Annotated in this window: 49 protein-coding genes and 1 pseudogene (1 of these 50 cut by a window edge); 25 read left to right on the top strand and 25 right to left on the bottom strand. The window is 45.0% G+C overall.

The window, feature by feature from the left end; genetic code table 11:
* The 4 genes from QUA78_RS04115 to QUA78_RS04100 form a co-directional block, all read right to left on the bottom strand.
* On the bottom strand, positions 1 to 2,812 hold a 2,812-nt coding region (locus tag QUA78_RS04115; protein ID WP_333398594.1), incomplete at its 3' end, for a HEAT repeat domain-containing protein.
* Between the two features lie 257 nt (positions 2,813 to 3,069).
* Positions 3,070 to 4,005 carry a fused MFS/spermidine synthase gene (locus QUA78_RS04110; RefSeq protein WP_333299712.1) on the bottom strand — a complete coding sequence of 312 codons (936 nt, stop codon included), beginning with the start codon at positions 4,003 to 4,005 and terminating at the stop codon, positions 3,070 to 3,072.
* Positions 4,006 to 4,089: 84 nt separating this feature from the next.
* On the bottom strand, positions 4,090 to 4,698 hold the full coding sequence (locus QUA78_RS04105; protein WP_333299713.1) for an adenylate/guanylate cyclase domain-containing protein: 609 nt from the start codon (positions 4,696 to 4,698) through the stop codon (positions 4,090 to 4,092).
* 10 nt (positions 4,699 to 4,708) lie between these two features.
* Positions 4,709 to 5,440 carry a response regulator gene (locus QUA78_RS04100; RefSeq protein WP_333299714.1) on the bottom strand — a complete coding sequence of 244 codons (732 nt, stop codon included), beginning with the start codon at positions 5,438 to 5,440 and terminating at the stop codon, positions 4,709 to 4,711.
* A gap of 325 nt (positions 5,441 to 5,765) precedes the next feature.
* On the opposite strand from QUA78_RS04100, the gene QUA78_RS04095 reads away from it, so the two are divergent.
* Both QUA78_RS04095 and QUA78_RS04090 read left to right on the top strand, forming a co-directional pair.
* The gene (locus tag QUA78_RS04095; RefSeq protein WP_333299715.1) at positions 5,766 to 6,125 is read left to right on the top strand and encodes a hypothetical protein; all 360 of its coding nucleotides are present in this window, start codon (positions 5,766 to 5,768) and stop codon (positions 6,123 to 6,125) included.
* Between the two features lie 44 nt (positions 6,126 to 6,169).
* Positions 6,170 to 6,382 carry a hypothetical protein gene (locus QUA78_RS04090; RefSeq protein WP_333299716.1) on the top strand — a complete coding sequence of 71 codons (213 nt, stop codon included), beginning with the start codon at positions 6,170 to 6,172 and terminating at the stop codon, positions 6,380 to 6,382.
* A gap of 28 nt (positions 6,383 to 6,410) precedes the next feature.
* Here the strand turns inward: QUA78_RS04090 and QUA78_RS04085 are convergent, their stop codons facing one another.
* The 3 genes from QUA78_RS04085 to QUA78_RS04075 all read right to left on the bottom strand — a co-directional run bounded on the left by QUA78_RS04085 (position 6,411) and on the right by QUA78_RS04075 (position 9,547).
* On the bottom strand, positions 6,411 to 7,316 hold the full coding sequence (locus QUA78_RS04085) for an ABC transporter substrate-binding protein (RefSeq protein ID WP_333299717.1): 906 nt from the start codon (positions 7,314 to 7,316) through the stop codon (positions 6,411 to 6,413).
* Positions 7,317 to 7,636: 320 nt separating this feature from the next.
* Positions 7,637 to 8,422, bottom strand: coding sequence for an ABC transporter ATP-binding protein (locus QUA78_RS04080; RefSeq protein WP_333299718.1), 786 nt, complete (start codon positions 8,420 to 8,422; stop codon positions 7,637 to 7,639).
* A 126-nt stretch (positions 8,423 to 8,548) separates the two neighbouring features.
* Positions 8,549 to 9,547 (bottom strand): iron ABC transporter permease, encoded by a 999-nt coding sequence (locus QUA78_RS04075; RefSeq protein ID WP_333299719.1) that lies wholly within the window; start codon positions 9,545 to 9,547, stop codon positions 8,549 to 8,551.
* A gap of 196 nt (positions 9,548 to 9,743) precedes the next feature.
* On the opposite strand from QUA78_RS04075, the gene QUA78_RS04070 reads away from it, so the two are divergent.
* The 4 genes from QUA78_RS04070 (at position 9,744) to QUA78_RS04055 (ending at position 12,248) form a co-directional block, all read left to right on the top strand.
* Positions 9,744 to 10,190: a SufE family protein gene (locus QUA78_RS04070; RefSeq protein WP_172189131.1), complete on the top strand. Its 447-nt coding sequence runs from the start codon at positions 9,744 to 9,746 to the stop codon at positions 10,188 to 10,190.
* A 14-nt stretch (positions 10,191 to 10,204) separates the two neighbouring features.
* On the top strand, positions 10,205 to 11,110 hold the full coding sequence (locus tag QUA78_RS04065; protein WP_333299720.1) for an alpha/beta hydrolase: 906 nt from the start codon (positions 10,205 to 10,207) through the stop codon (positions 11,108 to 11,110).
* Between the two features lie 68 nt (positions 11,111 to 11,178).
* Positions 11,179 to 11,442, top strand: a complete 264-nt coding sequence (locus QUA78_RS04060; protein ID WP_333299721.1) for a DUF6282 family protein — start codon at positions 11,179 to 11,181, stop codon at positions 11,440 to 11,442.
* Entirely contained in the window at positions 11,439 to 12,248 is an 810-nt protein-coding gene (locus QUA78_RS04055) for a DUF6282 family protein (protein ID WP_333398593.1), read from the top strand. The genes QUA78_RS04060 and QUA78_RS04055 overlap by 4 nt, the downstream gene beginning before the upstream one ends.
* Before the next feature lie 30 nt (positions 12,249 to 12,278).
* Here the strand turns inward: QUA78_RS04055 and QUA78_RS04050 are convergent, their stop codons facing one another.
* A complete protein-coding gene (locus tag QUA78_RS04050) occupies positions 12,279 to 14,552 on the bottom strand; it encodes a right-handed parallel beta-helix repeat-containing protein (protein ID WP_333299723.1) in 2,274 nt (757 codons plus the stop codon).
* Positions 14,553 to 15,035: 483 nt separating this feature from the next.
* Positions 15,036 to 15,323, bottom strand: a complete 288-nt coding sequence (locus QUA78_RS04045; protein WP_333299724.1) for an iron chelate uptake ABC transporter family permease subunit — start codon at positions 15,321 to 15,323, stop codon at positions 15,036 to 15,038.
* Between QUA78_RS04045 and QUA78_RS04040 the strand changes: the two genes are divergently transcribed.
* Positions 15,299 to 15,739: a SufE family protein gene (locus QUA78_RS04040; protein ID WP_333299813.1), complete on the top strand. Its 441-nt coding sequence runs from the start codon at positions 15,299 to 15,301 to the stop codon at positions 15,737 to 15,739. The genes QUA78_RS04045 and QUA78_RS04040 overlap by 25 nt on opposite strands.
* A 39-nt stretch (positions 15,740 to 15,778) precedes the next feature.
* On the opposite strand, the gene QUA78_RS04035 is transcribed toward QUA78_RS04040, so the two are convergent.
* From QUA78_RS04035 to QUA78_RS04025, 3 genes are all read right to left on the bottom strand, one after another.
* Positions 15,779 to 17,242, bottom strand: coding sequence for an MFS transporter (locus QUA78_RS04035; protein ID WP_333299725.1), 1,464 nt, complete (start codon positions 17,240 to 17,242; stop codon positions 15,779 to 15,781).
* Between the two features lie 82 nt (positions 17,243 to 17,324).
* Positions 17,325 to 18,473, bottom strand: a complete 1,149-nt coding sequence (locus QUA78_RS04030; protein ID WP_333299726.1) for a homocitrate synthase/isopropylmalate synthase family protein — start codon at positions 18,471 to 18,473, stop codon at positions 17,325 to 17,327.
* Positions 18,474 to 18,651: 178 nt separating this feature from the next.
* Entirely contained in the window at positions 18,652 to 19,146 is a 495-nt protein-coding gene (locus tag QUA78_RS04025) for a thioesterase family protein (protein ID WP_333299727.1), read from the bottom strand.
* Positions 19,147 to 19,287: 141 nt separating this feature from the next.
* Between QUA78_RS04025 and QUA78_RS04020 the strand changes: the two genes are divergently transcribed.
* Positions 19,288 to 20,139, top strand: coding sequence for a universal stress protein (locus tag QUA78_RS04020; RefSeq protein ID WP_333299728.1), 852 nt, complete (start codon positions 19,288 to 19,290; stop codon positions 20,137 to 20,139).
* A gap of 120 nt (positions 20,140 to 20,259) precedes the next feature.
* Here the strand turns inward: QUA78_RS04020 and psbM are convergent, their stop codons facing one another.
* The 7 genes from psbM to QUA78_RS03985 all read right to left on the bottom strand — a co-directional run bounded on the left by psbM (position 20,260) and on the right by QUA78_RS03985 (position 25,665).
* Positions 20,260 to 20,373, bottom strand: coding sequence for a photosystem II reaction center protein PsbM (gene psbM / locus QUA78_RS04015; RefSeq protein ID WP_015177760.1), 114 nt, complete (start codon positions 20,371 to 20,373; stop codon positions 20,260 to 20,262).
* A 209-nt stretch (positions 20,374 to 20,582) separates the two neighbouring features.
* Positions 20,583 to 20,879: a 2Fe-2S iron-sulfur cluster-binding protein gene (locus QUA78_RS04010; RefSeq protein ID WP_333299729.1), complete on the bottom strand. Its 297-nt coding sequence runs from the start codon at positions 20,877 to 20,879 to the stop codon at positions 20,583 to 20,585.
* 147 nt (positions 20,880 to 21,026) lie between these two features.
* Positions 21,027 to 22,922, bottom strand: coding sequence for a TolC family protein (locus QUA78_RS04005; protein WP_333299730.1), 1,896 nt, complete (start codon positions 22,920 to 22,922; stop codon positions 21,027 to 21,029).
* 141 nt (positions 22,923 to 23,063) lie between these two features.
* The gene (locus QUA78_RS04000; protein WP_333299731.1) at positions 23,064 to 24,449 is read right to left on the bottom strand and encodes a TIGR03279 family radical SAM protein; all 1,386 of its coding nucleotides are present in this window, start codon (positions 24,447 to 24,449) and stop codon (positions 23,064 to 23,066) included.
* A 172-nt stretch (positions 24,450 to 24,621) separates the two neighbouring features.
* Positions 24,622 to 24,957 carry a hypothetical protein gene (locus QUA78_RS03995; protein WP_333299732.1) on the bottom strand — a complete coding sequence of 112 codons (336 nt, stop codon included), beginning with the start codon at positions 24,955 to 24,957 and terminating at the stop codon, positions 24,622 to 24,624.
* Between the two features lie 126 nt (positions 24,958 to 25,083).
* Complete coding sequence (locus QUA78_RS03990) at positions 25,084 to 25,326, bottom strand: DUF5615 family PIN-like protein (protein WP_333299733.1); 243 nt, start codon at positions 25,324 to 25,326, stop codon at positions 25,084 to 25,086.
* Positions 25,327 to 25,332: 6 nt separating this feature from the next.
* Complete coding sequence (locus QUA78_RS03985; RefSeq protein WP_333299734.1) at positions 25,333 to 25,665, bottom strand: DUF433 domain-containing protein; 333 nt, start codon at positions 25,663 to 25,665, stop codon at positions 25,333 to 25,335.
* Positions 25,666 to 25,801: 136 nt separating this feature from the next.
* Between QUA78_RS03985 and QUA78_RS03980 the strand changes: the two genes are divergently transcribed.
* Entirely contained in the window at positions 25,802 to 27,226 is a 1,425-nt protein-coding gene (locus QUA78_RS03980) for a tetratricopeptide repeat protein (RefSeq protein ID WP_333299735.1), read from the top strand.
* 431 nt (positions 27,227 to 27,657) lie between these two features.
* Here the strand turns inward: QUA78_RS03980 and QUA78_RS03975 are convergent, their stop codons facing one another.
* The gene (locus QUA78_RS03975; protein WP_333299736.1) at positions 27,658 to 28,560 is read right to left on the bottom strand and encodes an undecaprenyl-diphosphate phosphatase; all 903 of its coding nucleotides are present in this window, start codon (positions 28,558 to 28,560) and stop codon (positions 27,658 to 27,660) included.
* A gap of 70 nt (positions 28,561 to 28,630) precedes the next feature.
* Positions 28,631 to 28,759: a hypothetical protein gene (locus tag QUA78_RS03970; RefSeq protein WP_333299737.1), complete on the bottom strand. Its 129-nt coding sequence runs from the start codon at positions 28,757 to 28,759 to the stop codon at positions 28,631 to 28,633.
* Between the two features lie 122 nt (positions 28,760 to 28,881).
* On the opposite strand from QUA78_RS03970, the gene QUA78_RS03965 reads away from it, so the two are divergent.
* The 3 genes from QUA78_RS03965 (at position 28,882) to QUA78_RS03955 (ending at position 31,782) form a co-directional block, all read left to right on the top strand.
* Complete coding sequence (locus QUA78_RS03965) at positions 28,882 to 29,493, top strand: thylakoid membrane photosystem I accumulation factor (RefSeq protein WP_333299738.1); 612 nt, start codon at positions 28,882 to 28,884, stop codon at positions 29,491 to 29,493.
* A gap of 149 nt (positions 29,494 to 29,642) precedes the next feature.
* Positions 29,643 to 30,575, top strand: coding sequence for a trypsin-like serine protease (locus QUA78_RS03960; RefSeq protein WP_333299739.1), 933 nt, complete (start codon positions 29,643 to 29,645; stop codon positions 30,573 to 30,575).
* A gap of 145 nt (positions 30,576 to 30,720) precedes the next feature.
* Complete coding sequence (locus QUA78_RS03955; protein ID WP_333299740.1) at positions 30,721 to 31,782, top strand: mannose-1-phosphate guanylyltransferase; 1,062 nt, start codon at positions 30,721 to 30,723, stop codon at positions 31,780 to 31,782.
* Positions 31,783 to 31,906: 124 nt separating this feature from the next.
* Here QUA78_RS03955 and QUA78_RS03950 read toward each other — a convergent pair whose 3' ends face one another.
* Together QUA78_RS03950 and QUA78_RS03945 are read right to left on the bottom strand one after the other, a co-directional pair.
* A complete protein-coding gene (locus QUA78_RS03950; RefSeq protein WP_333299741.1) occupies positions 31,907 to 32,617 on the bottom strand; it encodes a hypothetical protein in 711 nt (236 codons plus the stop codon).
* 1 nt (position 32,618) lies between these two features.
* Complete coding sequence (locus QUA78_RS03945; protein ID WP_333299742.1) at positions 32,619 to 33,788, bottom strand: AAA family ATPase; 1,170 nt, start codon at positions 33,786 to 33,788, stop codon at positions 32,619 to 32,621.
* A 1,145-nt stretch (positions 33,789 to 34,933) separates the two neighbouring features.
* Between QUA78_RS03945 and QUA78_RS03940 the strand changes: the two genes are divergently transcribed.
* From QUA78_RS03940 to QUA78_RS03890, 11 genes and pseudogenes are all read left to right on the top strand, one after another.
* On the top strand, positions 34,934 to 35,638 hold the full coding sequence (locus tag QUA78_RS03940) for a DUF1003 domain-containing protein (protein WP_333299743.1): 705 nt from the start codon (positions 34,934 to 34,936) through the stop codon (positions 35,636 to 35,638).
* Between the two features lie 143 nt (positions 35,639 to 35,781).
* Complete coding sequence (locus tag QUA78_RS03935; RefSeq protein ID WP_333299744.1) at positions 35,782 to 36,516, top strand: cadmium resistance transporter; 735 nt, start codon at positions 35,782 to 35,784, stop codon at positions 36,514 to 36,516.
* Positions 36,517 to 36,626: 110 nt separating this feature from the next.
* A complete protein-coding gene (locus QUA78_RS03930; protein WP_333299745.1) occupies positions 36,627 to 37,253 on the top strand; it encodes a hypothetical protein in 627 nt (208 codons plus the stop codon).
* Between the two features lie 818 nt (positions 37,254 to 38,071).
* On the top strand, positions 38,072 to 39,724 hold the full coding sequence (locus tag QUA78_RS03925; RefSeq protein WP_333299746.1) for an AarF/ABC1/UbiB kinase family protein: 1,653 nt from the start codon (positions 38,072 to 38,074) through the stop codon (positions 39,722 to 39,724).
* A 109-nt stretch (positions 39,725 to 39,833) separates the two neighbouring features.
* Complete coding sequence (locus tag QUA78_RS03920) at positions 39,834 to 43,145, top strand: helicase-related protein (RefSeq protein ID WP_333299747.1); 3,312 nt, start codon at positions 39,834 to 39,836, stop codon at positions 43,143 to 43,145.
* Between the two features lie 566 nt (positions 43,146 to 43,711).
* Positions 43,712 to 44,668, top strand: a pseudogene (locus tag QUA78_RS03915) (sigma-70 family RNA polymerase sigma factor); the annotation flags it as partial.
* A gap of 48 nt (positions 44,669 to 44,716) precedes the next feature.
* Positions 44,717 to 50,512 (top strand): AAA family ATPase, encoded by a 5,796-nt coding sequence (locus QUA78_RS03910; protein WP_333398597.1) that lies wholly within the window; start codon positions 44,717 to 44,719, stop codon positions 50,510 to 50,512.
* 118 nt (positions 50,513 to 50,630) lie between these two features.
* A complete protein-coding gene (locus QUA78_RS03905; RefSeq protein WP_333210369.1) occupies positions 50,631 to 50,837 on the top strand; it encodes a hypothetical protein in 207 nt (68 codons plus the stop codon).
* A gap of 338 nt (positions 50,838 to 51,175) precedes the next feature.
* On the top strand, positions 51,176 to 52,120 hold the full coding sequence (uvsE, locus tag QUA78_RS03900; protein ID WP_333299748.1) for a UV DNA damage repair endonuclease UvsE: 945 nt from the start codon (positions 51,176 to 51,178) through the stop codon (positions 52,118 to 52,120).
* Between the two features lie 106 nt (positions 52,121 to 52,226).
* Positions 52,227 to 52,898 (top strand): SOS response-associated peptidase, encoded by a 672-nt coding sequence (locus tag QUA78_RS03895; protein WP_333299749.1) that lies wholly within the window; start codon positions 52,227 to 52,229, stop codon positions 52,896 to 52,898.
* 150 nt (positions 52,899 to 53,048) lie between these two features.
* Positions 53,049 to 53,435: a VOC family protein gene (locus QUA78_RS03890; RefSeq protein ID WP_333299750.1), complete on the top strand. Its 387-nt coding sequence runs from the start codon at positions 53,049 to 53,051 to the stop codon at positions 53,433 to 53,435.
* A gap of 127 nt (positions 53,436 to 53,562) precedes the next feature.
* Here QUA78_RS03890 and QUA78_RS03885 read toward each other — a convergent pair whose 3' ends face one another.
* Positions 53,563 to 54,180 (bottom strand): CP12 domain-containing protein, encoded by a 618-nt coding sequence (locus tag QUA78_RS03885; protein ID WP_333299751.1) that lies wholly within the window; start codon positions 54,178 to 54,180, stop codon positions 53,563 to 53,565.
* Between the two features lie 85 nt (positions 54,181 to 54,265).
* Positions 54,266 to 54,469, bottom strand: coding sequence for a hypothetical protein (locus QUA78_RS03880; RefSeq protein WP_333299752.1), 204 nt, complete (start codon positions 54,467 to 54,469; stop codon positions 54,266 to 54,268).
* 182 nt (positions 54,470 to 54,651) lie between these two features.
* Here QUA78_RS03880 and glpX point away from each other — a divergent pair, with 182 nt between their 5' ends.
* Both glpX and QUA78_RS03870 read left to right on the top strand, forming a co-directional pair.
* Positions 54,652 to 55,689 carry a class II fructose-bisphosphatase gene (gene glpX / locus QUA78_RS03875; RefSeq protein ID WP_333299753.1) on the top strand — a complete coding sequence of 346 codons (1,038 nt, stop codon included), beginning with the start codon at positions 54,652 to 54,654 and terminating at the stop codon, positions 55,687 to 55,689.
* A gap of 145 nt (positions 55,690 to 55,834) precedes the next feature.
* On the top strand, positions 55,835 to 56,994 hold the 5' portion of the coding sequence (locus tag QUA78_RS03870; protein ID WP_333299754.1) for a glutamyl-tRNA reductase. The gene runs 133 nt beyond the window's last position; 1,160 of the gene's 1,293 nt are visible here — the first part of the coding sequence; its start codon is at positions 55,835 to 55,837; its stop codon lies beyond the right edge, outside the window.

The raw sequence follows: 56,994 nt of genomic DNA, 5'->3' as shown, positions 1-56,994 counted from the left end.
CGATTTTGCCTAAGGCATCTGCCGCGATCCTACGCACATCAGAGTTTGAATGTTCAACGAGTTTAAGTAATCCCGGAATCGCCTGAGCGTCACCTATTTTGCCTAAGGCATCTGCCGCGCTCCTACGCACATCAAAGTTTGAATGTTCAACGAGTTTAAGTAATCCCGGAATCGCCTGAGCGTCACCTATTTTGCCTAAGGCATATGCCGCGCTACTACGCACAAAATAGTCTGAATCTTCAACGAGTTTAAGTAATCCCGGAATCACCTTTTCGCCACCGATTTTGCCTAAGGCATCTGCCGCGCTCCTACGCACATCAGAGTCTGAATGTTCAACGAGTTTAAGTAATCCCGAAATCGCCTGAGCGTCACCTATTTTGCCTAAGGCATATGCCGCGCTCCTACGCGCATCAGAGTCTGAATCTTCAACGAGTTTAAGTAATCCCGGAATCACCTTTTCGCCACCGATTTTGCCTAAGGCATCTGCCGCCCTCCAACGCACATCAGAGTCTGAATGTTCAACGAGTTTAAGTAATCCCGGAATCGCCTGAGCGTCACCGATTTTGCCTAAGACATCTGCCGCCCTCCAACGCACATCAGAGTCTGAATCTTCAACGAGTTTAAGTAATCCCGCAATCGCCTTTTCGTCACCGATTTTACCTAAGGCATATGCCGCGATCCTACGCACATCAGACTCTGAATCTTCAACGAGTTTAAGTAATCCCGGAATCGCCTGAGCGTCACCAATTTTGCCTAAGGCATATGCCGCGATCCAACGCACATCAGAGTCTGAATGTTCAACGAGTTTAAGTAATCCCGGAATTGCCTGAGCGTCACCGATTTTGCCTAAGGCATCTGCCGCGCTACTACGCACATCAAACTCTGAATGTTTAACGAGTTTAAGTAATCCCGGAATCGCCTGAGCGTCACCGATTTTGCCTAAGGCATCTGCCGCGCTACTACGCACATCAAAGTTTGAATCTTCAACGAGTTTAAGTAATCCCGCAATCGCCTGAGCGTCACCAATTTTGCCTAAGGCATATGCCGCCCTACTACGCACATCAAAGTTTGAATCTTCAACGAGTTTAAGTAATCCCGGAATCGCCTGAGCGTCACCAATTTTGCCTAAGGCATATGCCGCGCTACTACGCAAATCAGACTCTGAAGCTTCAACGAGTTTAAGTAATCCCGCAATCGCCTGAGCGTCACCGATTTCGCCTAAGGCATATACCGCCCTACTACGCACATCAGACTCTGAATCTTCAACGAGTTTAAGTAATCCCGGAATCACCTTTTCGTCACCGATTTTGCCTAAGGCATCTGCCGCCCTCCAACGCACATCAGAGTCTGAATGTTCAGTGAGTTTAAGTAATCCCGGAATCGCCTCATCCGATCGCACTTCATCCAAAAGCTCAACCTTCAACCACCGCGGCACATCCAACTCATCCACCAACCCAACCGTGCGCTTCTGAAACTCCCGCTGCACCTCCCCCGCCAGCCGCGCCCCCAACCTCCAATCCACCTCCAATGCCAGCCGCACCACCCGCACCGCCTGCACCTCATCCCGCAACAAGGACAGCATGAACGCCAGAGGCTCCGTCCATTTAAAATAATTCAAATAGAAATGCTGCAACCGTTCATCCTCGAGCGCATCAGGATGCTTCTCAACCAAAAGTTTCAGCAAGGCCCGCGCCGCATAATACTCCTGAAATAATTGGTGATGAAACTCAATTTCCTCCGGCTTTGCCGCCACCTGCAACAGATGGTGCTCCAGCAAATCCTCTAGCCACTCCTTCGCCTTGGTTGGCGCATCCACCACCCCCCGATCGCGCAACCAGCACTCCAAAATCTCCTCAGCCCGATCGCGAGAAATCGCCACCCAGCCATCGCTGGGGGGCTGCGAGTCACCCTGCAACATCACAAAAGCCAACTGCTGCAAAACCTCCGACTTGAAGCGCCGAAAATCATCCGAAACCGACGCACCGCCCTTAAACTCCTCATACTGGCGATCGAACTCCTGAAACAACTCGCCCTTACTCTGGGGAATTTTCCCGGTATTTTTAAACACCTTACACATCATTTCCAGTAGTAACGGCGTTTCGGCAATCTCTCGCAGGCGATCGCGCAATTGTCGCAGCAGCAAATCCCCATGTTGTGGCAAATGCTTGTGCACAAACTCCCGCATCTGCGGTTGCGTCAGCGGACACATCGCCAGTTGTTGCTCAATTCCCAAAGATCCACCCAGCGCCAAATCCCGCGTCGTGAAAATCATAGGCGTATCGGAATTGTCGTCGCGAAATAGCTGCAATTCCTGTCGCCGTTGTTGCGATGGCATCTCATTCAAGCCATCCAGCAACAGCAGTAACTTGCCATCAAACAGCAAATCCTCCACCTCTGTGTCGCTCACTCTGAGCTTTGCTTGGCGAAATTCGGCACAGATTGCTTCTACGATCGAGCGATCGCTCCTCAACTGCACCAACACCGGAATCTGTCGATCGCCCTCATTGAGCGCTTCTAGTGCCAATTCCCACCGAAAACGCTGCAATACCGTCGATTTTCCCGAACCTGGCTTACCCAGCAGCAGCACTTTTCCCTGCTGCACGTACTTGCGGAGTCCCGCCAGCACTTCCAGCCGCTCGATTTTCGTTTCTGGTTTATTTTGTGCGGATCGAGGTTGCGATCGTCGATCCTCCGGTGTAATTTCCACCCGCACCTCCACCTGTAAATCCGTCAGGGTGTAGAGATGCTGTTGTTTTTTATAAGACTCAACCAGGGATTGCAGATATTTAGGAAAATCAACTGGTGTCGCCATTTGATTATAGATTTTAGAATATGGGTTTATTATAGATTTTTTCTCGATCGGCGATCGATGCTGAAAATTCGGGACAAAATCACATCATATTAAATCCGGCTTTAGTACCCCCTTTTCTCTTAGTCCCCCTCTGCTCGGACTTCGTATGTGTAGACGCGATTTCCAATCTCCGGGCTATCTCAACATCGTGAAAGCCACATCAGCAACAGGCTTTCCGGCCTGTTCCACAAAGAGTAAACCCGGACTTATTATAAATATCAGAATAACCAGCAATCAAAATAACCAGCGGGCGGCGAATCGTCATGAAAAATTTGAGCTTTGTCTAAAGTAGGTACAGCCTCCGCCAATTCTGTACCTAATTTTACTTCCTGTGATCTGTCTGTTAATGAAAATGAAAATTGATAGCCATCTTGCAAATATTTTGCCCTAGCAACAATCTCGTCTTTCTCTAAAATAGCGCTGTTAGTACCAATCAAAACGCTGTTAATATCCTTCCACGGACACACGCACACCTGAGAAAACACGCTTTGAAAAGTCTTGATTTTTTCCGCATAAAACTCATCTCTTTGCAGGATATTTACCAGCACAACTCCCTCACTTGACAAGTGTTTCTTGCAGAGTTGATAAAATTCTTTCGTGGCCAGCCGGTGAGGAAAGTAGCCGTTGCCAAAAAATACGTCGGTCATGATGATATCGTACTGCATATCGGGATTTTGCTGTTCCAGATACTCTCTGCCGTCTTGAATTGTCACACTCAGCCGATCGTCAAACTGCACCCCAAAACACTGTGTAGCTGCTTCGATCGCGATCGGATCGACATCCGCACATTCTATAACAGTTTCCGGCAAATAGTGGTGCAAAACTAAGGGAATTCTGCCGCCGCCAAAACCAGCTATGTAGATTCTTTGAGGTTGGTTTTGCCACACTAAACCCAACATCATCGCTTGGGTATATTCTGAAACTAAATGCAGTGGATTGTTGAGGTCGAAAACAGATTGCAGTAAATCTGTATGCAAATTAACTTTTTCTACTAAAGATAGCTTAATGTGCGATCGATCTTTTGTGACTGCAACATAGTGAACACCAGAATCTTTGCAAAAAATAACTTTGTCTGGCTGTTGTTGCAGCCAAGCCAGCCGCTGTTGAATGGCAGCTAAATTCATACGTTGCCAATTTTGGCGATCGTCAATCATGTAATAGCAAATCCCACTTATTTCTTAGTCTGCGCAGGCGGACGAGAGTTTGTGTAAATGCGATTTTAATCGCGGATATATAAATTAAGCAGACAGTATCCGTTTGTATGCCACCAACTCCAAACCCGAAATCGAAAAATCCACTCTTTCCCAATCTTGCTTGTCACCTTCCAAATTTTCAAAGGCTGCTGAGGTGAGCAAAATCTCTCCCCGTTCCGCTAAATCCTCTCCCAGCTTCGATGCCAGATTAAATTCGGACCCGTACATATCCTCTCCTTCCAGCATCAAAACATCGCCGCAACCAATACCAATGCAGAGGTGAATGTCCATTTCCGGCGGCAGTGTCGTGTTAACAGCCGCCGTTTGTTTCACAGAGTCGATCGCAGCTTCCACCGCCGATTTTACATCGGTAAACACTGCAAAAATATTGTCGGCTTCCTCCTTGACTACAGTACCGCCACATTCGGAAATTATCGGTTTGACAATTCCGTGCATCCGGTGAATCATTGCCAAAAAATGAATGATTCCGTATCGGACTGTCGTGCGCGAAAATCCCGACATATCCATTACTAAAATTGCGTAATTTTTACGGAAAGTTGCATTAATTTTTTCATCAATTTCCGCCATTCTTTCGGGATGTTCGTTTCTTTCTTGCAGCAACTTTTCCAAGTTAGCCCGGTTATTTGTTTTCATTTAAGTTTATTTAATTTAATTCCCAATCGCGACACAGTTCTTGAGGGCGGCCAGCAGGATGAACCGCACAGTTTAGCCCGTCCCTACCGTAATAATAATCGCAGACTTTGCAAGGTTTAGTTTGCTCTAATTTTTTCCTCAAAATTGCCCGGATTGTCTGAACTCGGTTGCGATACTTGTTGGCATTCGAGTGACTCGGTTCAATTGCCAAAGCTTGCTCGAAAGCTGCTAAGCTGGAATCGTACAATTTAATAATTTGAGGGCTGTATTTTGTCCAAGCATCGGCGTGGCTTTGATAAAGTTCGACTGTATTTAAATTTAAAATTCCGTATTCCGTCCAAGCGTCAGCAGAAGCTCGATCGAACTTAATATTGGCATTGAGCAAAACTTTTTTGATCGTTGCCAAAAGTTCCCTCGGCTGCCAAGGTTTGCTAACATAAGCCTCGGCGCGATCGCCCTGGAACCTCGAAAATAAAGCTAACTGCTGTCCTTTCCCTGTTAAAAATACCACCGGTATGTTCCGAGTTTCGGGATTAGCTTTAATTAAACGGCAAACGCCGTAGCCGTCTAAACGGGGCATTATGACATCTAATAATACTAAATCGGGGCAATTTTTCTCAAGTTTATCCAGCGCTTCCACACCGTCAGATGCCTGAATTACATTCAATCCGCTGCATCTCAACTGATGTGAAATGCACTCGCGCTGGCTGCGGGAATCTTCCACAACTAAAACTGTACTCATCACTCCCCACCTGGTTTTTGAAGTAAACTTGTCCGCTGCTGCGAGTTGTCCTTGCTGAAATCAGTTTACCCGCATAGGATGAATTTGTTATCACTCGCAATCTAAATTTACTCAAATTGCAACAAATCTTAAACAGGGAAGCAAAGGTGATACTTATCAGAAAATGCTGGTTTTCAATAGGCGGATAATTGTTCAAGGTTTTGGTAGCAAATATGCGGCTTTTAAGCATTAATAACGGCAAATCGTACTGATGTCGGACGAAAACTTTGTTGAATTGCAACAGATAATCGGCTACTGTATACGTTGAAGTTCTGAAGGACGACAAATGAATCGATTGCTCCTCACTTTATTGGTAAGTCCAACGCTGTTTGGATCTGTGATGTCTTTAAGCGCGATCGCAAATCCCGCTCAAATTACCGAAACACCAGGCCAATCGGCTGATTCGCCCAAGTGTGTGCGATCGCCCCACACTCAGCGCCTGACTTGCGTGCGCCTCCCCGCCAAAACCGCTGCTGCTAATTCTCAACCAAAAATCAGTTGGCAGCGCCCTGCTGACGAACAGGTGGCAATGCTGGACTTTTCCGAAGAAGAAAGCGATGCCGCCGTGGCGATGTTTGGCTGCGACTGCCCGGCTTGTATCAATTCCCTGCGCCAGTTGCGCGGTGTGCCGCTGTTACCGGTGTAAGGCCGATCGATCTCATATGTTGCACCATTGTCAATTAACCTTTTATGAACAGGCAAGATGCCTGTTCCACAAGAAAATTTATCTTTTGTGGAACAGGCATCTTGCCTGTTGCTGACAATGGTGCAGGATATCAGATCGGTCAGACAGCATTGGGAGTCAGGCTTAAAAACCAGGTTTCCGATCGCTGCGCGCTTTTGAGTGCCTTTAGCTTTCTCACTTTTAGAGAAATTGTAGTCAATTTGTTCCATGATTTCTAGAGATTTTTTATCTCTCAAAACCGGGTCTCTACTTTTTAGCTAGAACTTGTTTAAGTTGAGCAGTTGCTTGCTCAATTTTTTCGATACTACCTGGGTTGACCAATCCGTAGTAGTCAAAAACGTAAACTCGATTATTTTTTGTGGCTGTTAGTTGATTCCAAAATGAATCAGATTTATATTGGTCTAAAATTCCTTCTCCCCGATCGACTACAATGATTACTTCGGGATTAGCCTCTAAAATCTTTTCCGCTGAAAGCGTCACGTAGCCTCGCACGGGGCTATCTCCTTGCACTTGGGCTGCGACATTTTTCACGTTAAACTTACCCAGCAAATCTCCAGCCCAACTGCTTTGATTGGGCGATAAAATCGGTTGTCTGCTTACCAAAACTAAAGTGGCGGGGCTTTGATTCGGGATCTCTGATAAAAATGTTTGGTAGCGTTTTAACAGAGGTTCGGGATTGGCATTGAGGGATTTAGCTAAAGTTGTTGTTAACTCTTCTAGGGATGTCCAGCTATCAACTTGAGTGAGTAAAGTTTTAATTCCAAGCTGCTGCAATTTTTGCATTGTTTGGTCGTGAAATCCCGACGCACCAACCACCAAATCCGGTTTCAATGCGATGATTTTTTCCAAATTGGGAGGGGTACGTTCGCCAGTGACTGCGGTAATTCCTGTAAATTTGGGGTTGCTGCTGACTAATTTGCTGCCGGGAATTCCTACAAGTTTGGTTTTGTCGAGTTGATGGATAATATCGGCGGTTAAAGGTGTTAAAGCTACAATTTTTTGTACTGATTCGCTGTTAGTTGTTTGTGGCTGATTTGCTGGCGCAACAGCAGTAGTTGATTGCTGAATTTGGGGTGGAGTGGCCGCGGAGCAAGCGGTAAATGCTAAACTCAGCAACAGGATAGCGGTACGATAAAAAAAAGTTTTGTACATAGTTTAGGCTGGAGTTACAGCGAGTTTAGGCGCGGTTGAGACAGAATTGACGGGAAGTTCGATCGCACTTTAGCGCTTAATGATTTAAATATCAATAGTTTACGGTAGATTTTGTATAAAAAACCGCCTTTGTTGCCTGAATGCAAATTTTTTAAGTATCTCTTAAGTTTTATTCTACCCTGGGAAATCAAGACTAGGCAATAGTTTAAAGCCTGTGGCACTCAGATAGAACAGCGGATTGCGGCAATCAGTTAATAGAAATAATTATGAGTAAATTGAGAACTTAGTGCTAGGGCAAGGTTATACTTATCATAAAAATATTAAGTGTGAAGAGTAGGAGCGATCGCACAAATCTGCAAGCCTACAGAAGTTTCTAAAATGATAGCTTCTACGCCAAAAATCTGAGCTAAATTATCAGGAGTTAAAACTTCTGCGGGAGTTCCTACACAAAAAAGTTCCCCTTTATTTAACATAGCAATCCGCGAACTGTACCTGGCAGCTAAATTAATTTCATGCAGCACCGTAATAATCGTCAATTTTTGTTTTAGATTTAGTTGGTTAAGCAACTCTAACAATTGCAACTGATAGCAAATATCTAAATAAGTCGTAGGTTCATCTAATAGCAAAACTTGCGGACTTTGAGCCAAAGCTAAGGCGAGGAAAGCGCGCTGGCGTTCGCCTCCTGAGAGTTGTTCGACAGGGCGATCGCGAAATTCCTCAATCCCAGTTTGAGCGATCGCAACCTCCACCTTTTCCGCATCTTCCTTACTCAATTCCCACTGCCACCAACCCTGGTGAGGAGAACGCCCCAAACTAACTAATTGCCTTACGGTCAAACCTTCCGGTACTGTTTGCTGCTGCGGCAAAATCGCTAATTTTTGAGCGACAACAGCAGCAGGTTGAGTATGAATTGCTTTGCCGTCGAGCAACACACTTCCTTGCTGCGGAGTTAGGATGCGGCTAACTAACTTCAAGAAAGTAGACTTACCAGAACCGTTGGCACCGATGAGACTCAACCACTCACCAGGTTGTAAAGATAAAGTGATGTTGTGGGCGATCGCAACTTCGCCGTAACCACCAGTTAAATTTTGAATTTCTAAAGACATTATATTTTGTTATTGGTTATTGGTTATTGGTAATCGGTAATCGGTAATTAATTGTGCGTCTTCCTTCTTCCCTCTTCCTTCTTCCTTCTGCCTTCTTCCTTCTGCCTTCTGCCTTCTTCCTTCTTATTAATAACTAGAACGCCGATAAAGCAGCCAAACAAACAGCGGAGAACCCAACAAAGCCGTAACCGTACCCACAGGCAATTCTACCGCACCCAAACGAGCCAAAAAATCCGCAAAAGTCAACACCCAAGCACCGCCAATCGCACTCAGCGGCAACACAAAGCGATAATCATTACCAACCAACAAACGCACCCCGTGAGGCACAACCAATCCCACAAAACCAATCAATCCGCCGATGCTGACAGCACTCGCAGCGAGCAAAGTAGCAACACCCCCAATCAACAAGCGCGATCGCACCAGCGAAACCCCCAAACCAACAGCTAAATCGTCGCCCAAAGCCAGCAAATTTATCGATCGACCCAAAAAACATCCTAACAGCAAAGCAGCCAAAATATAAGGTGCTGCCACCTGCAAATCCGACCAACCGCGACCGTTCAAACTGCCGATCAACCAATTCAAAGCAGCTTGCAAGCGGCTGTCTTCAGCTAACAGCAGCAGTGTAGTTTGTATTGCCCCAAACAGAGAACTCACAGCCACACCAGCTAAAACCAAACGTTCAACAGAAATCCCCGTTTTAGTTTTTCCCAAAAAGTAGACCAGCATCGAAGTTAAAATAGCACCTATCCAAGCCGCCAAAGGCACCCAAGTTTGAAATATTCCCAAAGTCAGCATGGTAATCGCAACCAACCCTGCACCCGCCGAAATTCCTAATACAAAAGGATCGGCTAAACCGTTGCGGAGCAAACCTTGCAGCAAAGCCCCCGACATTCCTAAAGCCGCACCAACCGTCAGCGCTGCCGCCACTCTGGGCAAACGCAATTCCCAGAAAATAGTTTGATTGACAGCATCACCTCGGTGCAGAAATGCTTGCCACAATTGATCGGCACTCATCGGCACCGCACCAAAAGAAAGCGAAAGGGCGATGGTTAAGAGCAAACCCAATCCTAAGAATACAACTGCCTGAAAAACTCGATATTTTAGCCAGATTTTTTGCAGATTCACTACATTACACCACAATCTTGATTAACAGCACTAAATACCATATTTCCTCTGTTTTGAATGCTCGAACTCGTTAACTACAATAACAATAACCGCTTCACCTGAAGAAGGCTTGAGTGGGAGCAGATGAGCAGGCGATCGCACCCGTCGGCAAAATTAAATGTATAATATTAACGAAGTAAACCGCTACAAGTGAATCATGTCCGCAAACACCGCGCTACCCGCAGCCCTAGCTAAAATCGTCCAGCGCTTTCAGCGACACTCCGATCCGAAACAGCGCTACGAACAACTGCTGTGGTATGCCAAGAGACTCCCAGCATTTCCCGAAAGCGACAAACTGCCGGAAAACAAAGTTTCTGGCTGCGTGTCGCAAGTTTATATTACTGCAAATTTGGCAGACGGAAAAGTTCTTTATCAAGGCGATTCAGACGCTCAGTTAGTCAAAGGATTAGTTGGCTTGCTGGTGGAAGGTTTGAGCGGATTAACGCCTGCTGAAATTGTCACCATTACCCCAGATTTTATTCAAGACACGGGCTTGAATGTGAGTCTGACACCTTCCCGCGCTAACGGATTTTACAACATCTTTCAAATGATGAAAAATAAGGCACTTGCTTGTGAATTGAGCAAGCAAGCAGAAGCAAATTAAAAGAATAAACAGCCATGACTCAAACTACAAATTTAACAAAATCAGGTTCTGGCAACTATCCCGCCGCTGTTCAAGAATATCTCTGGAATTGGAAAGAAACGCAAATCAAAGTTATTTACGAAACCAGAGGACAGGGAAATCCTGTATTGCTGCTGCCTGCTTTCAGTACGGTTTCCACGCGAGAAGAAATGCGTCCTTTAGCAGAATTGTTAGCTCCTAAATTTCAAGTTGTGAGCTTAGATTGGCCGGGTTTTGGCGAATCTGATCGCCCGCGAACCGACTATCAACCGCAATTATACCATCAATTTCTCAAGGATTTTGTTGAGGCAATTTTTAATAGTCCGGTTGCTGTAGTTGCAGCAGGTCATGCTGCGGGTTATGTGATGCAATTAGCGCAATCAAAGCCCAATGTTTGGTCAAAGATTGTGTTAGCTGCGCCGACTTGGCGCGGGCCTTTGCCGACGATGAGCAAACAGCAAAGCGGGTGGCACGGAATTGTGAGAGAATTAGTACGATCGCCCTTAATCGGTCAATTCCTTTACAAACTGAATACTGCACCGTCATTCCTCAGTCTCATGTACCGCCGCCACGTCTATGTGGATGCTGCAAAAGTCACGCCCGATTTCATCCAAGGCAAATGGCAAGTGACGCAAAAACCCGGTGCTCGGTACGGTTCCGCTGCCTTTGTGACTGGTGGTTTAGATCCGGCAAAAGTGCGATCGGAATTTACAGATAAATTTCAACAATTAGCAGTACCGGTGATGGTTGTAATTGCTGAGAATGCGCCGCCAAAATCAAAGGCTGAAATGGAAGCATTAACGGAATTACCGGGTGTTGAATCGCGAGTTATTTCTGGTTCTTTGGGTATGCACGAAGAGAATGCAGCAGCTTTAGCAAATGCGGTTAAATCTTTTATTTGAGAGAATTAAGAGGGAATGAACCGCAGAGGGCGCAGAGAACGCAGAGGGGAGAAGGGAAGAGGGGATGAATGCAAGGTGTTTTTTTTACGTTAGTTTGGATAGTTTGCTATTGGTTTTGTCTGCCAGTTTATGCTGTCGGAGATTCGCCGATAATCAATTTGCCACAGAGTACGATCGAAAGTGCGATCGACTTTCACATTCATTCTTCTCCTGATGTGATTCCCCGCAGATTAGACGATTTTGAAGTAGCGAAATTAGCTGCTAGGGCGAAGATGAAAGCTGTTGTATCGAAAGTGCGATCGACTTTCACATTCATTCTTCTCCTGATGTGATTCCCCGCAGATTAGACGATTTTGAAGTAGCGAAATTAGCTGCTAGGGCGAAGATGAAAGCTGTTGTATTGAAAAATCATTATGCCAGCACAGCAGCGCGGGCAGTTTTGGTGAATAAAATAGTACCAGAAATCGAAGTTTTTGGGGGAGTCGTTCTCAATCATTCGGTAGGCGGAATTAATCCCGATGCTGTAGATGCAATGCACCGCATCGGTGGCAAATACGGTAAAGTAGTGTGGCTGCCAACGGTTGATGCTGAGCATCACTTGCAGGTTTTTCACAAGTCGGGAATTGGGATTAAAGTTGCGGAAAAGGGCAAGGTTTTACCGGAAACAGCAGCGGTGTTGAAGATTGTAGCAAAAGAGAATTTGGTATTGGAAACTGGTCATATTTCCTCAGAAGAAGTGATGGCGGTTGTCAGTGCAGCCAACCTGCTCAACATTAAAAACATCCTGATTACCCACGCAATGGCGGATGTACCCGGTTTGTCTCTAGAAAATATGCAAACAGCCGCCGCAGCCGGAGCTTTCTTAGAACTCGCATTTGTCAACGATTTAATGGGAGAAAATGCCGCTGATGAGGGACACAAAAACTGGCATCAAGTTTCTATTAGTAAGATGGCAGCAGCGATTAAACTAATCGGAGCGGAGCATTTTGTTATGAGCACAGATTTGGGCAGAAAACCCGATCCTTTACCTGCGGAAGGTTACAAATTATTTGTGGAAAAGTTGATAGATGAAGGCATTTCTCAGCGCGAAATATATTTAATGATGAAGGAAAATCCAGCTCGTTTGTTAGGCATTTAGGCGTTTGGTGCAGCGGTGCACCCTACATGACTATTCTTGATTGCCTTTGCCGCGCACGTGTCCGTTATCTACAATGCGCCAAGCACCCCCAGCATTGCCCGTTAAATCGCAATCTTCCACGGTAGCAATGCCATCTCTGTAAACGGCGATCGCCTCACCTTGATTACCATTAATCCGACACCGGCGCACGATCAATTTTCCTCTCAATCCGACACCTATTCCCAAACTGCCGTTGTCAAAAATACTGCAATCTTCCACCGTTGCTTTCCCATCATCCGATATAAAAATTCCGTTCCATACCCCATCATGAATTTGACTGCGGCGGAGGATAGAATTTGCCTCGGGGCCGGAAATTCCTATAACAGAATAGTCCGCAGAAGTGATATCGCTGTCTTCTACGATCAACTCGCCTTTGCGAATATCTATAGCGTAATATTTTCCTGTTGCGATCAGCGTTAAACCCCGCACTAAAACACTGTCAGTTGCCATTTTAATGCAGTTGGAGTTGATACTTTCAACAACAATGCGATCGACCTCTCCACTGCCGATAATTTCTACCGATTTGTCGAGAATTAGACTTTCGCGATAAACGCCTGGATGCACCTCAATGCGCGTGTCCGGTGCTGCATTTTTCAGGGCTTCGCTAATAGTAGTATAATCGCCTTGACCCTGCTGAGAAACAACAAATTCTTTACTCTTCCAAACTTTGGTATCTGAAGTAGATGCTTCAATTTGCCCTGATTCCGAGTCAAAATGCTCAGATTGTCGATCGCCCGCTTCGGAAAGTTGCGATCTTAGCTGCAAGCGTTCTTGATAAACTGTCTCTAACTGATGTTCTAACTCGGATACTTGAGATTGAAGTTGAGCTTGATTCAGGTTGGCTGTCTCGATTTGACTTTGAATTTCCGAGAGTTGAGAATAAAGGTGCGAGCGTTCTGTGTTAGCAGTTTCTAGCTGAACTTCTAATTCAGAGCGGCTTTGACGCACACTTTCTAACTGATTTTCTAAGTCGGATACTTGAGATTGAAGTTGAGTTTGATTGTGATTAGCTGTCTCGATTTGACTTTGAATTTCCGAGAGTTGAGAATAAAGGTGCGAGCGTTCTGTGTTAGCAGTTTCTAGCTGAACTTCTAATTCAGAGCGGCTTTGACGCACACTTTCTAACTGATTTTCTAAGTCGGATACTTGAGATTGAATTTGATTTTGATTGTGATTAGCTGTTTCGATTTGACTTTGGAATTCTGAGAGTTGAGAATAAAGTTGCGAGCGTTCTGTGTGAGCAGTTTCTAATTGAGCTTGCAGTTCCGATAACTGAGACTGAAGTTGCGATTTATCTCCTTCACTGCGATTTATATGAGCCTGCAATTCTGACAACTGAGACAGCAGTTTTTCTCGCTCTTTAACAACTATTTCTGATTGACTTTGTACTTCATTAACTTGAGAGATTAACTGCATTTTATCCAGATTAGCAGCTTCTAACTGTCTTTCCAGTTCTAATAGTTCAAATTGAGATTGCTTTGCTTGTTGGCGATCGGTTTGCAATTGAGAGTTGAGTATTTCGCGTTCTTGCTCTGCCCTTTCCAATTGAGCTTGTAGCTCAGACAATTCAGAAGTAAATTGCGATCGCTCTGCTTCGACTAATTGCAGTTGAGCTTGCAAGCCCGAAAGTTGAGACTGAAGTTGCTCCCCCTCTTCAATTGAGCGATCGAACTTAATTTGAATTTCCAACAACTGGTTTTGTAGCTGCAATCTGGTTTGACTAGCAGTTTGCAACTGACTCTCAAATTCAGACAGCAGAGCGTGAAATTGAGAACGTTCTGCATCAACCGTTTCTAACTCTGCTTGCATTTCCAGTAATTGAGCGTTAAGTTGCGATCGCTCCTGCTCCGCAACTTCTAACTGAGATTTAAGTTCTGCCACTTCTGCTAACTGGGACTCAGCTTGTTGAGCATTTTCTAGCTGAAACTGCAAATCAGCAATCAGAGCATCAATTTGCGATCGCTCCCGGGCAATTCCTGCCAAAAATTCTTCCATTTCCGACACTTGATTTTTTAACAATTCTTGCTCGCGAGTCACAGTTTCCAACCGACTTTGCAACTGGGACAATTCAGAATTTAGCTGATTTTCATTCTGCACCTTTTGCCGCAATTCCGAAGTTCGGGCATCCAACTGAGCAGCCAAATTGGATATAGCCTCCTGCGAACCCTGCATCAGCACCAAATTGCGTGAATTTCGCTTATTCAAAATTAGCCAGCAGACTAAGGCCCCGCCTCCAAATCCTATGACTAAAAGTAATGCTTCCATTTGTTTTATCTAATTGATATAAATTGAGGAATCTTGATGCTTGCCCAAAAAATGGACATCAACAAATCGTTATCTTACTCAAATCTATCACAACTTGCAAGCCTGTATTAACTTGGTTCAACAATTTATATTTATTTACAAATACCTTTTGTTTACAGGTAAGGTGCGCCATCCGCACCCTGCAAGCCCGATTAATGCAGCAAATCCACAAGATGAGGAATAATCTCGATATGCTGAGTCAGCAAATAATCCCAGTAACCCCCAGTTAATTTTTTAATTTCTAAAGACATTGTATTTTGTTATTGGTTATTGGTTATTGGTAATCGGTAATTAATTTTGCGTCTTCCTTCTTCCCTCTTCCTTCTTCCCTCTTCCCTCTTCCTTCTTCCTTCTTCCTTCTTTCCTACTGACTAGAACGCCGATAAAGCAGCCAGACAAACAGCGGAGAACCCAACAAAGCCGTAACCCTACCCACAGGCAATTCTACGGTACCCAACCCAAACGAGCCAAAAAATCAGCAAAAGTCAACACCCAAGCACCGCCGATCGCACTCATCGGCAACATAAACCGATAATCATTACCAACCAACAAACGCACCCCGTGAGGCACAACCAATCCCACAAAACCAATCAATCCGCCGATGCTGACAGCACTCGCAGCTAGCAAAGTAGCAACCCCCCAATCAATAAGCGCGATCGCAGCGAAACCCCCAAACCAACAGCTAAATCGTCGCCCAAAGGCAGCAAATTTATCGATCGACGCTACCCGCACCCCTAGCTAAAATCGTCCAGCGCTTTCAGCGACACTCCGACCCGAAACAGCGCTACGAACAACTGCTGTGGTATGCCAAGAGACTCCCAGCATTTCCCGAAAGCGATAAACTGCCGGAAAACAAAGTTTCTGGCTGCGTGCCGCAAGTTTATATTACTGCAAATTTGGCAGACGGAAAAGTTTTGTATCAAGGCGATTCAGACGCTCAGTTAGTCAAAGGATTAGTTGGCTTGCTGGTGGAAGGTTTGAGCGGATTAACGCCTGCTGAAATAGTCACCATTACCCCAGATTTTATTCAAGACACGGGATTGAATGTGAGTCTGATATTTTCCCGCGCTAACGGATTTTACAACATTTTTCAAATGAAAAAGAAAGCGCTGGAATCCCAGGGAAGTGAGCAATCCGAACAGAATTAAGCATTAAAAATCCTCACTAAAATCAACAGCAAATGATTTTTATAGCAGAGCCGCTTTTGTATTCTGTATCCACCAAAACAAAGTTGCAAACATTGTCGAAACTATTAATAAAACCCCTAGCACCAAAAAAGTAGTATGTGTAGCAAAAAGTAATGCTTGTACAGGCGCATTGCTAATATCGATATTGGGTGCAAAATTAGCGCTAAAACTTGTGGTAAAGAAGAACAAAGCACCTACTATTGGTACTCCCAGCATCTGCCCTAATATCCGCGAAAATGACAACAATCCCGAAGCAATACCTAATCGCTCTTTTGGTGCGGCTCCCATAATAGAGCTATTGTTAGGAGAGTTGAACATCGCCACTCCTACCCCATAGGGAATAATCCCCAAAATATACTTGATGACAGTTAATTCAGTATCAAATCTGCTGATTAAAAAACATCCAATTGCCATAAATAGTAGACCCATTAAAGTAATTAGCTGCGTGCCAAAACGGTCGGAAAGAATACCCGAAATAGGCGCAGTCGTCACAATCAGAAGTGACGGTACTACCATTAAAAAACCAGATTTTTGAGTTGAATAGTGTTCAAGGAAGGTGAAGAAAAAAGGAAGGATGAAGATGACACCTGCGATCGCGAAATTTGCAATAAAACGTAGCGTTAAGCCCAGGCTAAACTCTACGGATTGAAAGATTTTCAATTCGATCATTGGTGCTGCTATTCGGGATTCAAACCATAAAAAGCCAATCAAGCTGACGACAGAAAAACCCAGCATATTTATGGCAATATAAGAATTACCCTTCTGTAATAGGGTAATGCCAAGAATAAAAGAAGTTAAGACGATGGTCAATATCAGCGTACCGATGATATCAAAGTTTTCGGGGTTTCCACTAATTGCAGAATTCGGTACAAAAAAAGCCACAATCAAAATGGCAACAATCCCAATCGGAACATTCACCCAGAAAATTAAAGGCCAGCCTCCCACACTCATCAGCACTCCTCCTACCATGGGCCCCAAGGTAATCCCCATTCCGTAAATTCCCGCTCTAATACCTAGTCCCAGTCCCCGCTCTGCCGCTGGAAATGCCTCCACAATCATCGCAGTTCCCAAGCCAGATAAAAACGCAGCACCTACTCCTTGCAATCCTCGAAACGCTATTAAAAACCAGACATTTGGCGCCATGCCACACAATAGTGAACTGATCGTAAAGATTGTTAAGCCAATAATGTACAATCGCTTTTTGTTCCAGATATCACCTAATTTTGATACCAATATTACAAATATGGCGATTGCCAGCAAGTAACTTAAAACTATCCATTGACTCGTGGCAAAACTGGTATGGAGAGATTCAACCATCACTGGCAAAGCCAAGTTAACTATATACACATCCAAAGCAAAAATGAATACACCAATACCAATACCAACTGTAGTCCACCATTTTTCAGATGTTTTCTTCTCTTCTGGCCTTAATTCGTTCGAGTTTTCTGTTGGGGTTATTGACATTATTACTATCTAGGGAGAGGTGGGTATTATTCTGAAAACATCCAAAATATAGCATTTTTCACTGGGTAGGTGCTACTGTAAATTAGCAATTATCAATTATTTCTATAAATTCTTTCTCGATATCGATTGGGGTTCCTCTTTTAGCAATTTCTTTAATTTCTTTAAGAATCTTAGCTACTAAATATTTGTTTTCAGCCAGTTCCTCTCTGCCAATCTGCTTTAGAGCTAATTCTACAGCAGTAAATCCCGATTGCATCCCTAATGCTATACTACTTTTAATTCCCAAAATTTCTGGATTTAAACTTTGATAGAGGCGCTCATCTTTTGCCATTGCCGTAACGTGAACACCTGCATAATGGGTAAAAGCATTTTTCCCCACGGCAGGGTGATGAGGAGAAATAGGTACATGAGAATACTCGCTTACCAAATTATACAAATCTTTCAAATATCCTAGTTTCCAAAATTTTTTGTCCTCAATAAGGTCGGATAAATTGATTAGTAACTCAGCCAAATCCACTATACCAGCTCTTTCCCCTAGTCCCATCACGCTGACATCAATAATATCTATTCCCGCTCTGTAGGCATCCAAGGCATTTGCTAAAGCTAAACCTCGGTCGTTGTGGCAATGAACTTCTATTTGTGGATATAATTCTCGTTTGGCTAGTTCCTCCTTCAGGATTTTGACAAAATAATAAATACTGCGTTTTTGTTGAAATGGGGTTGTATATCCAGTGGTATCAGCTATGCTGATTATATTAGCTCCAGCCTGCACTGCTGCACTAGCCGCCTCAATCACATTTTTCATAGGAGAGCGAACTGTATCTTCCGGCGTATAGCGAATCAATAAACTATCATTCTGCTCTCTAGCATAAGTTATTACTTCCACAATTTTATCTAGGGCTTCATCTAAACAGATATTATAGTCGCATTGCAATCGTTGAGAGGATACACTAAAAAACACGCCTAAAAAGCTGACATTACAATCCAGGGCTTTTTTAACATCATCTATTCGGCACAGCGAATGAGCGCCTATTTTTGCTTTTAGTCCAGCATTGGCAATGCGGGTAACGGCTAAAGCAATTTCGCTATCTACAGCAGGATTGCCAGCTTCAATAATATCAACTCCTATGTGGTCTAAAAACTCCGCAATTTTTAACTTTGTTTCAGGATCGAAATAAACTCCAGGGGTTTGTTCTCCCTCTCTCAAGGTAGAATCAAGAATTTGAATCATAATCTACGGTCAATTTAGGTACTAACAAAATCTTGAAAAAGGGGCTGGCATCGGCGAGGGCGCAATACCTTATACAAACTTGAGCCATGACCCCCAATAGATATCTCCAAAAAATACAGTCAAAGGCCGCCAGGATGCCTGCTCCACAAAAGTTATTGGGGAGATCTAATAGATAAGTCTAAGGGTTGATCGCCAACTTTGCCAAAGCTGCCTGCACTGTTGGGGGTAATTGACGCATAATCTTACCCTTGTCGCGATCGACACCAACCAAAGTTACCTGTGCCGTCACATATAACTCCTGAGTATCAGCCGATCGAATTTCGTAATCCCAAAGCAGCCGCACACCCTCGCTAGCACCGATCCGCGTTCTGACTGCCACAGATTGACCCATTTGTACAGAGCGGTGGTAGCGCAGCGAAAGTTCCACCACGGGCAATTCCAAACCCTGCGCCACCCAGTCTGCATACTCGATGCCGAGAGAGCGCAAACTTTCCACCCTAGCTTCCTCCATCCAAGCCAGATAAGTCCCGTGCCAAACCACACCGCTGTAGTCAGTATGGTGAGGGTACACTCGCACCAAATATTCAAACCAGCCCTCAGAGTCCATCCCGCGCCGATTTTGAATAGCACCAGCCGGTGCGAGTTCTGGTTGAGTTCGATCGTTCTCTAACACTTTACAAATTGTTCCAAAACGCTACATTTCTACAAATCATAAAACAAACTTCAGGCTTATGCTTGACAGTAAGAAACTAGAGTACCAACGCCCTAGTTTAACGTCGCACAAGAAAACTCAACTGTTTTTACCGCCAAAACCATGATAGAAAAAATTTTAGTAGCCGTAGCCGGTCGCGGCTTGTGCGAAGAGATGTTTAATATGTTGATGGACATCCCTTCCTTGCAACAAACCTCTGTCACCGTCTTGCACGTCGTGCCGCCCCAAGTAACCTCCGATGGCATGGCCGAGAAGTTGGAAGAAGGAGGCAAGATTTTAGCACAAGCAGTCCAGTCTTTGAAAATAGATCCCAGCAAAGTCAATCCCCGGCTCAAACAGGGAGACCCGAAAACAACAGTTTGCCAAGTCGCAGAAGAAGAAAAATCCGACTTAGTAATTATGGGTTCTCGGGGACTCGGACGGCTGCAATCGATTTTGGAAAACTCAGTCAGCCAGTACGTTTTCCAGCTAACATCCCGACCAATGCTGTTAGTAAAAGACGACATCTACGTCAAAAAACTCAAGCGCGTCATGGTGGCGATCGACAAATCGGAAGCTGCCCAACAGTCATTGCAGCTTGCGCTATCTTTGGTCAAAGGAGTCAGTGGCGGAGAGATAATTTTAGTACACGTGACCAAAGATTTGACGGGAAAATCCACCGAAGATTCAACAGCAAGTGCTGAAAAAGACTCGGTATTGGCTCCAGCAGTAGCAATAACGAAACAAATGGGAGTTAGCTACCGCTGTGTGAGTGCTACAGGTAAGCCAGGGGAAGAAATTTGTCGGATTGCAAACGACTTGAATGCCGACTTGTTGGTGATCGGTTCCCCGGATCGGCGACCCAACGTTGCCAAAAGCTTTGTGGATATCGATCGACTCCTGGGAAATTCGCTATCAGACTACGTGCGAGTCTACGCCAACTGTCCCGTCTTGCTAGCCCGCACAGTCGCCTAGACTCTCATCGTTAACACTTAGCAGCCAACACTTAACAGTTAACAAAAAAAGCGCCTCAGCAAAAAGCTGTTGGCGCTTTTTTTTGCAAGCAGCAAAGCCAGACAGAAATAGCAGCAGTTGCTAATCTTTTCTACCTTGACGGCTAGCTGTTTGAATGTACAGAATGATTAGAAAAACACTGGGAACCAATACAAAAAGAATGGTTGCCACAAACCCTAAATCGTTAACTTCCATGAAGACGCTCGCCTCTATCGGAAAATGGAAAAACACACACAACTAGGATATCACTCAAAGGTAGAACGCAAACTTGAATACAGCAGAAGCCAGCACTAGACTGTGGAATAGGTAAAAAATCAAAATTCAGAATCCAAGAATTTTTATTTCCTTTTGCCCAATGCCCAATGCCCAATGCCCAATGCCCAATGCCCAATGCCCACTGGCAGTTAGGGCTTAGTCTTCACGCTGACCTGGCCGTTGACCGTAGCTTGACAAGCCAACCGATAGTTTTCGGGCTTTTTCTTGAGCTTGCGGTTTTCAAAATCAGTGCGGGGCGACAGATTTTCACTTCCCTCGACAATTTCCACAATGCAGGTGCCGCATTGACCTATGCCCCCGCAATTCATCATCTTTCCCGAAAACGTGTACAAATCGATGCGGTTTTCTAGAGCTTTGAGCCTCAAATTCGCTCCGTCTGCTGCGATGACTTCCTGATTTTCCTTCACAAACTTGATATTGGCCATTGCCGATTCCTTAACGCAGTTGACATGGAACTCTATTACAAAATATTAACTAATGTGTCGGACATTTAATACCCGATGTCTAATTGCCTTCGTGATTAAAGGACGCGCGTGCGTAGCTATCCCGTAGGGAATTGTCCCAACCCAATCTCAAGGAGCATCCGAGAGGTTATTAGTGGGAAGATTGCTCACAGCCCGCTGAAGAGACGAAAGCCCCAGGTTGTAGGTGACAATTGCTGACAATCGGTTTCTCTCAGCCCTAGTCAAATCAGTTTCCGCCTGAATCACATCCGTCTGAGTACCCACGCCAGCTTGAAACCGCAGTCTCGCCAGACGCAGAGCTTCCCTTGACTGCAAAACTCCCGCCTCAGAAGTTTCGATATTCTCAAAACTCGACTCCAAGCCAAAATAAGCTTGTTCCACTTCCCGACGCACCTGGTTGCGGAGTTGGTCGAATCGACTTTCGGCGATCGTAATATCAGCCTCCCGCTGTTTCACCCTGGCGTTCGCCGCGCCCCCGTCGAAGATACTCCAAGTCAGACTCGCCCGGATCGAATACCCATCTGCCCAGCCGCGAGCAGCATACGGGTTCGGGTTATCAGGGTCTTGTCCCAGTACGTTGTAACTACCCCCAACGCTCAGTTGAGGCAAACGCCCCGCCTGAATCGATCGCCTCTGCTGCTTGCTGATATCCCTCTGCACCAACTGCTGTTCCAACTCGGGGCGGTTCCTAAAAGCCTGCACGATACTCTCTTCCAAAGACAGCCTCCAAGAGCCGGCTTGCTCTACCGGGTCAGCCGCTGTCAAGTTCGCCGACTGGCTGATATTCAAAATCTCAGCCAGACGGCGCTGGGCAACTCGCTGGTCGCGACGGGCAACTGACAGTTGTTGCTGTTCGTTAGCCAAATTTGCCTGAGCCTGCAACACAGCAAACCGGGTTCCCACCCCGGCCCGTTCCAAAGCTTCGGCATCCCGCAAACTTTGCTGGGCATTTCTCACGGAAGCTTGGCGGATGGCAACTTGTCCGTCGGAGTTTTGCAAGTTGTAGTAAGCCTCAGCAGTGTCGAAGCGGAGTTGCTCGGCTTGGCGTTCCACATCTAGTTCCCGAAGGCGCAACTGTTCCTCTGCCGCGCGGATGTTAGCGCCCCGCCTTCCGAACAAATCGATGTCATAGCTCAACTGCAAAGTGCTGTTGAGACTGTTGCTGCCGAAATTTGTGCCGGCTTGGGGGGCGGGCTGCCCGGTTCCGTTAGCCCGAGAGTTTAACTGGCGCTGCTGAGCCCGGATTCCGAGTTCTCCGCCGGCACTCACAGAACGGCTGGCATCCATTTGAAAATTCAGGTCGGGATAAAGAGCAGCTTGCTGTTCGCGCAAAGCGGATCTGCTTTGTTCCACTTGCTGTCCGGCGATTTGCAAAACTTGGCTGTTGCGGCGCGCGAGGTCGATCGCCTGCTGCAAAGTAATTGACTCTGTTTGCTCGATCCTGACATCCTCCGGGTTTGTCGGAAACTGCAGCGGATTCGGGTTGGGTTCCAGGGAAGCCGGAGGCTTGGTGTCTAAAATGCCCCTCGGAGGGAGAGCGGGGAAACTTTCGTTCGGCGTACCCCGGAGAATTGGTACCGGGGAACTCGGCACTGGAACATTGTTGAGGCGGTTCGGGGAAGGCTGCTGAGCGTCTGTCGGTTCCAACCCTCTTATAGGTGTCGAACCGCCCTGAGACAGAGTTGATGGGGAAGCCGGAGCAGCCTGTTGAGGCTTTGATGCTTGCTCGGACTCGGTTGGGGGAGTTGATGCGATCTTCGCTGCCGATTGCTGCTGAGACTCGGAGGTTGGCGGGTTAAGGGCGATCGACTGTTCGGGATCTGAGGCTGATTCTGGCGCTGTGTTCGAGGTCGATCGAATATTCTGCCCTAATTCGAGCTGATTGCTAAAGGCCAAACTGTCCTGAGATTGAGCCGGAGGCTGTGCTGAAGCACTCTGTGCGGCGTTGCTGAAAGTAATTGCAGCGCCCACTCCGACTACGATGATTTGACGAAAAACACGCATAATTTTTTAATTACTCTGCAATCCTAGAGACAATTTTAGAGCAAGATTGAGGTCTCAAGTTTCTAGTCTGTAGCCTGAACTCGACGGTTACAAGTCACAATTACCCTACTCATCTTAACTTTTGAATGTTCGATTCAAAATTTAGAATTTAACTTCAGCAGTTGCCAGACCGATCGCCGCCGAGATTAGTTCCTCTACTCCGCTAACCGGCAAAATCCGGGTTTTCAGCAAGCTGGCGAGCTGTTCGAGGGTCATGTCGTCTAGAAAACGAGGTTCCCCCTGTTTTAGCATCACCGACGGCAGCAGGATGCCATCTCCCAAGTCTCGCCCCTGCAAAGCTTCCAGCAAATCTTGCCCGGTCAGCAAACCCGTGACAGTGATAGTTTGTCCCCAGTAGCGGCTGCACAGAGCTGCCATGTTGACGGACAAGCCGGGAATTTGGTTTAGTTGTTGTACGATCGGCTCAAAAGCTTTTTCCACAGCATTCCCCACCACCCAAACCAACTTTCGCGCAGGCTCGACTTGCATCGGTTGCAGCTTTTCCAAAGCCGTTTCAAACTGCTGGATAAACTGGCGGATCGAACCCACACCGTTACCAATTTGGGGATAATCTTCGTAATCTGCAGCCGACGGCAAATCTAAACCAGCTATTAAAAACCACTCGTCAGCCAGCCAAATACAGTGCAATTTTGAATTCTTTTTCTTTGCCTTTTCGCCACCTTTACCCTTCCTCAAAAGCACTTGAATTTTCTGCACTTGCTCGATTACTTCTCGCGCTTTTTCCGCAGTTACTGCAATTAATTCATCTTCGGCTGGGCGAAAGCGAGTTAAACCCACGGGCACTACAGCCACCGATGCTACAGCGGGAATATTTCCGGTATGAAACTTTGCCAAATCTAACAAAGTGCGTTCTAAATGTTCGCCATCATTAATACCGGGACAAACAACTACTTGAGCGTGAATTTGCAAGCGGCGTTCTTGAAACCATTTGATTTGTTCTAAAATCTTCCCAGCCCGGAGATTTTTTAGCAAGCGAATTCGTACTTCCGGTTCCGTAGCGTGCACCGAAACATAGAGAGGAGAAAGCCGCATTTGTTCTATTCTGTCCCACTCTTTTTGACTCAGATTGGTGAGAGTGAGATAGCTACCGTAAAGGAAGCTGAGGCGGTAGTCATCATCCTTGATATACAGAGTTTCACGCTTTCCCGGTGGCTGCTGGTCGATGAAGCAAAAAGAACAGCGGTTGTTGCACTGAATGATCCCATCAAAAACGGCTGTTGCAAATTCCAATCCTAAATCTTCGTCGTACTCTTTTTCGATTTCTAACTTGTGAGTTTTGCCTTTACTGTCTAATACTTCTAGTTCTACAAATTCATCGGCGCACAGGAATTGATAGTCAATTAAATCGCGGGGATTTTGGCCGTTGACGGCAACGATGGCATAGCCGGCTTCAAATCCCATTTCGGCGGCGATGCTGTCGGGGATGACTTTGCTAATTAGGGCCAGACGGGTTGATAATTCGCTCATGATTATTGGTTATTGGTTATTGGTTATTGGTTATTGGTTATTTGTTAGCGGAGAATGTTTACAGTTTAACTTGTCTAGACTGACAGAAGCGATCGGGCGATCGCTTCTGCCAGTCTAGGCGAGTGAATTGTTTTTAACAGAATTGACTTGTCGGGTTGCTAAATATACAGCATTATATTTTTTCCATAAACAGTCCTGCAATCCGCACCTCAAAAGTTATTCCAGGAAGCTGAGGCTGCCATCCAACTTGCACCGCTTGGCGTATCCATTGTGCTGCATCAGAGGGTGTTACTGGTTTCACTTCGTTAGTTGGAGTCAAACCTTGAGGATGAGGTCGATCGGTGAGGAGAACTAACACCGAACCCTGTTTTTCAGCGTGTTCGACACCAACATGAATATTTCCGCCAGCGTAGCATGATTGTGTATAAGTAGCTTGTCTTCGGATTAGCCAGATGAAAGGCTGCCCATCAACAATTATTTTTCTGGTTCCTTTTTTCGGTATTGACATAGTTTGCTAAGCTCCTTAGCGTAAAGGTAAAAATCGCACTTGCCCTTCCCATTCTCCTTCCAGACTGCACTCAGATATTAGCAAAATTTCCTCGATCGCCAAACCTACGGAAACACGGCGACTGACTTAAAATAACCCAGGCATTGCAAGACCTGCTTGCATTCGCTCATAGGCGAAGTCGGTCATCGTTGCTACATCGTGAGTTAGTACCGCGCGCCCTTGCAGCGCTGCCCATTCTAAGACAGTTGGGTCGTCTGCTTCGATCGACCCCATATCTTGAACGCGGACAATATCAACGTCGGGATTCCGCCGCAGAATACCTCGGACAATCTGATTGTTAAAGTTCTCGTCTGCCAAGAATCGCAGCATATAAAACTACCCTTTTTGGTTGCGTCTTGCTAATAGGCGATCGCGTATTCCAACTGGGTTAAAACGCCTTTCTGCTTCCTGCTGAACTTCTGCGGCAAGACGTTGACGTTCCATCAGATAAGCGTTAACTTCGGATTGGTGTCGCAAGTAGTAGCCGAGCGCAAAATAAATATCGGAAAGTTGAAGACACGGGTACTGTTCCCTGATTTCTTCTGCTGTGCATCCTTCAAGAAAAGCTGTAATGAGTGTATCTAGGGTGACGCGGGTTCTGCTAACGCGAATCACACCGTTTGCATCAGCCACCAGCGGAATTGGTTCAGCCGTAGGAACAAGTAGCATTTTGAGATTGATGGCAGTGTTAGTTTTCTCTCTTTAGCATAGCAGTTTGCTAAAGTCGATCGCCTTTACAATCAGGATCAGTTCTGGGTTGTGAATTTAGCTTGGCTGTGAGAGGATGTATCAAAAATATGTATTTATGAAACTCAAAATTTTGACGGGACTCCTCACAGGGTTAGTTGTTTCTGCCAGCACAACAGCGCTCTTTTGTCAACCCAGCCGTGCGGGAAATAATAGGTTGTTCGGCAATGGTACTCTCAAATATATTAACACTAGGATTCTGAATGCAGAACCCGTGGTGTGCGCTGGTGTTAATCAAGAGGATACTTGTACGAATAGGACTTTGCGATTCACTCTAAAACAGGGGAGTGATGCTGAGGCTACCTTGAAAAAACTGCCAAAAGTTGACTTAACAGTTGTAGAGTTTACCAACAGGCAAAAGTACAGCGTTGCTAAGATGGGCAACTCAGATTTGGCGGCAGGGGAAAAAGCTGAGGATTTCTTTATTCAGGGTGAGGAAAAATATGAAAAAGGAGATTATCAAGGCGCTATAGCCGCTTACACTCAAGCCATCGTGCTTAATCCTAATTATGCAGAAGCCTACAACAGCCGGGGAAATGCCCGCTATATTTTAGGAGACAATAAGGGTGCTATAGCGGATTTCAACGAAGCTTTGCGAATTAATCCTAACTATGTAGAAGCCTACACCAGCCGGGGAAATGCCCGCGATGACTCAGGAGACAGCCAAGGTGCACTCGCCGATTACAACGCAGCTTTACGAATTAATCCCAACGATTCCTCAGCCTACTACAACCGGGGAGTTACCCGCTATCGTTTGGGAGACAACAAGGGTGCTGTAGCCGATTACACCGAAGCTTTGCGAATTAATCCTAACTATGCCTCTGCCTACAACAACCGGGGAATGGTGCGCTCTCAATTAGGAGATAGCCAGGGTGCTGTAGCCGATTTCAACGAAGCTTTGCGAATTAATCCTAACTTATCCCAAGCCTACGGCAACCGGGGACTTGCCCGCTATAGTTTAGGAGACAAGGAAGGTGCGATCGCGGATTTCAACCAAGTTTTACAAATTAATCCTAACGATGCTCTTGCTTACTACCACCGGGGGAATATCCGTTATGTTTCAGGAGACAACCAGGGTGCTGTAGCCGATTTTAACGAAGCTGTGCGAATCAATCCTAAATATGCCCAAGCGTACATCAACCGGGGGAATGCCCGCGATGATTTAGGAGACAGCCAGGGTGCTGTAGCCGATTACGATCGAGCTTTGCAAATTAATCCTAACTTGGCCGGTGCCTACTTAAACCGGGGCGTTACCCGCTTTCGTTTAGGAGACACGCAAAGTGCTGTAGCCGATTACAACGCAGCTTTGCGAATCGATCCTAACTTAGCCGGTGCCTACTTGAGCCGGGGACTTGCCCGCGCTAAAGAGGGAGACAAACCCGGGGCGATTCAAGACTTTCAGAAAGCAGCAGATTTATTTCAGCAGCAAGGCGATCAGAATAACTATGAAAAAGCCATTAACAATCTGAGGAAACTTCAATAAACTGCAAAAACTCCCCAAAGGTCGCTCGCACTACTAATCGCTAAAAAATAGAATACCCAGAGTCCCGGCTTCTTTAAGAATTTGAGGATCTAATTAAACATTATCAGCATCAGATAGTTTAATTTTTTTTGTATTTTTCGTTACTCTAGCGCGTCTGAAAGAGTTGTGTAAATAAAAGAAAAGTGGTAAGCTCAAATTCCAGAAAAAAAGGGGTTGACAAATCCTTCGCCTTCCTCCTTAACGGCACGCGCGCACATTTTATCTAAATCGTCCGATCTGAATTTATTTTAGACTGCATGAATAGATTCTCTTGCTGTTGAGGTTGCCGACTTTCATTCATTCATAATAATTTTGTAATTCGGCGTTATAGTTCTTAATTCTACCGAGTTTAGAGCGACTTATGTCGCTCCTACTGCTCTCGGATTTACTTTTTAAATATTGTTCACTGCCCCACCTGCAAGCGCGGTCAAAATCGCCACGCCAAAAGCCAACCTGTACCACACAAACACCCACGTATTTTGAGTTTGCAGGAACTTCATCAGCCACGCGATCGACAAATAAGAAAACACCAATGCTGAAATCGTTCCTACGATCAAAGCTGCAACTCCAGCATCGCCGATTCCTTCTCCCAAAGCACCCTTCAATTCCACTAATCCAGCCAGAGTAATGGCAGGAATTCCCAATAAAAAAGAAAACCGCGCGGCCGCGGGTCTTTCTAATCCCATAAACAATCCTGCTGTTAGGGTAGAACCCGATCGCGAACACCCCGGAATCAATGCCATTGCTTGAGCTAATCCCATCAAAATACCGTCTTGAACAGTTAACTTTTCATAAGTGCGATTGCGCTTGCCAATTTTTTCTGCTATTGCTAACAGCAGCGACATGACAATCGAAGCAATGGCGATCGCACCCAAACTTCTCAGGGGCGACTTGTCAAAATCTGGAACCAATATCTTGATTAGCAGCCCAAAAAAGATTACAGGTATTGTTCCCAAAGCAATCCCCAATGCGATCCGAAACTCTTGCGATTCGTAGTCGCGGCGCACCACAGCATCTACAGCACCAAAAGTTATAGTTGTCAAGTCTTTCCAGAAATACCAAAGCACTGCGACAATACTGCCCAACTGAATTACAGCAGTATAAGCAACCCCCGGATCGCCCCATCCCAGGGCGATCGGCACTACCTTCAAATGAGCGCTGCTGCTGATGGGCAAAAACTCTGTTAATCCTTGTACAATTCCTAAAACAATGGCCTGCACCAGATTGATTTGAGCGGGCCCGGAAACATCAGCCGCGGGCGTTTGGGCGAGGAGTACCTCAAGCAAAGCTATCATTAGTTGTGAATTCCCAGTTGTCAGTTTCTAGTAATCAGTTGAATCTAAGATTTTGCACCCTTCTGGGAAGCTAGAAGCCCACCCCACCAAAAATAAATTTTATTGTGGCGCGGACACTTCCAGCCCGCCCCTGAAAAGCCGATCGCAAACGGTAATCTTCCGTCAGTTGAATCACCGTGTCGATCGCTACAACAAGCAAACTCTGATAGTCGATCCGAAACTACTTTAACCTACTCAACAACATTTGCCTACATTGGGGTGATAAAATTAGGAAAGTTTTTGCATCGGATTTCGCCAGCTTACAGCAACTGCCAACAACCTATGATATTTCCAGACAAAAAAAAATCAATTGTTACTGCTGCTTCTGGCCTGGGCTTGCTGCGGCGAATCTTGTCAGCCAGTCTTTTAACAGTGGCGATCGCACTTAACTTGATACTGCTAACCGGCACGCCACCAGCCTTCGCAACTCTCACAGACGATCGCTATGACGGCACTATCTATGCCCTTTATGCAGGCAACGGTTCCCTAGTTCCTCCTAAAGTCAAGATTGCAGATTCTTTCAAACGCCATAAACCCGTATTGTTAGTGTTTTACACTGACGACAGCAGCGACTCCAAGCAATACGCGATCGTCGTCTCTCAACTCCAGGAATTTTACGGCCGCGAAGCCGATTTTATCCCCGTAACAATTGACTCTTTGCCTCCGCAACCGTCACCCAAGCTCACCGAACCGAGCCATTATTACGAAGGTTTCGTACCTCAAACTGTTATCCTCGACCAATCGGGAAAAGTAGTTTTTAACGAAAAAGGACAAATACCGTTTGAACAGGTAGATGATGCTTTTCGGAAAGTATTTGACTTGCTGCCAAGAGAAAAATCCCTCCCACTCAAACGCCGTGTCGTGAACGAACTTAACGTCGAATTGTCGAAGTAAAATATTGCAATAAGAGGACACGGCACTGCCGTGTCCCTACCCGGATTAATTGTATGGAAACTGCACTGCCGTATCCTGATTGTGGGTAACATTAATTCCAATAGTACCGGATTTTATCTAACAGCTATTCACTCAATTCAACATCAAAAATGAAGTCAGCAATCAAAGTTTTATTAATGGCAGTTTTGACTGTATTGTTCGTTTTAGAAACAGCAGAAATCGGGCGAGCAATAATTAGTGCTTTTGGTGACAGCAGTTCCCGCAAACCTTTAGCTTTCAATCAATATACAGGCGTCGCCTATCTCGAACCCACTCAATGTACGGGTTCGCTGCTAACAGGAGGATTGTACGTTCTCACGGCCGCCCACTGTCTCAACGGAGGCGGAGTCAAGGTTCCTGCAGAAACGGCAATTAAAGCAAATTTTAAATTGCCTAGCGGTGAAGTTAGGATCTCTGTTAGCAATTATTATATTCATCCGGGTTGGAATGGTTATGAGTCAGAAGTTGGCAACGATATTGCTATTTTAAAACTGAAAAGGGTTCCACCAAAAAGTATTGAACAATACGATATAAATAGAAACAAGAATGAAGTCGGCAAAGTATTGACAAAGGTGGGATACGGATATATAGGTTTAGGTGCAAAGGGACAAGATGAAAATTCTAATTCTGAGGCAAAAAGATATAGCGGACAGAATCGCTATGATGCTTTAATTGATGTTTTGAAAGATGCTACAGAATCAGATATGTCCGATTTGGTTTTGGGAAGTCAATTAATCTTTGATTTTGACGATGGAAGTGCGGAACGCGATACTTTGGGGAGGCATTTTCCGAAGTTGCGCGATCGAGGTTTGGGGAAAAATGAGATAGCTACGGCTAGCGGAGATTCGGGCGGGCCTTCGTTTGTCGGCGGGAAGATTGCGGGGATTAGTTCTTGGGGTTATAGCGATCGGGGATTTTTCAAAACAAACATCGCCGATATTGATAAAATTGACGACAATGGCAGTTTCGGGGAAATTTCCGGCGACACGCGGGTATCGTTTTATGCTAATTGGATTGACAAGATCACCCAAAATCCCTCCTAGGCATTTTTTAAATTCCTACTAAATAAAAAACGTAGCGCGTTAACGCCACGCTGCCAACAATTAATTAGTTCGATCAATTATATCACGACCGTTTCAATCCCTCAAGTGTCAGGCAAAATAGATCAGAACCGTTTAACTTCAAATCATGACCAAAACCTTAATTCCCGTAATTCTCGCCGGCGGTAAAGGCGAACGTTTCTGGCCGCTGAGTCGCAAACAGCGGCCCAAGCAGTTTTTGAGTCTAGACGGTAGCGGCAAGAGTTTGTTGCAGGCTACTGCCGATCGACTATTAACATTAGGTAACGGTTGGGACGATTTGTGGGTGGTAACGTCGGAAATGTTGGCGGCGGGAGTCCGCGAACAGTTGCCGCTGCTGCCTCCTGAGAATTTGCTGGCGGAACCGGAGGGTCGGGATACGGCGCCGGCGGTGGCCTGGACTGCTATAGAAACTGCGAAGCGTTACGGTGAGGATGCGGTGGTTGGTTTTTTCCCGGCTGATCACTGGATTGGGGAACCACAGGAGTTTGTCAAGACTTTGGAGGCGGCGGCCGAGTTGGCGAAAAATCAGGATGCGATCGCCACTTTGGGAGTAAAACCGAGTTATGCTTCCACCGGTTACGGCTACATCGAACAAGGCGAGGAAATCGGCAGTTTTGGGGGTTTTCCGGCCTATCGGGTGGCGAGGTTTACAGAAAAGCCCGATCGCACAACTGCTGAAGAATTTGTAGCCAGCGGCAAGTTTAGTTGGAACGGCGGAATTTTTGTCTTTCGAGTCGGAACAGTCTTGACAGAATTGCGAAATCATGTACCGGAAATGATGGCAGCTTTGGAGGCAAAAGGCGCGCAGGCGTACTCAGAATTACCCAAAATTAGCATCGATTACGCGCTGATGGAGAAGACGCAAAAAGCCTGTGTTCTGCCTGTAGGCTTTAGCTGGGACGATTTGGGAGATTGGAATGCGATCGGTCGTTTGCTGCAGGGAGACAAGCCCAATGTGGAATTAGCAAAACACGTCGGAATTGACACCAAAGGCGGCATTTTCTATGCAGCGGATGAGAACGAGGTGATTGTCACCATTGGTTTAGAAGATGTCGTAGTTGTCAGAGATGGCAACGTAACTTTGATTGTGAAAAAGGACAGGACGCAGGAGATTAAACAGGTAATTAAGGTGTTGGGAGAAGATGAGAAGTTGAAAGATTTATTGTAAGGGCAGACACAAAACTAAAAAAACTGTTTCGTAGTAAGGACTTCAGTCCTTTCTTACCCAACGGGGACGCAAGGACTAAAGTCCTTACTACGAACTTCTGGACTTAGCCTACTTAAAAACCCGCTTATTCACTAGAATCTACTTTCTTCTTGAAATGCTGAGCAAATTGACTTAATGAGTTATTTCGGGCGATCGTTTGATGGTTAATCTCTAGTTTATCTGCAACTTTCTCTGAGTCATGCTCATAATATTGCTGCTTTTCTAAATCTCTATCTTTAAGTTTAGGATTTATTTTTTTTACAATATCTTTAGAAAACTTGATTAAATACTCCTTAGCATTTTTTCCTCCCGGTTCAGATTCTGTTATTAAGTGTGTTTCACCTTTTTGATATTTTTTAGCAAACTTTTCCCATTTTGGATCGCTTCTAGTTCCGAGATTTTTTGTAAAGTAGCAACAAATGCCAAGACAGTCAACTAATAACCAAGCCTCAAGTTCTTGACGTATGAGTATTAACAAAGCTTTACCTTGAGATTGTTCTACAACTTTCTTAATTCGGTTAATGAGAGAGTTAGGTTCTTGCAATCGTTGAGCTTCAGATTGTACCCCATCTGCATCAAGCAAAAATATTACTAATTCGCTGTTTTTAAGATAAATATCAACTGCGTTTTTTAAGCCATCTCCTCCTTGTTTTCGTATTGCTTGATTGAAAGCTTCTTTAGAACTGGTCAAAACATTTATATTGGAGTCATAGTATTTAACAATCTTCTGAGCTATACAGCAAACAGTTTTACTATCAAAATCTGACTCGGGAGTCCAGATCAGAATATTATTCATACTATTGTTCTAAAATTTCTTGTAATAGATGACTGTGATAAACTGCACTGCCTACTCCAAAGTCTCTCATCCATTCAGATAAATCCTCCCGACGTTTACCTAACTCATCTAGGAGAAATGCTTGTGTTCCAAAGCCATCCCTGTTGCTGAGGAGAATTACAGAAACATCAGAATTTATTTCCTCCAAATTGAAACAGTCAAGTAATTGAGAACTATGAGTTGTAATAATTACTTGTGTCTTTTTAGACAGTCTTTGTACTACAGATGCAACATCTCTTAAAATTCCCGGATGCAGATTTCGTTCTGGCTCTTCAATACCAATCAGGGTAGGTAGCTTATCTTCATAAAGTAGTGTATAATAAGCTATAATTCTGAGAGTGCCATCTGACATATTGGACAAGGGAACCTCTAATCTATCTTTTTCCAAGACTTTAACAATTTTCTCTTCTTTTTCGGGGACTAACTTTAACCTGATACCCATACAACTATCAAGTTCTTGACTGATTAATTGAAACTTTTCTGGCTTATTTTCAGCCCAGTATTGTAAAACATCTTGAATTTCCCTACCTCTGCTGTCCAGACTGGGAATGTTTTCTTGTGTAATCGGAATATTGCTACCAATTACAAACATGGAGCTGCCTCTCATCAATTCAGGATCGAGATCGTAGAAGTCCCAATTTCTAATAAATTCTGATAGTCTTGAAGTAAATGGTTTGTCTCCAAAATCGCCAGCAGATTTTAAGGCTAAATAACCAGCTTTGGATTGATAGGTTTGAGGATTTCTACCATTTTCATCTTTGACTTTACCTTCGCCATTTTTGATGTCTATTACTTTAGTTTTACCGATACAAAGTGTTTCTTGAGAATAAAAAGGTTTTCCGGCTCCAAGATCCACAGCTACAGTATATTCTGCTGTTTTTCTTTTTTCTTTGACGGTAATAGAAAAAGCCAAATTTTCTTTTACCCCAAATTTTAAAAATTTTTGCATAACTTCAGCAGGGGGGGGAGAACCAGCTTTAAGCATATAACTTATAAGAGCTAATGCTGCTAAAGAGTTAGATTTTCCGCTAGAATTGCAGCCTACTAGAATCGTTAAATCTCTAAAATTAAGCTTGACATCACCTAAGCTCTTAAAGTTTTTTATATTGGCTGATACAAGTTGAATACTCATAGGTTCACCTAATTTCTAATAAAGTAAAATAATTTAAGCGTCAACAATACGAAAGCCCGATACTTTTGCGTAACATACCATTTATAAAACTCACAACCATAGAGTCTATAGTACCATCAGGAATAATAGCAATAGCCCGATCGCACCCCCCTCCCTCCCCGAAAATTCGTGAAGCGAAGCTATCCCGTAGGGAATCGCACCCTTTCCCCCAAGTTATTCCTCAAGACACTGGTCAGCTTGGTTAACAGCCCTATGCTAGTAGTTATATTGCCCTTAAACCCGATCGACCCGGAAGCCCCTTGTTTAGCCTAGTTAAAAACACTTCTGGCAAAGGAGAAATTCTAGAGGTCTTCTTCCGCAACGGTTGGGGCTACATGAAACGCGTGCTTGTCGCAGAAAAAACGCGAGCAGGGGCGAGAACCCAACGCCATCAATCTTTTTCGGCACAATATTTAGTGTGCCTGCGTAAGTCCTGACTATACAGAATCCCCCTTCGCCGACTTTTGCAATCCGAGTTCCACACTATGACGACTCCCGCCAAACATCGTTTCGGCTTGACGGGATCACCCTCCCAAGTAGTCTGGGGCGACTTTCGCCATGAAGTCTCGTTTGCGACTTCCCGTTAAGTTTTGGGCTGCATCGAGGAATGTCGCGAATGATTATCACTGAGCATCTTCTAGCTTTTTTGTGATGTTTAGAGGAGAGGCAATCGCCAATGGTGGCATTGCCTCTCCTCTATTGTGCCTGGGACTTTATTTTTTCCCAAGCCCGCAACTGCGTAAACGCGCTTTACCTCCACCTCCCCTGGCACGCTGACGGGGTTGCTGGAACAAGCGCCGGCTCATACACCGCGCTCAAGGCGCCGCAAGAGGGCATCAAAGGCTTTCTGGTTTAATTCGGTCATCGCCCGTAGGAATCGGTCAAGGTGAGCGTGTACGTTCGATGTTGAGCATTCCCCTCACCCTGTCTCGTTCTTCCTATTCTCTCCTATTTCCCAACAAGTCTATAAATTGAAGTGATTGATTTGATAAAAAAGAACATTTGCTCTTATGAGTGGAGGTTGACTAAAGTAAAGCCATCAAAGAAAAACACAAGCGAACATTAACCAGTCAGCTTCAACTAGACATTCACCCGTGAGGTTTGCCATGAAATCCACTCAATCCAAAAGCGTTAATGCAAAAGTGAAAACCGCCAGCCATCAAATGCCTTTACAGCTTACCCTTCAAAAACCAGAGGAAAAAGCCTTAACTCGCGGACAGCTTTTAGCAGATACCCTAGCAGCGAAAGTGGGTTCGTGGCCGTTTTTGATTGGACAGACAGTAGTCCTCGCCGGGTGGGTGGGCGCGAACCTGACACCGGGCCTTCCTCACTGGGATCAGCAGCCCTTCATCCTGCTCAACTTAGTATTCTCTTTTGCCTCTGCTTACACTGCACCGATTGTGTTAATGAGTCAAAACCGCCAGTCGGATGACGAACGCGAACAAAATCTCTACAATCATCAAGTTAATCTCAAAGCGGCTCACGATGTGGTATTACTGCACGAAAAGATCGATCGATTAAGCCACCACATTCCTGACTTAATGGAAAAGCTCAATCAGCAACAGCCATCTGTCAGTCCCATCAAAGTGATGGTGATGCCAGCCCCCGTTAAGGCAATTACCGATGGTAATGAAGCAGCTAAGCCGTCTGCTTCCGATCGGAAGCAGAAGCCTGAGGTTCCCATCCTACTTCCCCAAGTATTTAAATCGAAATTTGACTCATCTAAATATGCAGAAGTGATGCCAATTTTACTGCCAACTCAAAAGCCATCAACACATTCGGTATCCGCGTTAAGCTATTTCAAGCTGTGACAATCGACGTTACTAATCAGTGAATGAGAGCGTCAGTCTAGCCAATCTGTTAAGTAACATTTTTAACACATAAAACTCCTCAATATCAATTAATTTTCGGCACTTTTCCAGCAATCCTACCATCACCATCTAGGCAGTTAGATATGAACCCCTTCATTACCGCTATTTCCACAGGTTTTACAGCTTTCACCGCCACAAATTTAGATGATATTGTCATCTTGCTGCTGTTTTTCTCCCAAGTCAATGCTGTTTTTCGACGGCAACACATTGTTACAGGACAATATCTTGGGTTCGCAGCACTGGTGCTGCTTAGTCTTCCTAGCTTCTTTGGCTGTATGATGGTGCCGCGCCCTTGGGTGGGGATGTTGGGGTTAGTACCAATTGCCATTGGAGTCAGCCGCCTGCTAAATCGAGATACAGAGGCGGATGATGAAAATACAGCTACAGATTCGCCTCCATCCACTATCTTTGCTAGTATTTTATCGCCACAAACTTATAGTGTAGCTGCGGTGACATTTGCTAATGGAGGTGATAATGTGGGGATTTATGTCCCGTTGTTTGCCAACTGCACTTGGGATAGCCTGCTAGTGATTCTGAGCGTCTTTTTCTTGCTAGTGGGTGTCTGGTGTTATGTGGCGTATCAACTAACTCGCATGAGCGCGATCGCGACCCTACTTGTCCGCTACGGTAATTCCCTTGTTCCCTTCGTTCTAATGGGTCTGGGTACGCTGATCCTGCTCGATAGCCATACTCTAGAGAGTCGGGATTTAACGGTAGTTACTTTAGCTATCAGTTGCTTGTGGCTGCTGATATTGCTTAAAGACAGTTATCAATCGTTAGAGACTGCACCTAAAATCGAAAAATTTGAGGTAAACTAGGGTTCAAGTTTCCTCCACTTTGCTGAAGTTGGAAAATCATTTATAATTTCAGCAAAGTGGAGGGGTTTTCTAAGAACAAACTCTGATTTCTTACACAAAGGACAACAAAAATGAGCAAGTTTTTCAAAGTGATTCTGGTGGCTTTAGTGCTTTTCGTAAACTTAGCTGTAGCTCAGCCTTCTTGGGCCGGCAAGGATTTCACAAAGGGGGCTGACTATGCGGAAGTGACACAGGAATTGAATCAACTTTTGTCAGCTCAGAGCGATCCTTCGACTGCGGGTTATACGCCTGAACAGTACCAACAGCGGTTGGCCGAATTGCAAATGCAGAAGTACGTGATCGAAACTGCTAAAAAGCGGGCTCAGTGTCGTAATGAAACCGGGCAAACGCTGGCAGTTTATGCTAATAAGCCGAAAAAATCGCCCACGCAACTTTATTTCCTGGCAGCCGGTGAGATTACAGATGATGATTGGGATTGCGATGGTATTTACTTGCCAGCAGAGACTCAAGCTACTTTAGGCCCGGCGACTGAGCCACTTTCTTTGGCTGAACCGGTTGCTATTAAGGTTGTAGATGGTACGCAGCTAGTTGCTACAACGAGTGCAGCAACGGGTGGTATTCAATTGAATGTTGCCCCTGCTAAAGTTTTTAAAGCGGGTGAGACAACTTGGGCCCTGCCCTCGTTTTCTCAGGCAGACATTAATGCACAAATTCCTACGCCGCAACTGATTGATTAATGCTTCTTTAGGAACGGTTAATAGTTAGGGACTTGGGAAAAAATAAAGTCCCAGGCACAATAGAGGAGAGGCAATGCCACCATTGGCGATTGCCTCTCCTCTTTAGATCGCAAAAAAGCCAGAAGATGCTGAGTGATAATCATTCGCGACATTCCTCGATGCAGCCCAAAAGTTAACGGGAAGCCGCAAGCGGTCAACTCGCCTGCAAATATGACGTGGAAGGGACTCAAACCAATTGTACATTTGCTAGAAACGACCTATGAAAAAGGGATTAAGGTTCCATCTCAGGAACTAAAAAAGTACCTCCGCTTCTGCCATCGCTCCTCCATCCTGCCTAAATGGGATATCGCAATTGTTCCCACTTGATTGGGATTTTATTTAATCGCCAGTCGCTTTCTGGTAAAAATACTTTAGGCTGTTTCTCAATCAACTTATTCCACTCTGCGGAATCGACAGAGGGCAACATCTTTTCAATATATTTTACAACTAGGGGATGCAAAATATTTTTTACCTTCTATAGACAATCCTGTGCAATTCTATTTCTTCTAACTATAAGTAGCACAGGATTTTAGCTACACAAGCTAACAACAAAGAAGAAAGATATTCATCCGCAACCTGTATCTGATTATCAAATGCTGTAAGAGTGTAAACGATGAGGAGTATGCCAAAGCCAAAAATCGATCGCCCCCACACCCCAAAGTTCTCACGCCCATTCCCACTATTTCCCCTAAGTTATTCCTCAAGACACTGGTCAGCTTGGTTAACAGCGCTATCCTAGTAGTTATATTGCCCTTAAACCCGATCGACCCGGAGGCCCCTTGTTCAGCCTAGTTCAAAACACTTCTCGCAAAGGAGAAATTCTAGAGGTCGTCTTCCGCAACGGTTGGGACTACATGAAAAGCCTCCTAACCGGTCGCAAAACCGACGCACCCAGTCTCCCAACTCCAGCAGTTCTCCGCAATATCCTCGTCGAATTAGGCCCAGTTTTTGTCAAATTGGGGCAATTGCTGAGCACCCGTCCCGACCTTTTACCTGCCACCTACATCGAAACTCTCTCCACGCTGCAAGCGGAAGTACCGCCCGTACCGTGGTCGGAAGTAGAAGCAATCGTCCGCCAGGAACTCACACAAACTCTCGAAGATACCTTCGCCAAATTTAACACTGAAGCCATCGCCGCAGGTTCGATCGCCCAAACCCACAAAGCTACTTTAAAAGACGGCCGCGAAGTCGCCCTCAAAGTTCAGCGTCCCGGTATTGAGATTGTCATCGAACAAGACATCGCCGTGCTCCGAGGTTTGGCAGAACTTGTCATGCTCACAGACTTCGGTCAACAATACGATATTGTCGCCTTAGCTGAAGAATTTGCGATCGCCCTGCGTGCAGAACTCGACTTCATTCAAGAAGCCAGCTACACAGACGAACTGCGCCGCAATTTATCTAAAAGTAAATGGTTTGACCCCACACAAGTTGTCTTACCAGAAATTAACTGGGAGTTGACTACAAAAAAACTCTTAGTAATGGAGTGGCTGAACGGAGTCCCGATTTTGTTAGGCGATTTGCAAGGAATTCGCCACAAAGGAGATGTAAATGCCGAACGCGAAGAAATTACAACGCTGCTTTGCCGCGTTTTCTTCCAGCAGTTGTACATCGACGGATTCTTTCACGCAGACCCGCATCCCGGCAATTTATTTTATCTCAAAGACGGTCGGATAGCTTTGCTCGACTGCGGCATGGTCGGCAGATTAGACCCGCGAACTCAGCAAAATTTGACAGAAATGTTGCTGTCAATTGTCGATTTAGATGCTCAGCGCTGCGCTCAATTAACTTTGGAAATGGCAGAATTTGCTCAGCCGACAAGTTTAGTTAATCTAGAGAACGATTTGGCGAGAATGCTGCGCAAGTATTACAATGTGAGCTTGTCGCAAATGAACTTGTCGGAAATTTTTTATGAAGTGCTGGAAATCACCCGCAAAAATAAAATTAGGCTGCCCAGCAATCTCGGTTTGTATGCAAAAACTCTAGCTAATTTGGAAGGACTGGCGCGATCTTTTAATCCCCGGTTTAATATTGTAGAGCAGGTGAAACCGCTGATGACCGATATGTTTCGGCGTCAGTTATTAGGAGATGACCCGATACAAGCTCTGCTAAGAACTGCCCTGGATCTGAAAAGCTTATCTTTGCAATCTCCGCGACAGGTGGAAGTGCTTTTAGACCGGGTTACTTCGGAAACTTTGAAGTGGAACTTGACACTAAAAGAACTCGATCCGCTACGCCGCACTCTGGGGGATTCTGCGAACCGACTTTCTTTTAGTATTGTGGTGGGTTCGCTGATTGTGGGGGCGGCAATTATTTCTTCTAACGCGCAAACTTCTCAGCTATCTTTTCTGAGCACTGGTTTGTTTGGGGCGGCGAGTTTTTTGGGTTTTTGGTTGATTCTTAGCATTCTGCGATCGGGCCGTTTGCGGAGTTGATTGTACAATATCGGTATTTGTTGTAGAACGGGCCCGAAAGCCTGTTCTTGAGAATGGTGGAAGATGTAGAATATAGCCAACAAGTGCAACAACCGCATAAAGGTAGGCTATGTCACAGCATGATGCTTCTCTCCCAAAGTCGGCAATTAGAGACAACCGCCACCGCGGCACGGTGGGCGATTTTTTGAAAGCCAAGGTCGAGGAAAACTCAACCTTGTCAATTGTTTCTGCTTACTTTACAATTTATGCTTTTGATGCTTTGAAGCAACAACTTCTAGGTATTAAAAGCTTGAAATTTCTGTTTGGCGAACCGCGCTTCATCAAGTCCCTTGACCCCAGTAAAACTGATAAAAAGGCGTTCCAAATTGAGGATCAGGGCTTGCAGCTACAGAATCGGTTGGAGCAAAAGCGGGTTGCAAAAGAATGTGCAGAATGGATTGAGAAAAAAGTACAGATACGGTCGGTAAAGCAATCTAATTTACTGCACGGCAAAATGTATCACATTGCTCATAACGGAAGCGAAAATGCTATTATGGGCAGTTCTAATTTTACCGTGCGGGGACTGGGATTAGGTACGAAATATAACAATATTGAACTCAATCTAGAAGTAGATAGTAAACGCGATACCCGCGACCTTAAAGCCTGGTTTGATGAACTCTGGAATGATGCCGAACTCATCGAAGAGGTCAAACAAGATGTGCTGCTGTACCTAGAGCAACTTTACCAGAATAATACTCCTGAGTTTATCTACTACAAAACTCTGTTTCATATCTTCGAGACTTTTCTAGATGACCTAGAAAAAAGCGATATTCTCAGCGAACAGCTACACCTATTTGATACAGAAATCTGGAAAGCTCTATTTGAATTTCAAAAAGACGGAGTTAAGGCAGCCATCAATAAAATCCGACGATATAACGGGTGTATTATTGCTGACAGCGTTGGTTTAGGTAAAACATTTGAAGCTCTAGCGGTTATTAAATATTTTGAACGGCGGAATGAAAAAGTTTTGGTTCTGTGTCCTAAAAAACTCCGCGAGAATTGGACTGTATATCAAGCACAGAACAATAGCGATATCAATCCTTTTATTAAAGACCGCTTTAGCTATACAGTCCTATCTCACACTGACCTGAGCCGCGATTCCGGTTGGTCTGGGGACATTAATTTAGAAACGATTAATTGGGGTAACTATGACTTGGTAGTTATTGACGAATCCCACAATTTTCGCAACAACATCAAGAGTAAACGGGACGAATCTGGCAATCTAATTAGAAAGAGCCGTTACGAAATGCTGAGGGATGACATTATCAAGAGCGGTGTCAAAACTCAGGTGCTACTTTTATCAGCAACTCCGGTTAACAATGATTTAAAGGATTTGCGGAATCAACTTTATTTGATAGCAGAAGGTGGCGATGCTGCCTTTAGCGAATCGCTGGGAATTGCCAGTCTGCGCGATACATTAGCTGATGCTCAGGGGAAATTTACCAAGTGGGCCAAGAAAAGTCGCGATCGCAAAACTAGCGAACTGCTGGAAGAACTTAGTTCTGCTTTTTTCAAACTGCTTGACGAATTGACGATCGCACGATCTCGCAAGCACATTCAAAAATACTATAAAGATGCGATCGCCCAATTAGGCGGCTTTCCTGAACGGCTCAAACCCATCTCGGTATTTCCTGAGATTGACCTCAAGGGTGAGTTCATGTCCTACGAACAGCTTAACAGCGAAATTTCTAAATATCAACTCTCGCTATTCAACCCTTCAAAATATGTTCTGTCGCGATACCGTTCGGTGTATGAAAATAAAGGAGTGCGAAATTTCAAACAGAGCGATCGCGAACGCTGTTTGATCGGCATGATGAAAGTCAATTTCCTTAAACGCTTAGAAAGCTCCATCCGTTCCTTTGCGCTGACAATGGATCGCACGGTTACGAAAACGGAAGAACTAGAGAAAAAAATTAAAAATTTTAAGCAATTGCAGCAATCTCGCGACGCTAACCAGACAGTAACTTTCAGCGATTGGATGATTGAAGACTTGGACGATGAAGAGTTGCAAGATGCCATGCAAGTAGGTCAGAAGCTGATATTTCAAATGGCGCACCTCGATGTCGAAACCTGGTTAAAAGACCTGAAAAATGACAAGGAACAGCTTAAAAAAATTTACAATTCTGCCCAAAGCATTTCTGTTGAACGCGATGCCAAGCTGGCTGAGCTAAAAGAACTGATCGCGGAGAAAGTTAAGCATCCTACAACTAACAAGCATGGTCAACCAAATCGCAAGGTTTTAGTCTTTACTGCCTTTGCAGATACGGCAGTCTATCTCTACGAAGGATTGCGGGAATGGGCAAGAGTAGAATTGAAAATTAACCTAGCTTTGGTGACTGGGGGATCGGCGGCAAATAAGACTACCTTTGGCAAAAACGAGTTCAATCACATCCTGACAAATTTTTCGCCTTTCGCCAAGAAACGCGCTCAAATTCTATCTATGCGGCAAGACGGCGAGATCGATCTATTAATTGCCACAGATTGTATTTCAGAAGGACAAAATTTACAAGATTGCGATTATCTGATTAACTACGACATCCACTGGAACCCAGTCCGAATTATCCAGCGCTTCGGTAGGTGCGATCGCATTGGCAGCCCCAACCACACGGTACAATTAATTAATTTTTGGCCGACAGAGGACTTGGATCAATACATCAATCTGAAAAATCGAGTAGAAGCACGGATGGCTTTAGCGGACATGGCTGGTACATTTGAAGATAACCTGCTGGAGGCAAAGGAGATTCAAGAACTGATTGAGAGTGATTTGAAATACCGCGACAAGCAGTTGCTGCGATTGAAAGATGAGGTGCTGGATCTCGAAGATTTCACGGAGACTTTAGCCCTAACGGAATTCACTCTCGATGATTTCCGAATGGAACTAGCCAAATACATTGAGAGCAACCGCAAACTACTCCAAGATGCCCCTTTAGGACTCTATGCAGTAGTTCCAACTAACTCAGAGTACCCGATAATTGCTCCGGGCGTAATTTTTTGCCTCAAACAAAAAGGCGATTTTCTTGATAATAAAACCGTCAACCCGCTGCAACCATACTTTTTAGTTTACGTTCGAGAAAATAAGGAAGTCCGATTAACTTTTGCTCAACCCAAACAAATACTTGAAATATATCAGTTGCTGTGCGCGGGGTGTACTGTTCCCTATGAAGATTTGTGCAACTTGTTCGATAGACAAACTAATAACGGATTTGATATGAGTTTGTATAACGATTTGCTTAAGCGGGCGGTTGATTCAATTGCAGGTATTTACAACAAGCGGCTCATCGGTCACCTGCTGTCTAGCCGCAGTGCTGTGTTGGTTGAGCAAGCGCATCAGGTTAAAGCAACAACTGATTTTGAACTGATTACCTGGCTGGTGATTAAATGAGCGTCAGCGAACAACAAGCCAAAGCATCTATTAATGAAGCTTTAAGTAGTTTTGCCAAGGGGAAACTAGCGGATAACGCCCGTAATTTGTTCTTTACTCTTGGCTACCAAAGTGATATAATTTATGCGCTAGAACCTAATAGTTCGGATAATTTTATTGCAAAATTTGATATTGATAAAAAGCTAACTCACCAAAAAGCTCTCTTAGAGGAATGGCTGTCGGTTGATTTCCTCTTCCAATTTACCGGGACAGAAATTGCAGATAATGACCAGCTTGTCGAATTTGATACTAGCAGTGGTGAGAGTGCCTTTTTTACTTCCTACTTGTTTTTCGCGCTCGCACTGCGGAGGAGCGCGTACACTATCGAACAACTTGACGGGATTGTCCGCGAGATTAATAAAATTTTCCCGATGCCGGCGATCGTTCTTTTTCAGCATGGAGAAACTCTGACTTTCTCCATGATAAACCGGCGCCAACACAAACGCAATGAATCTAAAGATGTATTAGGAAAAGTCAAACATCTTAAAGATATCCCGTTCGCCCGTCCGACAAACTCTCATTTAAAAATGCTCTTCGAGATTTTCTTGGCACAGTTGCATAAAAATCACGGTTTTAGCAACTTTGACGAATTTAATGAAGCTTTGCATCAAACTATTCCTGACAACATCAAATTTAAAAAAGACCGTCTACCGTCAGATTCACTTCGGTTTTACCTGCAAGAAATCGGTCGAATTCCTATGCTCAAAGCTTATGAAGAGATTGAATTAGCTCGTAAAATTGCTGAATTAGAATTAGAGGGCTGCCGAAAAGCTAAAGACAAAATGGTAGAGTCTAACTTGCGGCTGGTAGTCTCAATCGCTAAAAAATATCAAAATCGAGGGCTGGATTTATTAGACTTGATTCAGGAGGGAAATCTCGGTTTAATCAAGGCTGTAGAAAAGTTTGATTGCACGATGGGAACCAGGTTTTCCACCTACGCATATTGGTGGATTCGTCAGGCAATTACGCGGGCTATTGTCGATCAATCGCGGACTATCCGCCTACCAGTTCACGTTTATGAAACTATCTCGAAGATCAAGAAAACTACCAAACAGCTTTCTCAAGAAATCGGCCACAAGCCTACGGAAGAAGAAATCGCGACTAAAATGGAGATAACAATTGCCAAATTGCGCTTTGTTAAATCTAAATCGGATGTGTCTATCATTTCCTTAGATACTAGAGTGGGTGAGGATGAAGGTTCTACATTGGGAGAGTTGATTGAATTCGATGGAGAAACACCAGAAGAAAAAGTATATAAAAATTTGTTTGCCGAAGATTTAGAAAGCGTTTTAGATACTCTGGGCCCTCGACAACGTGACGTTATTCGGATGCGATTCGGATTGGATGATGGCCGCGAGAAAAGTCTACAGGAAATCGGTAATATATTTGATGTTACCCGCGAACGGATTCGGCAAATTGAGGCTAAGGCTTTACTAAGATTGCGCCATCCCAACCGCAACAGTATTTTAAAAGAATGTATTCGCCCTACAGGGATTGACCAAACTCAGACAAAAAGACCGATCGCCCAACCGATGCAGCCCAAACAGTTCAACATTCCAGAAAACTTGTCTCGCAGCCATTGCGACACTTTCTTACAGGAGCCTGTTGGTGATAAAATAGTTGATATAGCTAATATGACCGAACCATTAATTCTTTTTAACAACTTCATAGAAGAATCAAATATAGAACAAACAAAGTTGGCTCAGACTTACTTGTCGAAAACCGAGGAAAATGAAAACAATCTCACTTATGCAATTTTGAACGATCGTAATTTCCACATTGCCGAACGGACAGAAAATGACTTGAATGGAGTGATTAAACCGATGGTACAAAATTCAGCAGATTTACTGAAACAACTCACCGCACTAGAAGAGGTTTTTTCTCAACTGGAAGCACGGCTGTCAGAGGCGAGTCGAAAGTTGCTAGACCCTGGTATACCTATATCTCAAAATCTGATTCAAGAACTTGACGAGTCCCGGGAAAACTTTATTCAGCTTCGCGACAAGGTGCTAGAACTGGCTGAATATTTGGCAGTATCGCCAACGCTGACAACTGAGGAAATTGGTTCTTTAGCAGATATCAAGTCTGTACTTGAGCGTGTTAATTTGGCCGAGAAGCAAAAAAGTGCGATCGCTCTTGTCCGCGACTCTGCTTTGAGGGTTCTGGAACGAATTTTAGCGATCGCCCATCGAGTAGAGAGGAATTTCCAGTCATTGCTGGAATGTCAGGACAAAGCCCGGGAACTTCAACGCGCCATCTCCGAATCGCAGGAGTATGACTTGCATCCCGACACCAAACTATTGGCTGACGGCAATCATCCATTCTCCAAACTGCTAACACTAATTGCAGAATTGGAAGAAGCAGATGAAGAGCGTTTGGATTCCTTACATGATGCCGTATCTGAATCGTTTGGAAGAACTCTGGCGATGGCAGCAGTCAGAGGTAAACTGATGATTCAGTCGGAAGCAATACCAGATTCACCTGCTATTTCTACTAACAATAACTTAGAGGAAGCTTCCTTAGTTGAGGGGCCGGAACCTGAAACTGTTCCTATTCTAGACCAACCACTATTAGCAGAGTTGAACGCGGTCTTGATAGAGAAGGTTATCGCGCAGCCAACCACTGAAAATATCCCAGATATTCCACCAACAGAAGCGCCTACCGCAACTCAGGTAAATCATCAAAATTCGGAAAATAAGCAAGGAAAAGAAGTTGACAAGCAGGGGAATAAAAAAAGAGAAGAAAAACAGTCTCTCTACAGCTTCTCGCCCAATGATACCGCTCAACAAATCGCTCAATCCATCTTGGACGACCCCGATCGAGAACGCCCAGCAGTTTTGCGCGACTTAGTTTGGCGACTGATTTTTGAACAAAAACTCAGCCTTGCATTTCATTTAGCTCGCTGCTTTGAAAAACAATACTCCAACTTTGAACCGCACCTGCCACCGCAGTTAATTCGAGCAGTATTGCTAGGACAAAACCTGCGCTATGACGTAGGATATGGAAAACTTGCAAATCTGCTTAAAGATGACTTCACCAGTTACACCGCCAGCTATTCATTACCAGACAAAAGTGAATGGAATCAAGCTGCAAGCTTGCTCTTGGCCTCCGCAGCAATGCGACCGTCTTTACTAGCGCCAAATACTGGTGCGAAGCACCTTCTCCAGCAACTTCACTTCGGTAAAGCTGGACTTGCAAAACTGTACGATTATTGCCAAATTATCGCCAAACACGGCGATCGGCAGCGGGCGCTGGATATCACAGCCATCAAGAAAGCTCAAGACCAGGCTGACATACAAAAATCTTTAGACGATCTGCATCAAAAAATCGAAACTTGGTGGTCTCAAGCACAGAAAAAAGATATGATTTACCCGCCGGCGAAGAAGGTTTGGCAGGATTGGTTGAAGCCGGACGAACTGATTCACTCTTTACTATTTCCTGTACTTGAAAGCGATTTGAGTAAACTTTCAGCACTCAAGCAGAAAGTCAATCGATTGTCTGACGAATCCCAGATAGACTCTGAAGTTGAGAAGACCGATCGTAAAATTCGCAGCAGTCGCCGTGACTCCATGATGGGGAAAGCCGTGATTCAGTTTCGCGATCGCGTTCGTGAACCTGTTGATTTGGTACGAAAGTGGATTGAGATTCAGGAATCGCGTTTAGATCAAAGAGATAATTATCTTCAGAAAGAAGCCAAACAGTTAAAACAAGATATTGAGAATCTTCAAGATACGGTTCTCCAAGAATTAGATACCTTTGAGGCAACAAAACCTCCAGTGTTTATTTTAGCTGGTATTGCCTGTTGCCGAAAAGCTGTGGAAGACATCGGTAATATCTTCGATCCAGATACCGAATTGCCAACCGCAGAACCTTATCCAAAACATATCCTGCACGCGGATCTGTTGAGAATGCCATCTATCCCGATCGACGATGCCTGGGAACTGGATATGGCGAATCCTGAAGCGGGTATAGATGGAATTTTGGAGTTAGTAAAAAATGACATTTGGGATTGGCAACAAGCATTCGATATGCAGAGTTATGTCTGTAGTTCAAATGCTGTGGGAAATCACGAGGTTACGGCGCACATCATCGAATACCTCGAACACAATCCCGAATCAACATTAGACCTCGCTCAGCTAAAGGATGAACGCAATAATCGGATTGAAGAGTGTCAAAAAATTTTGCAGAAGCAGGTCGAGACTACTAGCAAACAGCTCGAAAGTGCGGTAGCTTTTGGTTTGCTAAGAGAAACAGATAGAACTGCTTATGCAGCACAGATTGAAAGCATTAAAAATGCTCTGGAAACTACCAGGCTGTTTTCCGAAAAAATTGAGCTGCTTCGGGCGATCGGTGAAGCAATTAACGCCAAGCGGCAGGAACAGATCGATCGAGTATCCGAGGAATTAGAGAGTCTTCAGCAAACAGGTATAGCAGATGCCGATCGTACCAGAATTTGCAGTGTATTGGAGCAAGGCGATATCCTGACGGCTAATGAATATATATATATGCTGCAACAGGGGCGATCGCTTCCTGAACCAGAGGAAAAGAGAGATGCTTTTAAAGACTTCTTCGAGCATAAGTATGCTGCGATCGAAAAAGTGCTTGACGAGTGCGATCGCGATCGACAAAAAAAGCAAGAGCTAATTCCCAATATTTCCAAAGGGAAAAGTATCGCAAAAATCCAAATACCGCAGGGGGCTCAAGCCAAAAAAGCCGCTGAAATGCTCGACGCTTGGTTTAAAGCGAAGGGAAGGCATCAAGTAATCACAGAGATAGATGCTGGGCAAATTCTCAGCAACCTGGGTTTCAACATAGAATCTCTTAGATTCAAAAAATCAGGACAATATACCTGGATTGACGTTAATGCCGAGCCGATATCTGACCAAAATCGCTGTCCTGTGTCTGCCTATGGTTCAGCCGCGAACGGTCATTACCGCATTCTTTGCGTATGGGATAGACCGAACGAACAGGATATCCTCAATGCGGTTGGAGACACTGCTCTTGGAGGGCCGGTCTTCGTCTTTCATTTTGGGCGAATGACCGTAAAGAGACGCCGAGATTTGGCTGATTTGTGTCGCCAGCGTCGGAGCACTTTTATTGTGATAGATGATGTGCTGATGCTCTACCTTTGCGGAGAACAAAAAACACGCTTACCTGTATTGTTTGACTGTACCTTACCCTTTACTTTTCTAGAACCGTATAAAACCGCAGCCGGAGAGGTTGCGCCTGAGATGTTTTACGGGCGAGTACGAGAACGGGAATCTATAATCAATCCCGAAGGTTCTTGTTTAATTTATGGAGGCCGCCAGTTAGGTAAAACGGTTTTGCTTAAGTATGTACAGCGGACTTTTCACGCAACCGACGCGGGAAGGAACGCCCTATTTTTGGATATCAACAAAATTGGGCGCCAGCAACAGTTAGATGAAATTTGGCATCTACTAAACGAAGAATTGGATAAATTGCAAATTCCCGGTATCAACCGGCGCAATTCCGTCCGCGAAAGCAGCTTGCAGCGGATTAAAAGTTGGCTGGAATCGGACAATCAGCGACGCTTTTTGCTGTTGTTGGATGAGGCAGATAATTTCCTGGAAGCTGATGGTAATGAGGATTTCCCGCGCTGCGACGAACTCAGAAAATTAATGACGGAAACTCACCGACGTTTTAAGGTAGTTTTTGCCGGATTGCACAACGTTCTGAGAACCACCAGACAAGCTAATCACCCGCTAGCTCACTTTGGCAGCCCAATCTGCATTGGGCCCCTACTTAATAATGGTGAAATGCGAGCCGCAACAGCTTTGGTAGAACGTCCGTTGGCTAGTCTTGGCTATCGTTTTGAATCGCCTGATTTAATTCCGCGCATTCTTTGGCAGACCAACTATTATCCGAGCTTGATTCAACTCTATTGCGACCAGTTACTCAAGCACATTACTAACCCAGATGTCCCTACTTTTGATGCGAAAATTAGTCCGCCTTATGTGATTACTTCTCGCCATGTAGAAGAAGCTTATCAAAGTCAAGACCTTCGCAATAATATTCGCGATCGCTTTAAGTTGACACTGCGACTCGATCTGCGCTACGAAGTAATTGCCTACTCAATTGCTGATGGTTCTCAGCAGAATGAAACAGGCATGGAAGATGGGTTTTCTGTATCTTGGATTCGCGAGCAAGTCTTGTATTGGTGGTCTGAAGGATTCGCAGGAAGGTCATCGGAAGATGAAATTCTTGCTTTACTAGAAGAAATGGTCGGATTAGGAGTTTTACGAGAAACCAATCCAGGTTGCTTCACTCTGAGAAGTTCTAATTTAGCCTTGCTTATGGGTACGCAGCGAGAAATTGAAACGGAACTTCTGAGACTTGACCGCAAAGCTCCGCCTGAATACGAACCTGCTACTTTTCGGTCTCCTCTTCTAGTCAAAAATAAAGCTGATTCCCGGCGCAGTCCTTTAACTGTTCAACAGGAATCAGATTTGCTGCGCCGGGAGTACGGTGTCTCTATTATATTTGGCTGCCAAGCCGCAGGAATTGACGATTTGAGAGTTTTTATGGAAGCAGCCTTTAGTAAGAAGGATTGCAAAATTCACTATTTAGAAAACCTCTCAGACCGATCGGATTTCAGCCAGCATTTGACAGAAATTAGTAACCGTCGCAAGAAAGATACCACGACGCTCGTTGTTGTATCACCCACCACCCCTTGGAGTAAGGATTGGGTTGATGAGGCAATTAAGAAAATCAAAAGATTGAAGAAAGAAGACTCGTTTATCCAGCTTGTTTTCGTCGCCGATCCTCAGAAGGCTTGGCAGTTAGTTATTCCTAATTCGATAGGTTTAGATTCCTTTAAGGAACTGAGATTTTTCAGCCTCAAACCTTGGCACGATGCGGCGCTGCGACATTGGTTGGAAGATGCTAAGTTGCCCAGCGGACTAGAAGTTAGAAAGAAGATTACGGAAGTGACAGGGAATTGGTCAAACTTGCTGCAAGAATTCTATCAATTTTCCCAAGCTAATCCGCATCGCTGGCAAGATTCCTTGGCGGAACTGAAGAATCAATTTAATAACTCTGACAAATTAATTAATTCAATGGGCTTTGACGGTTGCGAACCTCAAAGAAAACTGGTGATGAGAACTTTGGCCCAATGGGGAGAAGCAGCAGCGGTTGAGGAATTAATTGAGGTTCTTGATGATGTATCGCCTGAAATTATTAAGCAGACTCTCAGATGGGCGGATATCCTCAGTCTCGTCTCGCATTTAGGAAATCAGAAGCAAGACGGTAAGGATTACTGGCAGATTGACCCTGTAGTTGGTCGTCTGCTCGAATCTATGGCTGAGTAATACACACTTTCTGCTGTGGGATGTACTTAAGCAGATATCTGACTTAAGATAGGCGATCGCCCGCAGCAGCTAAGTCTAAGCTAGAAATTGTTCGATCGACCTAATTGAGGAAAAAAAGATGAGCAGCGGTCACGCCAGCCATAAAGGTTCTTCCACCAAACCCAATACCAACACTAACGGTCAAATTACATCTCCTGAAGACCAACCCGCTGACCCGCTAAATCAAGAAACATCCGGTTATCCGTTCCATAACGAAGCAATGGAAAATCCTGTTGCCACCGCGCGGCCCGACGAAGAGGCTGAGTCTGGCGAAGAACAGCAATAGTGATATCGAGTAAATTGTCATCGATATGCTATCTGCGACGCGGTTGATTAGAGGTTTGATAAAAATTAGGTTTGTACTAATTACATCTTGCACTTCCAGAGTCCGCCAAGGAGTTAAATCTCTGGCGGACTATTCGGCCAGCTTCAGTAGTACCTCATATCAAATCCGTTGACATCGGAATTATTATCTCTCTCTTCTCTTTCTCTGTGTCCTCTGTGCCCTCTGTGGTTTAATCATTCCGATACAACCGGAATTGATATCACAGCTTCAGAACAAAGGAATAAAGTCCTTACGACAAAACTATTTAACCTAAAATTCAAGTTAGGAATTATTGATAAATGAGCGGGATTAACAAAGTATTGGAAAAGGACAAATTGCCAGAATTAGGATTAGTCTGCATTACGACTTCTGATGCAGTTCGCTTTCGTACTGTCACGCGGAAGCGGCTGTTACAACTTACAGAAACGGAACAAGAAAAAGTATTGCGCGAGCTTTATGCAGACAACTTAAAACGACTTGACAAAGCGATCGACTTCTGTTCCGTTAATCAGATTAAGCTCTACCGCATGACTTCTGCACTGTTCCCTTTTGCAGATACAGATTTGGGGGAAGCAGTGCTACACTCCATGACTGAGGAATTGCGGAAGACGGGCGATCGCGCTTTGTCTTCGGGCATCCGTTTGGTACTCCACCCGGATCAATTTGTCGTCCTCAGTTCCGACAAGCTTTCTGTGGTTGAAAACAGCATTAAAATTCTCGCAACTCATGCTTTAATTTTAGATATGTTGGGACAGCCCCGATCGCCCCAGGCACTGATGAACATTCACGGCGGTAAGAGCGATCGCACTTCGCAACTCAAGTCAGTCATCCGCGACTTGCCAGAATCCATTCGATCGCGCTTAACCTTTGAAAATGACGAATACGCTTACAGTTCCTCGGAAATTTTAGAAGTTTGTCTCGATACCGGCGTACCAATGGTTTTTGACGCCCACCACCACGTCATTCACGAACATTTAGAAACTTACGACGATCCCAGCGTTCCCGAAATGCTCGCAGCAGCCCGCACAACTTGGTCTGTTCCTGAATGGCAATTAGTGCACATATCGAATGGAAAAGAGTTTTTTACCGATCCGCGCCACAGCGATTTAATTACAGAAATGCCTAATTGCTATTATCAGGCTCCTTGGATTGAAGTAGAAGCTAAATTTAAAGAGTTAGCGATTGAAAAGTTGCGCGCCGAATGGTTGTCTGCGAATGTTCCACAATTTAGCACTGTCTCGTAGGGGGAAGTTTTACTAACAATAATTGCCTAAAACCGATCATCTCGAAAACCCGTCCCGCCCAACGGTAAATCGCAATCTACCTTTTTGTTAATACCAATTATAAATTATGTGTGGACGATACACTTTAACTACTTCAGGTCAAATCATAGCCGAATTCTTCAAACTGTCGGCAGTTCCCGATATCAAACCTCGATACAATATCGCCCCAACTCAATCAGTTGCCACAGTAACAGTTGAACCAGAAAAAATCCAGCGACATTTCCAATTTATGCGCTGGGGTTTGATTCCCAGTTGGGCAAAAGACATGAAAATAGGCAGCCGCATGATTAACGCGCGATCGGAAACTGTAGCCGAAAAACCTGCTTTTCGCAGCGCCATCAAGCACAGGCGATGTTTGATAGTCGCTGACGGCTTCTACGAATGGCAGCAGCAGGGAAAGAACAAACAGCCTTACTATTTTCAAAAGGCAGACGGCGAACCTTTTGCTTTTGCCGGTTTGTGGGAAAATTGGGAATCTCCAGAAGCAGAAAACATTGTATCTTGCAGTATAATTACTACCGCTGCTAACGAAACAGTGCAGCCGATGCACGATCGAATGCCGGTGATTCTCTCCGACAGCGATTGGGAACAGTGGCTAGATCCTTCTGTTAAAAATGCTCAGGATGTTTTGCCGTTGTTAAAGCCGTATGCTTCGGAAGCCATGAAAGCAAAAGCCGTAAGTACGATCGTCAACAGTCCAAGTAGAGACAGTCCCGAATGTATTAGCGATCGGCAATAAATCATTGCAGCGGACAAAACGGAGATAGTTTGAGTTATGATGTAAAATAATGTTTGAGCTGTAGCTTTGGTTTTCTAAATCGCTGTTTAACTCAGTTGTTATTTGCTCAAACATTTTTTAAATCTTAACATCAGTTAGAAGACAAAAAATATGATCGGATACGTTACACTCGGTACCAACGATATTGAAAGTGCAGCCAAGTTTTATGATGTTTTGCTTGCTGAAATTGGCGCTCGACGATTCATGGAATTAGACCAATTTATCGCATGGAGCGTTTCTCCCGATCGACCAGCACTTGCTATTACAAAACCCTTTGATGGTAACAGAGCAACTGTTGGCAATGGAGTAATGATAGCTCTTCAAGTTGACAGTCCAGAAAAAGTCAACTTAGTTTATAACAAAGCGATCGAACTTGGGGCTAAGGATGAAGGAGCCGCGGGGCCCAGAGGCGTGTTGCCGGGGTTTTATGCGGGATATTTTCGGGATCTTGATGGGAATAAGCTGAACGTGTTTTGTATGATTCAACCAAACAGTTAAGATTTTTATTTTTCGTGAGGCTCGCCGAAAACCAGCTATTTCCGATTGTTAGCTATTAGTTATCAATCCCTAAATAAGAGTTGATAACTAATAACTAATGACTAATGACTAATGACTAATAACTAAATTAACTCTCGTACATCCGCGCTTCAGCCGCCTCGGGATTTTCCTCGCAATACTCGTCAAAAGCCGTTTTTTCAAGCTTCATCGATCGCTGGTGAGAAGCCTCAGCCTGCATTTCCTCTACAATATCCCACGCTACCGCGCATTCTGTCGAAGTAGCGCCTTTCTCGGCACAAATAGTTCTGGCATCCGCGATCGCCCGTTCGATTTCTTCCTCAAATAAAATACTTTTTGGCTTTTCGACAAAATCGCTTTTTGTCAAGATATCGGTTACTGAAATAATGCCCAGCAGTTTGTCTTGAATCACCGGAGCTCGGCGGATTCGGGTATTGGCGAACAACCTCGCCACGTATTCCACGCCCAAGTCGGGATTCACCGTGATGCACGGTTTGGTCATAATCTCGAAGACGCGGACTTTCTGCGGGTCTACTCCGTAGGCTGTTACTTTGTAAACAATATCCGTTTCCGTGACAATCCCGTAGGCGTCTTGTTCGTGGCGGCGTTCCACAATTAACGCGCGCAAACACAGTTCGTTCATCATCGCCACCGCTTCAGCTACAGTTGCCGAACCGCGAATGGTAACAACTTCTGTGGTCATAATATCTTGGGCTTTCATCATCATTTTTTATTGCTTCCTGCTTATAAAGTCTAGTGCGTGCCGATTGTCGGCTGTCCTTTTGATTTGTCACCATCATCAGGACTTACGCTCAGAAACCCGGTTTAGTAACGATAAATCCAGTCGCCAGGGTTTCTGAGAAATCGCGCGATCGCAAACTAATCATAAAACCTTTAACGGCACTCGGGATGACAAGTTGCCTGAAACCGCCGATCGATCCTCCGGAACCTCCGGAATGCCGGAGTTCCCGCTCAGACGGGGCCAGCGTGCGATCGCCCAAGCAAGAGTGAAGCATTTGGGCGATCGCTCCTTGAGCTTGTTTGGCTGAGATTTTCCAGCCCCAGGCTCAAAGAAGCAAAAGTTAACACAAACTAAGCAACTGCTTGCGCTCGCACAGATCCCCGCCTCTGATAAACTTGATTGCTGGGAGTGCAAAAGAGCACAAGGCACGCATCAGCAGTTGGGAGGATCTAGTTCGTGGACAATGTAATCGGTTTAGAGATTATCGAAGTAGTTGAGCAGGCCGCCATCGCTTCCGCTCGCTTGATGGGCAAAGGCGAAAAAGATGAAGCCGACAGAGTGGCTGTAGAAGCCATGCGGGAGCGCATGAACAAAATTCATATGCGCGGTCGCATCGTGATCGGCGAAGGCGAACGCGATGACGCACCCATGCTTTACATCGGGGAACAAGTAGGTATTTGCACCCGCGAGGATGCCAAAGATTTCTGCAACCTAGATGAATTGATTGAAATTGACATCGCTGTTGACCCCTGCGAAGGTACTAACCTGGTAGCTTACGGTCAAAACGGTTCGATGGCAGTTTTGGCAATCTCTGAAAAAGGTGGTTTGTTTGCTGCTCCCGATTTCTACATGAACAAATTGGCTGCTCCTGCGGCTGCTAAGAATCATGTAGATATTCGCAAGACGCCAACTCAAAACCTCCATATTATCTCTGATTGCCTCGGCCGCAGTATTGAAGATTTGGTGGTGGTCGTGATGGATCGCGATCGGCACAAAGGTTTAATTAATGAAATTCGGCAAGCGGGTGCAAGAGTTAGGCTGATCAGCGACGGCGACGTTTCGGCAGCGATTTCTTGCGCGTTTTCTGGTTCCAACATCCACGCACTTATGGGTATTGGCGCAGCACCCGAAGGTGTGATTTCCGCAGCAGCAATGCGCTGTTTGGGCGGTCACTTCCAAGGGCAGTTAATTTACGATCCGGCTGTTGTAAAAACTGGTTTGATCGGTGAAAGCAAAGAGAGCAATATTGCCCGCCTGAAAGAGATGGGCATCACAGACCCAGACAAGATTTACAATGCTGAAGAGCTGGCATCTGGAGAAACAGTTCTGTTTGCAGCTTGCGGGATTACCCCCGGAACGCTGATGGATGGAGTTCGCTTCTTTGGCGGCGGCGCTCGCACTGAAAGTTTGGTAATTTCTTCTCAGTCGAAAACAGCTCGGTTTGTGGATACAATCCATATGTTTGACCAGCCGAAATCTTTGCAATTGAATTAGTGATTAGTTAGTGGTTAACAGTTAAATGTTAACAATTAACAGTTAACGGTTAACAGTCACCGATGATTAGCAATTAGCGATAAACTAAGAACTAATAGCAGGTGACTGTTAACAACTAAGAAATAAATAGTGACAAATCACAGATATGAATATTGCAGTCGTAGGTCTCAGCCACAAAACAGCGCCGGTTGAAGTTCGCGAAAAACTGAGCATTCCAGAACAGAAAGTTGAAGCCGCGATCGCCCAATTGCGCGGCTACCCGCACATTCAAGAGGTTGCCATCCTCAGCACTTGCAACCGCTTAGAAATTTATATTGTTACCAGCGAGTCGGAGCCTGGTGTGCGAGAGGTTATTCAGTTCCTTTCCGAATGCAGTAAAGTTCCTTTGCAGTCTTTGCGCCCTCACCTGTTTATTTTGCTGCACGAAGATGCAGTGATGCACTTGATGCGAGTAGCTTCTGGCCTCGACAGTTTGGTGCTCGGAGAAGGACAAATTTTGGCTCAAGTGAAACAAACTCACAAACTCGCCCAGCAGTACAAAGGTGTAGGCAGAATTTTAGAGCGCTTGTTCAAGCAAGCTCTCACAGCAGGGAAGCGAGTTCGCACGGAAACTAGCATCGGTACCGGTGCAGTTTCGATCAGTTCGGCGGCGGCAGAATTGGCTCAAATGAAGGGTCAGCATTTAGGAAGCAGCAAAATTGCGATTATCGGTGCTGGCAAAATGTCGCGGCTTTTGGTGCAGCATTTGCTCTCAAAAGGAGCTAGCCATATTTCGATCGTCAACCGCTCTGTGCGGGGCGCCCTGGAGTTGGCCGGCCAGTTTAAAGATGCTGAATTGCACCTGTATCAGCTCTCAGAAATGATGCAGGTAATTGCCAGTTCCGACTTGGTTTTCACCAGTACGGCAGCTACCGATCCGCTGTTAAATAAAGCTAAATTGGAAGCTGTTTTAGACCCAAATCGCCCTTTGATGTTGGTGGATATTTCTGTACCGCGCAACGTTGACTCGGATGCCAACGAACTCGCTAATGTGCGATCGTTTAATGTGGACGACTTGAAAGCAGTGGTAGCTCAAAATCACGAAAGCCGCCGCAAAATGGCAATGGAAGCTCAGGGCTTGCTGGAACAGGAAGTAGAGGCTTTCGATCTCTGGTGGCGCAGTCTGGAAACTGTTCCTACTATTAGCTGTTTGCGGGATAAGATAGAATTGATTCGGGAACAAGAGTTAGAAAAAGCTTTATCGCGTCTTGGTTCGGAATTTTCGGAGAAACATCAAGATGTGATTGAATCTTTAACAAGGGGGAT

The sequence above is a fragment of the Microcoleus sp. K4-B3 genome (genome assembly GCF_036704615.1).
In the GTDB taxonomy this organism is placed as follows: Bacteria; Cyanobacteriota; Cyanobacteriia; order Cyanobacteriales; family Microcoleaceae; genus Microcoleus.
This window is presented reverse-complemented; position numbering and strand designations above follow the sequence as displayed.

Bases quoted from the DNA above. Each gene is read 5' to 3' on its own strand.
- psbM (WP_015177760.1), bottom strand. From the start codon at position 20,373: ATGGAAGTTAACGATTTAGGGTTTGTGGCAACCATTCTTTTTGTATTG.
- QUA78_RS04080 (WP_333299718.1), bottom strand. From the start codon at position 8,422: ATGTCTTTAGAAATTCAAAATTTAACTGGTGGTTACGGCGAAGTTGCG.
- QUA78_RS03990 (WP_333299733.1), bottom strand. From the start codon at position 25,326: ATGCTGCGATTCTTGGCAGACGAGAACTTTAACAATCAGATTGTCCGA.
- QUA78_RS03910 (WP_333398597.1), top strand. From the start codon at position 44,717: ATGCAGCCCAAACAGTTCAACATTCCAGAAAACTTGTCTCGCAGCCAT.
- QUA78_RS03890 (WP_333299750.1), top strand. From the start codon at position 53,049: ATGATCGGATACGTTACACTCGGTACCAACGATATTGAAAGTGCAGCC.
- QUA78_RS03930 (WP_333299745.1), top strand. From the start codon at position 36,627: ATGAGCAAGTTTTTCAAAGTGATTCTGGTGGCTTTAGTGCTTTTCGTA.
- QUA78_RS03955 (WP_333299740.1), top strand. From the start codon at position 30,721: ATGACCAAAACCTTAATTCCCGTAATTCTCGCCGGCGGTAAAGGCGAA.
- QUA78_RS03980 (WP_333299735.1), top strand. From the start codon at position 25,802: ATGAAACTCAAAATTTTGACGGGACTCCTCACAGGGTTAGTTGTTTCT.
- QUA78_RS04000 (WP_333299731.1), bottom strand. From the start codon at position 24,449: ATGAGCGAATTATCAACCCGTCTGGCCCTAATTAGCAAAGTCATCCCC.
- QUA78_RS03950 (WP_333299741.1), bottom strand. From the start codon at position 32,617: ATGAATAATATTCTGATCTGGACTCCCGAGTCAGATTTTGATAGTAAA.
- QUA78_RS04065 (WP_333299720.1), top strand. From the start codon at position 10,205: ATGACTCAAACTACAAATTTAACAAAATCAGGTTCTGGCAACTATCCC.
- QUA78_RS04100 (WP_333299714.1), bottom strand. From the start codon at position 5,440: ATGAGTACAGTTTTAGTTGTGGAAGATTCCCGCAGCCAGCGCGAGTGC.
- QUA78_RS03985 (WP_333299734.1), bottom strand. From the start codon at position 25,665: ATGCTACTTGTTCCTACGGCTGAACCAATTCCGCTGGTGGCTGATGCA.
- QUA78_RS03960 (WP_333299739.1), top strand. From the start codon at position 29,643: ATGAAGTCAGCAATCAAAGTTTTATTAATGGCAGTTTTGACTGTATTG.
- QUA78_RS04085 (WP_333299717.1), bottom strand. From the start codon at position 7,316: ATGTACAAAACTTTTTTTTATCGTACCGCTATCCTGTTGCTGAGTTTA.
- QUA78_RS04020 (WP_333299728.1), top strand. From the start codon at position 19,288: ATGATAGAAAAAATTTTAGTAGCCGTAGCCGGTCGCGGCTTGTGCGAA.
- QUA78_RS04050 (WP_333299723.1), bottom strand. From the start codon at position 14,552: ATGGAAGCATTACTTTTAGTCATAGGATTTGGAGGCGGGGCCTTAGTC.
- QUA78_RS03935 (WP_333299744.1), top strand. From the start codon at position 35,782: ATGAACCCCTTCATTACCGCTATTTCCACAGGTTTTACAGCTTTCACC.
- QUA78_RS03885 (WP_333299751.1), bottom strand. From the start codon at position 54,180: ATGATGATGAAAGCCCAAGATATTATGACCACAGAAGTTGTTACCATT.
- QUA78_RS03965 (WP_333299738.1), top strand. From the start codon at position 28,882: ATGATATTTCCAGACAAAAAAAAATCAATTGTTACTGCTGCTTCTGGC.
- QUA78_RS04110 (WP_333299712.1), bottom strand. From the start codon at position 4,005: ATGATTGACGATCGCCAAAATTGGCAACGTATGAATTTAGCTGCCATT.
- QUA78_RS03895 (WP_333299749.1), top strand. From the start codon at position 52,227: ATGTGTGGACGATACACTTTAACTACTTCAGGTCAAATCATAGCCGAA.
- QUA78_RS03880 (WP_333299752.1), bottom strand. From the start codon at position 54,469: ATGCTTCACTCTTGCTTGGGCGATCGCACGCTGGCCCCGTCTGAGCGG.
- QUA78_RS04060 (WP_333299721.1), top strand. From the start codon at position 11,179: ATGCAAGGTGTTTTTTTTACGTTAGTTTGGATAGTTTGCTATTGGTTT.
- QUA78_RS04070 (WP_172189131.1), top strand. From the start codon at position 9,744: ATGTCCGCAAACACCGCGCTACCCGCAGCCCTAGCTAAAATCGTCCAG.
- QUA78_RS04030 (WP_333299726.1), bottom strand. From the start codon at position 18,473: ATGATTCAAATTCTTGATTCTACCTTGAGAGAGGGAGAACAAACCCCT.
- uvsE (WP_333299748.1), top strand. From the start codon at position 51,176: ATGAGCGGGATTAACAAAGTATTGGAAAAGGACAAATTGCCAGAATTA.
- QUA78_RS03905 (WP_333210369.1), top strand. From the start codon at position 50,631: ATGAGCAGCGGTCACGCCAGCCATAAAGGTTCTTCCACCAAACCCAAT.
- QUA78_RS04105 (WP_333299713.1), bottom strand. From the start codon at position 4,698: ATGAAAACAAATAACCGGGCTAACTTGGAAAAGTTGCTGCAAGAAAGA.
- QUA78_RS03940 (WP_333299743.1), top strand. From the start codon at position 34,934: ATGAAATCCACTCAATCCAAAAGCGTTAATGCAAAAGTGAAAACCGCC.
- QUA78_RS03920 (WP_333299747.1), top strand. From the start codon at position 39,834: ATGTCACAGCATGATGCTTCTCTCCCAAAGTCGGCAATTAGAGACAAC.
- QUA78_RS03945 (WP_333299742.1), bottom strand. From the start codon at position 33,788: ATGAGTATTCAACTTGTATCAGCCAATATAAAAAACTTTAAGAGCTTA.
- QUA78_RS04090 (WP_333299716.1), top strand. From the start codon at position 6,170: ATGAACAGGCAAGATGCCTGTTCCACAAGAAAATTTATCTTTTGTGGA.
- QUA78_RS03995 (WP_333299732.1), bottom strand. From the start codon at position 24,957: ATGTCAATACCGAAAAAAGGAACCAGAAAAATAATTGTTGATGGGCAG.
- QUA78_RS04005 (WP_333299730.1), bottom strand. From the start codon at position 22,922: ATGCGTGTTTTTCGTCAAATCATCGTAGTCGGAGTGGGCGCTGCAATT.
- QUA78_RS04010 (WP_333299729.1), bottom strand. From the start codon at position 20,879: ATGGCCAATATCAAGTTTGTGAAGGAAAATCAGGAAGTCATCGCAGCA.
- QUA78_RS04035 (WP_333299725.1), bottom strand. From the start codon at position 17,242: ATGTCAATAACCCCAACAGAAAACTCGAACGAATTAAGGCCAGAAGAG.
- QUA78_RS03975 (WP_333299736.1), bottom strand. From the start codon at position 28,560: ATGATAGCTTTGCTTGAGGTACTCCTCGCCCAAACGCCCGCGGCTGAT.
- QUA78_RS04095 (WP_333299715.1), top strand. From the start codon at position 5,766: ATGAATCGATTGCTCCTCACTTTATTGGTAAGTCCAACGCTGTTTGGA.